This is a genomic window from Pedobacter sp. GW456-11-11-14-TSB4, from assembly GCF_059424425.1.
Genome location: NZ_JBWKZK010000001.1, coordinates 1 through 57,671, shown reverse-complemented (window position 1 = coordinate 57,671; position 57,671 = coordinate 1). Strand labels below are relative to the sequence as shown.

50 protein-coding genes and 1 rRNA gene (1 of these 51 running past the window's edge) are annotated in these 57,671 nt (G+C 34.6%); 30 read left to right on the top strand and 21 right to left on the bottom strand.

Going from position 1 to position 57,671, the window contains the following annotated elements:
- The 9 genes from AC07XU_RS00255 to AC07XU_RS00215 all read left to right on the top strand — a co-directional run.
- Window positions 1–516 carry the 3' portion of an NAD kinase gene (locus tag AC07XU_RS00255; protein WP_494941626.1) on the top strand. The gene continues 366 nt to the left of window position 1, outside the view, so only the last 516 of its 882 coding nucleotides appear in the window; the start codon falls outside the window, past its left edge; it ends in the stop codon at window positions 514–516.
- A gap of 1 nt (window position 517) precedes the next feature.
- On the top strand, window positions 518–1,318 hold the full coding sequence (gene porG, locus AC07XU_RS00250) for a type IX secretion system protein PorG (protein ID WP_494941625.1): 801 nt from the start codon (window positions 518–520) through the stop codon (window positions 1,316–1,318).
- A gap of 19 nt (window positions 1,319–1,337) precedes the next feature.
- Window positions 1,338–2,078 carry an undecaprenyl pyrophosphate synthase gene (gene uppS, locus AC07XU_RS00245; RefSeq protein ID WP_494941624.1) on the top strand — a complete coding sequence of 247 codons (741 nt, stop codon included), beginning with the start codon at window positions 1,338–1,340 and terminating at the stop codon, window positions 2,076–2,078.
- Window positions 2,079–2,141: 63 nt separating this feature from the next.
- Complete coding sequence (bamA, locus tag AC07XU_RS00240) at window positions 2,142–4,682, top strand: outer membrane protein assembly factor BamA (protein WP_494941623.1); 2,541 nt, start codon at window positions 2,142–2,144, stop codon at window positions 4,680–4,682.
- Window positions 4,683–4,752: 70 nt separating this feature from the next.
- A complete protein-coding gene (locus tag AC07XU_RS00235) occupies window positions 4,753–5,283 on the top strand; it encodes an OmpH/Skp family outer membrane protein (RefSeq protein WP_494941622.1) in 531 nt (176 codons plus the stop codon).
- A gap of 47 nt (window positions 5,284–5,330) precedes the next feature.
- The gene (locus AC07XU_RS00230; RefSeq protein WP_494941621.1) at window positions 5,331–5,915 is read left to right on the top strand and encodes an OmpH/Skp family outer membrane protein; all 585 of its coding nucleotides are present in this window, start codon (window positions 5,331–5,333) and stop codon (window positions 5,913–5,915) included.
- A 57-nt stretch (window positions 5,916–5,972) separates the two neighbouring features.
- The gene (gene murI, locus AC07XU_RS00225) at window positions 5,973–6,791 is read left to right on the top strand and encodes a glutamate racemase (RefSeq protein ID WP_494941620.1); all 819 of its coding nucleotides are present in this window, start codon (window positions 5,973–5,975) and stop codon (window positions 6,789–6,791) included.
- A 250-nt stretch (window positions 6,792–7,041) separates the two neighbouring features.
- The gene (locus AC07XU_RS00220; RefSeq protein WP_494941619.1) at window positions 7,042–8,943 is read left to right on the top strand and encodes an amidophosphoribosyltransferase; all 1,902 of its coding nucleotides are present in this window, start codon (window positions 7,042–7,044) and stop codon (window positions 8,941–8,943) included.
- A 269-nt stretch (window positions 8,944–9,212) separates the two neighbouring features.
- Complete coding sequence (locus AC07XU_RS00215; protein WP_494941618.1) at window positions 9,213–9,770, top strand: hypothetical protein; 558 nt, start codon at window positions 9,213–9,215, stop codon at window positions 9,768–9,770.
- Between the two features lie 3 nt (window positions 9,771–9,773).
- Here AC07XU_RS00215 and AC07XU_RS00210 read toward each other — a convergent pair whose 3' ends face one another.
- Window positions 9,774–10,400 carry a LysE family translocator gene (locus AC07XU_RS00210; protein ID WP_494941617.1) on the bottom strand — a complete coding sequence of 209 codons (627 nt, stop codon included), beginning with the start codon at window positions 10,398–10,400 and terminating at the stop codon, window positions 9,774–9,776.
- Between the two features lie 226 nt (window positions 10,401–10,626).
- On the opposite strand from AC07XU_RS00210, the gene AC07XU_RS00205 reads away from it, so the two are divergent.
- From AC07XU_RS00205 to AC07XU_RS00185, 5 genes are all read left to right on the top strand, one after another.
- Window positions 10,627–12,057, top strand: coding sequence for an MFS transporter (locus AC07XU_RS00205; RefSeq protein ID WP_494941616.1), 1,431 nt, complete (start codon window positions 10,627–10,629; stop codon window positions 12,055–12,057).
- A 62-nt stretch (window positions 12,058–12,119) separates the two neighbouring features.
- The gene (locus tag AC07XU_RS00200) at window positions 12,120–12,581 is read left to right on the top strand and encodes a deoxycytidylate deaminase (protein WP_494941615.1); all 462 of its coding nucleotides are present in this window, start codon (window positions 12,120–12,122) and stop codon (window positions 12,579–12,581) included.
- Between the two features lie 471 nt (window positions 12,582–13,052).
- Window positions 13,053–14,579, top strand: coding sequence for a glutamine-hydrolyzing GMP synthase (gene guaA / locus AC07XU_RS00195; RefSeq protein WP_494941614.1), 1,527 nt, complete (start codon window positions 13,053–13,055; stop codon window positions 14,577–14,579).
- Window positions 14,580–14,660: 81 nt separating this feature from the next.
- Window positions 14,661–15,878, top strand: a complete 1,218-nt coding sequence (locus AC07XU_RS00190) for an ABC transporter substrate-binding protein (protein WP_494941613.1) — start codon at window positions 14,661–14,663, stop codon at window positions 15,876–15,878.
- Between the two features lie 12 nt (window positions 15,879–15,890).
- A complete protein-coding gene (locus AC07XU_RS00185) occupies window positions 15,891–17,054 on the top strand; it encodes an RsmB/NOP family class I SAM-dependent RNA methyltransferase (protein ID WP_494941612.1) in 1,164 nt (387 codons plus the stop codon).
- Window positions 17,055–17,092: 38 nt separating this feature from the next.
- Here AC07XU_RS00185 and AC07XU_RS00180 read toward each other — a convergent pair whose 3' ends face one another.
- The 6 genes from AC07XU_RS00180 to AC07XU_RS00155 all read right to left on the bottom strand — a co-directional run bounded on the left by AC07XU_RS00180 (window position 17,093) and on the right by AC07XU_RS00155 (window position 23,800).
- Window positions 17,093–17,389, bottom strand: coding sequence for a type II toxin-antitoxin system RelE/ParE family toxin (locus AC07XU_RS00180; protein WP_494941611.1), 297 nt, complete (start codon window positions 17,387–17,389; stop codon window positions 17,093–17,095).
- The gene (locus tag AC07XU_RS00175) at window positions 17,389–17,619 is read right to left on the bottom strand and encodes a hypothetical protein (RefSeq protein WP_494941610.1); all 231 of its coding nucleotides are present in this window, start codon (window positions 17,617–17,619) and stop codon (window positions 17,389–17,391) included. The genes AC07XU_RS00180 and AC07XU_RS00175 overlap by 1 nt, the downstream gene beginning before the upstream one ends.
- Window positions 17,620–17,885: 266 nt before the next feature.
- Window positions 17,886–18,467 (bottom strand): MarC family protein, encoded by a 582-nt coding sequence (locus tag AC07XU_RS00170; RefSeq protein ID WP_494941609.1) that lies wholly within the window; start codon window positions 18,465–18,467, stop codon window positions 17,886–17,888.
- A gap of 69 nt (window positions 18,468–18,536) precedes the next feature.
- Window positions 18,537–19,865, bottom strand: a complete 1,329-nt coding sequence (locus AC07XU_RS00165; protein WP_494941608.1) for a putative porin — start codon at window positions 19,863–19,865, stop codon at window positions 18,537–18,539.
- 114 nt (window positions 19,866–19,979) lie between these two features.
- Window positions 19,980–21,404, bottom strand: coding sequence for an amino acid permease (locus AC07XU_RS00160; protein ID WP_494941607.1), 1,425 nt, complete (start codon window positions 21,402–21,404; stop codon window positions 19,980–19,982).
- Between the two features lie 131 nt (window positions 21,405–21,535).
- Window positions 21,536–23,800 carry a sodium-translocating pyrophosphatase gene (locus AC07XU_RS00155; protein WP_494941606.1) on the bottom strand — a complete coding sequence of 755 codons (2,265 nt, stop codon included), beginning with the start codon at window positions 23,798–23,800 and terminating at the stop codon, window positions 21,536–21,538.
- Window positions 23,801–24,140: 340 nt separating this feature from the next.
- On the opposite strand from AC07XU_RS00155, the gene AC07XU_RS00150 reads away from it, so the two are divergent.
- Complete coding sequence (locus AC07XU_RS00150; protein ID WP_494941605.1) at window positions 24,141–25,589, top strand: APC family permease; 1,449 nt, start codon at window positions 24,141–24,143, stop codon at window positions 25,587–25,589.
- Between the two features lie 1,092 nt (window positions 25,590–26,681).
- On the top strand, window positions 26,682–27,632 hold the full coding sequence (mnmL, locus tag AC07XU_RS00145) for a tRNA modification radical SAM protein MnmL/YtqA (RefSeq protein ID WP_494941604.1): 951 nt from the start codon (window positions 26,682–26,684) through the stop codon (window positions 27,630–27,632).
- On the opposite strand, the gene AC07XU_RS00140 is transcribed toward mnmL, so the two are convergent.
- Window positions 27,629–28,126, bottom strand: coding sequence for an SRPBCC family protein (locus AC07XU_RS00140; protein WP_494941603.1), 498 nt, complete (start codon window positions 28,124–28,126; stop codon window positions 27,629–27,631). The two genes, mnmL and AC07XU_RS00140, sit on opposite strands and share 4 nt — an antisense overlap.
- Before the next feature lie 313 nt (window positions 28,127–28,439).
- Here AC07XU_RS00140 and AC07XU_RS00135 point away from each other — a divergent pair, with 313 nt between their 5' ends.
- From AC07XU_RS00135 to AC07XU_RS00125, 3 genes are all read left to right on the top strand, one after another.
- Window positions 28,440–29,798, top strand: coding sequence for an ammonium transporter (locus AC07XU_RS00135; protein ID WP_494941602.1), 1,359 nt, complete (start codon window positions 28,440–28,442; stop codon window positions 29,796–29,798).
- 87 nt (window positions 29,799–29,885) lie between these two features.
- The gene (locus AC07XU_RS00130) at window positions 29,886–30,920 is read left to right on the top strand and encodes a porin (protein WP_494941601.1); all 1,035 of its coding nucleotides are present in this window, start codon (window positions 29,886–29,888) and stop codon (window positions 30,918–30,920) included.
- 64 nt (window positions 30,921–30,984) lie between these two features.
- Window positions 30,985–31,566: a DUF4468 domain-containing protein gene (locus AC07XU_RS00125; RefSeq protein ID WP_494941600.1), complete on the top strand. Its 582-nt coding sequence runs from the start codon at window positions 30,985–30,987 to the stop codon at window positions 31,564–31,566.
- A gap of 143 nt (window positions 31,567–31,709) precedes the next feature.
- Here the strand turns inward: AC07XU_RS00125 and AC07XU_RS00120 are convergent, their stop codons facing one another.
- Window positions 31,710–32,183: a ribonuclease H-like YkuK family protein gene (locus tag AC07XU_RS00120; RefSeq protein WP_494941599.1), complete on the bottom strand. Its 474-nt coding sequence runs from the start codon at window positions 32,181–32,183 to the stop codon at window positions 31,710–31,712.
- Between the two features lie 562 nt (window positions 32,184–32,745).
- On the opposite strand from AC07XU_RS00120, the gene AC07XU_RS00115 reads away from it, so the two are divergent.
- Both AC07XU_RS00115 and AC07XU_RS00110 read left to right on the top strand, forming a co-directional pair.
- On the top strand, window positions 32,746–34,053 hold the full coding sequence (locus AC07XU_RS00115; RefSeq protein ID WP_494941598.1) for a DEAD/DEAH box helicase: 1,308 nt from the start codon (window positions 32,746–32,748) through the stop codon (window positions 34,051–34,053).
- Window positions 34,054–34,145: 92 nt separating this feature from the next.
- Entirely contained in the window at window positions 34,146–34,361 is a 216-nt protein-coding gene (locus AC07XU_RS00110; protein ID WP_494941597.1) for a DUF1456 family protein, read from the top strand.
- A gap of 128 nt (window positions 34,362–34,489) precedes the next feature.
- Here the strand turns inward: AC07XU_RS00110 and AC07XU_RS00105 are convergent, their stop codons facing one another.
- Window positions 34,490–34,879, bottom strand: a complete 390-nt coding sequence (locus tag AC07XU_RS00105) for a response regulator (RefSeq protein WP_494941596.1) — start codon at window positions 34,877–34,879, stop codon at window positions 34,490–34,492.
- Window positions 34,880–34,978: 99 nt separating this feature from the next.
- Between AC07XU_RS00105 and AC07XU_RS00100 the strand changes: the two genes are divergently transcribed.
- From AC07XU_RS00100 to AC07XU_RS00075, 6 genes are all read left to right on the top strand, one after another.
- Complete coding sequence (locus AC07XU_RS00100; RefSeq protein WP_494941595.1) at window positions 34,979–35,254, top strand: hypothetical protein; 276 nt, start codon at window positions 34,979–34,981, stop codon at window positions 35,252–35,254.
- A gap of 36 nt (window positions 35,255–35,290) precedes the next feature.
- Window positions 35,291–35,578, top strand: coding sequence for a hypothetical protein (locus tag AC07XU_RS00095; protein ID WP_494941594.1), 288 nt, complete (start codon window positions 35,291–35,293; stop codon window positions 35,576–35,578).
- 139 nt (window positions 35,579–35,717) lie between these two features.
- Window positions 35,718–36,221: a GbsR/MarR family transcriptional regulator gene (locus AC07XU_RS00090; protein ID WP_494941593.1), complete on the top strand. Its 504-nt coding sequence runs from the start codon at window positions 35,718–35,720 to the stop codon at window positions 36,219–36,221.
- A 52-nt stretch (window positions 36,222–36,273) separates the two neighbouring features.
- Window positions 36,274–36,627: a hypothetical protein gene (locus tag AC07XU_RS00085; protein ID WP_494941592.1), complete on the top strand. Its 354-nt coding sequence runs from the start codon at window positions 36,274–36,276 to the stop codon at window positions 36,625–36,627.
- 12 nt (window positions 36,628–36,639) lie between these two features.
- Window positions 36,640–37,038, top strand: coding sequence for a hypothetical protein (locus AC07XU_RS00080; RefSeq protein WP_494941591.1), 399 nt, complete (start codon window positions 36,640–36,642; stop codon window positions 37,036–37,038).
- A gap of 278 nt (window positions 37,039–37,316) precedes the next feature.
- Complete coding sequence (locus AC07XU_RS00075; protein WP_494941590.1) at window positions 37,317–38,204, top strand: TIGR01777 family oxidoreductase; 888 nt, start codon at window positions 37,317–37,319, stop codon at window positions 38,202–38,204.
- Between the two features lie 138 nt (window positions 38,205–38,342).
- On the opposite strand, the gene ettA is transcribed toward AC07XU_RS00075, so the two are convergent.
- The gene (gene ettA, locus AC07XU_RS00070; protein ID WP_494941589.1) at window positions 38,343–40,022 is read right to left on the bottom strand and encodes an energy-dependent translational throttle protein EttA; all 1,680 of its coding nucleotides are present in this window, start codon (window positions 40,020–40,022) and stop codon (window positions 38,343–38,345) included.
- A 160-nt stretch (window positions 40,023–40,182) separates the two neighbouring features.
- Here ettA and AC07XU_RS00065 point away from each other — a divergent pair, with 160 nt between their 5' ends.
- Both AC07XU_RS00065 and AC07XU_RS00060 read left to right on the top strand, forming a co-directional pair.
- Window positions 40,183–41,349, top strand: coding sequence for a DUF3095 family protein (locus AC07XU_RS00065; RefSeq protein ID WP_494941588.1), 1,167 nt, complete (start codon window positions 40,183–40,185; stop codon window positions 41,347–41,349).
- Window positions 41,350–41,992: 643 nt separating this feature from the next.
- Entirely contained in the window at window positions 41,993–44,527 is a 2,535-nt protein-coding gene (locus tag AC07XU_RS00060) for an ATP-dependent Clp protease ATP-binding subunit (protein WP_494941587.1), read from the top strand.
- Window positions 44,528–44,790: 263 nt separating this feature from the next.
- Here AC07XU_RS00060 and AC07XU_RS00055 read toward each other — a convergent pair whose 3' ends face one another.
- The 10 genes from AC07XU_RS00055 to AC07XU_RS00010 form a co-directional block, all read right to left on the bottom strand.
- Window positions 44,791–45,663: an ATP-grasp domain-containing protein gene (locus AC07XU_RS00055; RefSeq protein ID WP_494941586.1), complete on the bottom strand. Its 873-nt coding sequence runs from the start codon at window positions 45,661–45,663 to the stop codon at window positions 44,791–44,793.
- A gap of 181 nt (window positions 45,664–45,844) precedes the next feature.
- Window positions 45,845–46,909 carry a PA0069 family radical SAM protein gene (locus AC07XU_RS00050; protein ID WP_494941585.1) on the bottom strand — a complete coding sequence of 355 codons (1,065 nt, stop codon included), beginning with the start codon at window positions 46,907–46,909 and terminating at the stop codon, window positions 45,845–45,847.
- Between the two features lie 92 nt (window positions 46,910–47,001).
- Window positions 47,002–48,228, bottom strand: a complete 1,227-nt coding sequence (locus tag AC07XU_RS00045) for a carboxypeptidase-like regulatory domain-containing protein (protein ID WP_494941584.1) — start codon at window positions 48,226–48,228, stop codon at window positions 47,002–47,004.
- Window positions 48,229–48,285: 57 nt separating this feature from the next.
- Window positions 48,286–49,959 carry a DNA repair protein RecN gene (recN, locus tag AC07XU_RS00040; RefSeq protein WP_494941583.1) on the bottom strand — a complete coding sequence of 558 codons (1,674 nt, stop codon included), beginning with the start codon at window positions 49,957–49,959 and terminating at the stop codon, window positions 48,286–48,288.
- 84 nt (window positions 49,960–50,043) lie between these two features.
- Window positions 50,044–52,086 (bottom strand): M56 family metallopeptidase, encoded by a 2,043-nt coding sequence (locus tag AC07XU_RS00035; protein WP_494941582.1) that lies wholly within the window; start codon window positions 52,084–52,086, stop codon window positions 50,044–50,046.
- Between the two features lie 66 nt (window positions 52,087–52,152).
- The gene (locus AC07XU_RS00030; RefSeq protein ID WP_494941581.1) at window positions 52,153–52,530 is read right to left on the bottom strand and encodes a BlaI/MecI/CopY family transcriptional regulator; all 378 of its coding nucleotides are present in this window, start codon (window positions 52,528–52,530) and stop codon (window positions 52,153–52,155) included.
- A gap of 106 nt (window positions 52,531–52,636) precedes the next feature.
- On the bottom strand, window positions 52,637–53,536 hold the full coding sequence (gene porD / locus AC07XU_RS00025) for a type IX secretion system protein PorD (protein ID WP_494941580.1): 900 nt from the start codon (window positions 53,534–53,536) through the stop codon (window positions 52,637–52,639).
- On the bottom strand, window positions 53,533–54,732 hold the full coding sequence (gene coaBC, locus AC07XU_RS00020) for a bifunctional phosphopantothenoylcysteine decarboxylase/phosphopantothenate--cysteine ligase CoaBC (protein WP_494941579.1): 1,200 nt from the start codon (window positions 54,730–54,732) through the stop codon (window positions 53,533–53,535). Before coaBC ends, porD begins: the two co-directional genes overlap by 4 nt.
- Before the next feature lie 41 nt (window positions 54,733–54,773).
- Window positions 54,774–55,100 (bottom strand): DNA-directed RNA polymerase subunit omega, encoded by a 327-nt coding sequence (locus tag AC07XU_RS00015; RefSeq protein ID WP_494941578.1) that lies wholly within the window; start codon window positions 55,098–55,100, stop codon window positions 54,774–54,776.
- Complete coding sequence (locus AC07XU_RS00010; RefSeq protein ID WP_494941577.1) at window positions 55,100–56,029, bottom strand: outer membrane protein assembly factor BamD; 930 nt, start codon at window positions 56,027–56,029, stop codon at window positions 55,100–55,102. Before AC07XU_RS00010 ends, AC07XU_RS00015 begins: the two co-directional genes overlap by 1 nt.
- A gap of 1,493 nt (window positions 56,030–57,522) precedes the next feature.
- Here AC07XU_RS00010 and AC07XU_RS00005 point away from each other — a divergent pair.
- Window positions 57,523–57,671, top strand: a 16S ribosomal RNA gene (locus AC07XU_RS00005); the annotation flags it as partial.

The following is a 57,671-nucleotide window of genomic DNA, read 5'->3' as shown; positions in this document are numbered from 1 at the left end:
ACTTTAGATAAGAGAGGAATATTAAATTTAGAATCTCAAAATAATCTTTTTGGTGACGAGAATTTCGCTTTAAATGACATCACTATACATAGAAGAGATAATTCTGCAATGATGATTATTCATGCCTACATGAATGGCGAATTTGTAAACTCTTATTGGGCCGATGGATTAATTATTGCAACACCAACAGGATCTACCGCTTACTCTTTAAGTTGTGGCGGTCCGATTATATTGCCAAATGCGCAAAATTTCGTTATAACTCCAATTGCCCCTCATAACTTAAATGTTAGACCAATCATCGTCCCCGATGATGTAGAACTAACTTTTGAAATTGAAGCTAGAAGCACAAAGTTCTTAGTCTCTTGCGATTCGAGAACCGAAACTGTAGACAGATCTGTTAAAATAACCATTAACAAAGCCAAGTTTAATGTAAATCTAATACGTTTAAATAATGAAACTTATTTAACTACGTTAAGGAATAAATTACTTTGGGGCATAGACACCCGTAACTACTAAAATGCGCAACCTTAAACTCGCTAAGCTATTTTTACTTACCCTTTTTCTAACAAATTTTGCCTATTCGCAACAGGTAGAGTTGGGTGTAAATGCTGGTGGTGCTTCTTATTTAGGCGATTTAAATCAATACAATCCAGTTAAAATAACTGGTTTATCTGCTGGTGCTTTTGTAAAAGTTAATTTTGATCCGTATTGGGCGGTGGGTTTACATTACAATTATGGTAAAGTTAAAGGAGCAGATTCTCTTTCGAAATTTGCACAAGAAAGAGATAGGAATTTGAGTTTCTACACTCCTTTAAATGAAGTTAGCTTATTGCTTCATTTCAATTTTTTCGATATTTTTTCGCCAACAGCCAAAAAGAAACTTTCTCCATATTTATTTGCTGGTGTTGGTTTATTATCTTTTGAGCCAAAAACTCGATACAAAGGAGAGGAATACTTACTTAGATTATACAATACCGAAGGCCAGACTGAAAATTATAAAAAATTCACAGTTACCATTCCATACGGAGGCGGAGTAAAATATAGATTAAATGAGGGACTAACGGTTTTTGGTCAAGCTGGATTTAGAAGCCCATTAACCGATTATATTGATGATGTGAGTGGCGTTTATGCCAATAAAAATTCGTGGCCAAATGGTGGCCCCGGACCAGCACTATCTGATAGATCTGGAGAAAAAACAGGCATATATTTAGGAGATCCAGGAACACAAAGAGGCGATTTTAGAAAAAGAGATAATTACATGTTTGTAGGTATTGGTATATCTTATACCTTTGTGAGCCAAAAATGTTTTTCATTTTAAGACAGTAGATAGGGCAGAAATGGGATTTAAAGAACAATTAGATATTAATCGCTTACCAGAACACATCGCCATAATTATGGATGGTAATGGCAGATGGGCAAAAAACCAAGGCAAATTCAGAGTCTTTGGTCACGAAAGCGGAGTGCTGTCTGTGAAGGATATTGTAGAAGGCTGCGTAGATATTGGTATAAAGTATTTAACTGTTTATGCATTTTCTACAGAAAATTGGAATAGGCCTATTGAAGAGGTTAATGCTTTAATGGAGCTTTTAATTTCAACCATTAATGAACAGGCAGAAACCCTAAATAAAAATAATGTTAGGCTAAATGCTATAGGCGATTTAAAATCTCTACCTCAAAAATGTATTGATGATTTAGCTAACGTAATGGAAGTAACTGGTAAAAATACCAGATGTACGCTTACCTTAGCTTTAAGTTACAGTGCAAAATGGGAAATATTGGCAGCAACCAAAAAAATTGCTGAGCAGGTAAAAGAAGGTAAATTAAGTGTTGATGAAGTTACAGAAGAACTATTTAATGCGCAATTGACAACCTCAAATATCCCCGATCCCGAATTAATGATACGTACCAGCGGCGAGCATAGAATAAGTAATTTCCTGCTTTGGCAAATGGCGTATACCGAATTGTATTTTACCGAAACTCTTTGGCCAGACTTTAGAAGAGAAGATCTTTTTGAGGCCATTGTAGATTATCAGAAACGCGAACGACGCTTTGGAAAAATTAGTGAACAACTCAACTAATTTTAACTTTAACACTTTTTAACATGTGTTTAAATTAACTTAGCATCGTTTTTTAGATTGTAAATGAAAAGAATATACCAACTTATATTTTTGTTATTAATTGGCTCGCCAACTATAGCTCAAATTCGTAACCAGCCTCAACAGGCAACTCCTTCCTTAAAAGTTAACGGACTAAACCTCGACTACTTTGCGCCAAAAGAATACATCATTGGTGGTACAACTTTGTCGGGTACTCAATACTTAGATAAAGAAGTAATCATAACACTTTCTAAATTAACTAAAGGTGAAACAGTAATTCTTCCTGGTGAAGCAACTACTAACGCTATTAAGAACCTTTGGGCACAAGGATTGTTTGATGATATTCAATTAAATGTTACAAAAATTGTTTTAGACACCATTTATTTCGATATCGAAGTGGTAGAACGTCCGCGTTTAACCTCGTTTGAGTTTAATGGAATAAGCAAATCGCAGAAAACAGATATTTCTGAAAAACTAGCCGACAAAGCTGGTAAAACTATCATTAATGATAATTTGTACAATACAACAAGAACAATCATTACTAAGTATTTATTAGATAAAGGGTATTTTTACACCACTATTGACTTCCAATCAAAAAAAGATCCAAATCAAGAAAATAGTGTGATTTTACAGGTAAACATTAATAAAGGTAAACGTGTAAAAGTTCAAGAGATTAATTTTACGGGCAACTCTGTATTTAAATCGGCAAAACTTAGAAAGTTTTTAAAGAAAACTAAACAGAGAGCTTTTTACAAAGTTTTTGGTAGTGGTAAGTTTAATAAAGAGAAATACGAAGAGGATAAAATAGCGCTTGTTGCAAAAATGCAAGAGAAAGGTTATAGAGATGCTGCAATTTTGAAAGACAGTGTTTACAGATACAATGATAAAACCGTAGGAATTAAGATTGATGTATACGAAGGGCCTAAATACTATTTTGGAGATATCAGTTGGGTGGGTAATGCCAAATACAATACTGAATATTTAGAAAGAGTTTTTGGTATTGAAAAAGGTGAATTATTTAGCGAAGAAAAATTAGAGAAAAAATTGCGTGGTAGTGCCAATGGCGATGATGTTTCTAGTGTATACTTAAATGATGGTTATTTAACTTTTAACATTGATCCAGTACAAACTAGGATACATGGAGATACTGTTGATGTTGAAATGAGAATTTACGAAGGTCCTCAGTTTACAAACAACAAAATTACAGTAAAAGGAAATACCATTACTAATGATAAAGTGGTTTTACGTGAGATACGTATGAAACCTGGAGATAAATTCTCGAAAGAACTATTGGTAAGAAGTGTACGTGAGATTGGTGCTTTAGGTAATTTTGATGAATCTAAAACTAATCCTGTTCCTAAACCAAATTCTGATGGTACAGTTGATATCGAGTTTAATGTAGAAGAAAAACCTTCAGATCAAATTGAGTTATCAGGTGGTTTTGGTGGTGGCCGTGTTATTGGTACCTTAGGTTTAACGTTTAATAACTTCTCGCTAAAAAATATTTTTAATGGCGATGCTTATAGACCATTACCAAAAGGAGATGGACAGAAATTAAGTTTACGTGGACAAACAAACGGTAGATTTTACCAATCATACAGTTTCTCATTTTCTGAGCCTTGGTTAGGTGGTAAAAAACCTGTTAGTTTTGGCTTAAGTGCATTTACTTCATTACAATCTAACGGTGTTGATGCAAGTAACGCACAGTTTCAAAAAATCCGTTTAAATGGTGTTTCGATTAGCTTAGGTAGAAAATTAAAATGGCCAGATAACTGGTTCTCATTGGTGCATAGTGTTAACCTAAACCAATACATTTTAAATAATTATCCAGGGTTTTTATTCAGTACTGGTACTTCTTATAACTTAAACTTAACACAAGAAATAGCGAGAGATTCACGTAACCATAATATTTTCCCAACTGGTGGTGCTTATATCAGATTTACTATTCAAGCTACACCGCCATACTCATTGTTAAACAATGTAAATTACAAAACGGCTTCAGATATGCAGCGTTATAAATTTACCGAATACCACAAATGGAAATTCGAATCGCAATGGTTTACTAACGTAGTAGGTAAATTAGTATTTAAGGCGCAAGCTCAATTCGGTTTCTTAGGTAGTTACAATAGTGCTGTTGGTCAATCTGCTTTCGAGCGTTTTAAATTAGGTGGTGATGGTATGCAAGGTTTCGACTTTTTACAAGGATCTGAGCTTATCGCGATGCGTGGTTATTCAAACAACTCGGTTATCCCGGTAGGTGCTAACCCAACAATTGCGCAAAACTCTGGTAGCCCTATTTTTAACAAATATGTAATGGAATTGCGTTACCCAGTAATTAGCTCGCAACAGGCAACTGCATTTATGACAGTTTTTGCCGAAGGTGGTAACACCTGGGATAAGTTTAGCGATTTTAATCCGTTTAATATTAGAAGATCTGTTGGTGTTGGTGCAAAAATATTTTTACCGATATTTGGATTGCTTGGTATTGATTATGGATATGGATTTGATAAAATACCTGGCGTTGCAGATGCAAACAAAGGACAATTTCACTTTAGTATAGCTCAACAATTAGGCGGATTTAACTAAAAAATTAAAGTTTAATTATTGTTGTTTAAAAATGGCACAGTTTTTAACCAACTAATGAAAACACACACCGATGAAAAAAATAATATTAGCCAGCTTTTTGCTTCTAATGGGTTTAGGGGCATCAGCACAAAAATTTGCTTATGTGGATACTGAATATATCCTAAAGCATTTACCAGATTATAAAGCTGCTCAAAGCCAATTGGATGGTTTATCAGCTCAATATCAGAAACAGATTGATGATAGTTTTCAACAGATTGATAAAATGTACAAAGCTTACCAAGCAGACCAAGTTTTGTTAACAGATGATATGCGCAAACGTAGAGAAAACGATATCATCGAAAGCGAGAAAAAAGCAAAAGAAATGCAACGCCAAAAATTTGGTCCAGAAGGTGAGCTTTTTCAGATGAGAGTTAAGCTTTTAAAGCCAATACAAGAAAACGTATCTAAAGTAATTGGAGAAACCGCCAAAAATAAATTTATAGATTTTGTTTTTGATAAGAGCAGCGAATCTACCATGATGATTTATGCAAGTGCAAATTACGACATCAGCAATGATGTAATTGTAAGATTAGGTTATAAACCAGGTACACTTGTAAAATAATAAATAACACACAATCAATTATAAAACAAATATTAAGTAAATAGAAAATGAGAAAGTTAATTAACGTATTATTTGTAGCAGCTGGATTATTAATTACTAGCAATGTTGCAAATGCACAACAAAAATTCGGTCACTTAAACTCTGATGAGATTTATGCAACTATGCCAGAGGCTAAAGCTGCACAAACTACTTTAGAGAACTTAGCTAAAACAAAACAAGGTGAAATCGATAAAATGATCACTGAATATCAAGCAAAGTATAAAGCGGCAATTGACAAAGAAAAAACTTTAAGTGAAGCTAATAAAGAAGCTGTTGGTAAAGAATTACAACAAGCTCAAGTTGAGTTAGGCGATTTGCAAAAAAGAATTGAAGATGCACGTACAAAAGCAACTACAGATGTGCAAGCTGAGCAAGGAAAATTATATCCTCCAATTAACCAAAAATTATCTACTGCAATGGGTGCTGTTGCTAAAGAAAAAGGTTTAGCTTACGTTTTTGATATTTCTGCATCTGCAGGTTTCAATAACTTAATCTATTTTGATGGTGGCGAAGATATTACAGCTGCTGTTAAAACTAAATTAGGTATTTCTGCAACGGCTAAACCAGCTGCAACTCCAGTTAAAAAACCATAATTAAGTTTAAATAATTATCTTAGCGGAGTAGGGTTTAAATCCTACTCCGCTTTTTTTATGAACAAATTTCCAATTGGTGTTTTCGATTCTGGTTTTGGTGGTTTAACCGTTTTTAAATCAATTGCGCAAGAATTGCCTAAATACAATTACATTTACCTTGGTGATAATGCTCGTTCTCCTTATGGCGATCATTCCTTCGAAACCGTTTACCAATATACATTAGAATGTGTAGAGTGGCTTTTCGCTAAAGGATGCCCGTTGGTAATTTTGGCTTGCAACACCGCTTCGGCAAAAGCTTTAAGAAATATACAGCAATTAGATTTGACTAAAAAATATCCAAACAATAGGGTTTTAGGCGTAATAAGACCTACAGCAGAAGTAATTGGAGAATTTACCAAAACCCAAAATGTTGGCGTAATGGGTACAAGAGGCACCATTAATTCTAATTCTTATCCAATAGAAATTAATAATTTTTTTCCATCGGTTTCAGTGCACCAGCAGGCATGCCCAATGTGGGTGCCAATTATTGAAAACAATGAGCATGAAAGCGATGGCGCAGATTATTTCGTAAACCAATACATTCAAGAGCTCCTATCAAAATCTGCAGATCTAGATTGTATTCTTTTGGCTTGCACACATTATCCATTGCTCATTCTTAAAATCAAAAAGTATTTGCCTATTCATATCAATTTATTGGCACAGGGTGATATTGTAGCTAATAGCTTAGTCGATTATCTAACTAGGCACCCAGAAATTGAAGACAAGTTAGCGCAAAATTCGAAAAGAGAGTTTTATACCTCTGGAGATGTAAAAGCTTTTAATGAACACGCTTCTGTCTTTTTAGGCGAAGAGGTAAATTGTCAGAAAATGAAATAGGTATTGTTTTTTACTGGCAGCACAAAACTTCAATTTTAAACCCGGTAGTAGCGACATCCCCCGATTTTTCATCGGGGATATAGCGAATAACGGGACTGCAATTGCCAAACGCTTAAAGCCGTACGTTTTCTAATCAAAACCTGTCATAAACTAATTAACAGTTATATTACTTTTTTGTGTAAAACGGTTTCATTTTTGGTTAGGTTTTAAAATTTTAAAAGGTTAATTTTGCGGCTCAATCATCAATTCAATGAGCGATCAGATCAAGCACGAATGCGGTATAGCTTTTATCCGCCTGTTAAAACCTCTCTCATACTACCAAGAAAAATACGGTACTGCACTTTACGGACTTAACAAATTGTATTTGTTAATGGAAAAGCAGCACAATCGTGGGCAGGATGGAGCTGGTATTGCAACCATAAAATTAGACATGAAACCTGGTAGCCGCTATATTAGTCGCTACCGTTCTATGGCGCAAAATGCGGTTGCAGACATATTTGGATATGTGCAAAACAAGTTTGTAGATATACAAAATGAAACACCAGAGTTGATGAAAGATACCGAGTTTTTAAAGCAAAATGTAAGCTTTATTGGCGAGGTACTTTTGGGCCACTTACGTTATGGTACTCATGGTAAAAACAGCATCGAAAATTGCCATCCTTTTTTGCGCCAAAACAACTGGATGACAAGAAATTTGGTAATTGCTGGTAACTTTAACATGACTAACGTTGATGAATTGTTAGAGCAGTTGTATGAACTTGGTCAGCACCCTAAAGAAAAAGCAGACACAGTTACCGTTTTAGAGAAAATAGGTCATTTCTTAGATGATGAAAATCAAGTATTGTTTGATGAATACAAAAAAGAAGGATTGAGTAATGTGGAGATTACCCATAAAATATCCGAAAAACTTAACATCGCTAAAATTCTTCGTCGCTCGGCTAAAGATTGGGATGGTGGTTATACCATTTCTGGTATTGTAGGTAATGGAGATGCTTTTGTATTGAGAGATCCATCTGGTATTCGCCCAGCATTTTATTACGCCGATGATGAAATTGTAGTTGCTGCATCAGAAAGACCAGCTATACAAACTGCTTTTAATGTACAGATAAAACAGGTTAAAGAAATTGAACCAGGCCATGCTTTAATTGTTAAAAAAGATGGCACGGTAACTCAAGAAATGTACCGCGAACCTGCCGAGAAAAGAGCTTGTTCATTTGAGCGTATTTATTTCTCACGCGGCAGCGATGCCGATATTTATAAAGAGCGTAAGCAATTAGGCCATTTGTTAATTCCGCAAGTTTTAACCGCAGTAAAAAAAGATTTAAAAAATACAGTTTTCTCATTTATACCAAATACTGCCGAAGTTTCATTTTATGGAATGGTGGAAGGTTTGCACCAACATGTACGCGAGGTACAAAAAGAGGCCTTAATTGGAAATAAAGAACAGTTAAATGACAAGCAAATTGACGAACTCTTGTCGATGGCGCCCCGAGTTGAAAAACTGGCTATCAAAGATGTTAAGCTTCGTACCTTCATAACGCAAGATGCAGATAGAGGAGAAATGGTGGCACACGTTTATGATACTACCTACGGTGTAATTAAAAATGATACCGATACTTTGGTTGCGGTAGATGACTCTATTGTTCGTGGTACTACGCTTAAACAGAGTATCATTAAAATCATCGATCGTTTACACCCTAAAAAGATCATTATCGTATCTTCGGCACCACAAATTCGTTACCCAGATTGTTACGGTATCGATATGTCTAAAATGGGGCAGTTTGTAGCTTTTGATGCTGCAATACAATTGCTAAAGGAAAGAGGAATGGAGCATATCATAGAAGAGGTTTACGAAAAATGTAAAGCTTCGTTGTTATTGCCAAAAGAAGAAATCGTAAACCATGTAAAAGATATTTACAGACCGTTTAAGCAACAAGAAATTTCAGATCAGATTGCTAAAATCATCACTCCAAAAGGAACAGTTGCAGAGGTTGAAGTGATTTATCAAACATTAGATAATTTGCACATTGCTTGCCCTAACCACAGTGGCGACTGGTATTTCTCTGGTAATTACCCAACACCGGGTGGTAATAAAGTGGTAAACAAAGCATTTGTAAACTGGAAAGAAGGAAACAATCAAAGAGCTTACTAATGTAGTCTTATCATTCCAAGCTTGCGAGGAGTTTCTTTTATAAATAATTAAGGGTGAAAACGAAAGTTTTTGCCCTTTTTGATTCTGAAGTCCTGCTTTGCATTGCAAGTCCTCGGCTCGTACCTCACCTTCGGGCTTTCCACTCCAATCAGGTTTATTTTTTAAAGTTTCTGCTCTTGGCAAAAACCTTAAAACAACCATAGATTAAAATCAAGCCCTAAACAAACTTTCTTTAGATTTTATTTGTTAATTATCCAAAATACAACTAAATGAAAAAGATATTTTTAGGATTACTAGTCTGCTTAGGTTTAGCTTGTTCAGATGCTAAACAAAACAAAGTTGAAGATGCAATTACAAGAACCAGCGATAGCTTAAATGCCAAATTAAATAAGCTAAATGATACTTTAAAAAAAGTTGGTGATGATGTCAAAAATAAAATTCCTAAGGTTAAAATAGAAGTTCAACGAAGTATTCCTATCAGCTTACAATGGATTGGAATGCTTGCCAATGCGCAAGGAAGAGCAGAATTAACTAAGCAAGAAGATGGCTGGTTTAGTATAAAAGGTGAGCAAAACAACTCAAATAACGAGTTCCTAAAAATTAATGGTAAGTTAAAACGAACTGATGCCAACCACATCGCTTTTGAAGGAACAATAATTACTTACATAAAAAGTAACAACGGCGGTGCGCCATGCGAAAAAACAGGTAAGCAAACATTTTTAAAAAAGGGTGATAGAAGCTATTACCGTTTGCAAAATATGGAAAACTGTGAGGGTGGCAGGGTTTTAGATTATGTTGATCTTTATAATTTAGACGATATTCTGTAAATCTTAAACATAAAACTGATAATAGGTTTTATAAATTAACCATAAAGCAAACGCAATAATAATTATACCAGCTACTTTGTTCAATTTTCTTAAAGTATCTTCCTTAATTCGGTAACGCAATTTGCTAGAGTAATAGCTCTTTAAGCTGTCAATTGCCAACTGTGTAGCCATGGCTATAAAAAAGCAAAAAAGTTTTTCATTTAGCCTGTTGTTAAGCTTTACAGAGATTATCCCACTTACAATAATCCAAAACATTAAGGTAGATGGTGTTAATATGCACATTAAAAATCCTTTTAAAAGGTAGCCTCTTTTGCTAATTTTTATCATGGTATTGTTTTCATAGTTAATAGACACCTTCGAAAACAAGTAGTAAATCCCTACGGCTAGTAAAAATACACCTCCAAATATGCCAACATATTTATCAAAACTATCTTGGTAAACTAAAAACTGACTTCCAAAAAGTACGATGGCAATCAGAATGATATCGCTAATTATTACACCCAATGCCAAAGAAAAGCCAGCCATAAAGCCTTTTTCAATGCTAGTCTTAATCATTGCAAAAAAAACAGGACCAGTTAAGAATGAGGAAATTAGCCCCGCACCCAAACCTAGTATTATCGCTTCGAACATTCTTTTATCAATATAATTTGTGCTAATATGCAATTTTTAAAGCTAAAAACTATCCATTTTATGTTATAGTTTTTTTAGTAGTTTATAGCTTATACGCATATAATATACGTTAAAATAACGTTTATAAAAATTTTGTTGAGTGTTAAAAATACACTCAATAAACAATAAATTTTATTTAAGTTTAGCGAACCAAAATTTAATATTAAACTAAAACTTTAATCCACACATGGAACAAAATTCAAAAACCAATTGGGCACAGTTCATTCCCTTAGTAACTGTTTTCTTCTTTTGGGGTTTCGTTGCAGCAAGTAACGATATTTTAATACCAGTTTTTAAATCTGCTTTTAACCTATCTCAAAGTGAAAGTCAGTTGGTATCATTGGCATTTTACATTGCCTATACTATTGGTTCGTTAATATATGTGGGCATATCTGCCTTATTGAAAACAGATATTATCAACAAAATTGGCTATAAAAATAGCTTAGCGCTAGGTTTAGCAATTTCTGCTGTAGGTACATTGTTATTTTATCCGGCCGCAAATACAGGTTCTTTTCCATTAATGCTATCTGGTTTGTTTATTGTTGCATTAGGTTTTTCGTTACAACAAACAGTTGCCAACCCTTTGGCTATTGCATTAGGCCCAATTAAAACAGGTTCTCAACGTTTAACATTGGCTGGAGGTATTAATAATTTTGGTACAACCATCGGTCCGTTAATTGTTAGTTTTGCTATTTTCGGTTCTGCTGATAGTGGTAATTCAAATATCAGTATAGAAAGTGTTAAAATTCCTTATTTAATTTTAGGCGCTGCGTTTCTATTGGTAGCGATATTTTTAAAAATGTCTTCATTGCCAGATAAACCACCATTGGTTGAAGCCAAACTTGAAGATGGATCATTAAAAGGCTCTGCATTAAAATATCCTCAGTTAGTTTTAGGTATGATTGCCATTTTTGTTTATGTAGGTGTAGAGGTTTCTACAGCAAGTAATTTGCCAGCTTATATGGAAGAAGATTTAGGTTTTTCTATTAAAGATATTGCGCCCTACATTTCTCTATACTGGGCAAGTATGATGATTGGACGTTGGACTGGAGCTGTTGAAGCTTTTACAGATAAGGTTAGTTTACAAAAGGTTTTAAGGTTCGTTGCTCCTTATTTAGCTTTTGGTATTTTCTTATTAGTAAATGCCATTGCAAAACATGATTTAGCTCCATTTTACGTATATGCATTAATCATATTGGTATTAATTATAGCAGATATGGCAAGCAAAGGAAATCCAGCTCGTATGTTATTGATATTTTCTAGTGTAGGCATATTGGCTCTATTAGTTGGAATGTTTACCGATGGTATGGTTAGTGTTTATGCATTTACTAGTGTTGGTTTATTTTGCAGTACTTTATGGCCTTGTATTTTTACATTAGCTGTAAGTGGTTTAGGTAAACATACAAGTCAAGGAAGTAGCTATTTAATTATGATGATTATGGGCGGTGGATTAATAAGCTGGTTACAAGGATATGTTTCTGGATTTACTGGCATTCAGTACAGTTACGTAGTTGGTATTGCTTGTTTTGCTTATTTAGCATTTTATGCTTTAAGAGCGAGCAGTATTTTAAAATCTCAAGGTATCAACTTTGATGAGAAAATTTCTGGCGGACATTAATTCTTAACTACAATATTTAAAGCTCTCTAGTGCATACTGGAGAGCTTTTTTAATGATATAAAATGGCAAAACAAGCATTTAATGATATTTACATGAGGTTGGCCACAGATTTGGCAACCCGTTCTCATTGTGTGAGGGCTCACGTTGGTGCAGTATTAACAAAAGATACGCGAATAATTTCTATTGGTTACAACGGACCGCCAGCGGGTACGCATAACTGCGATGAAGAATGGCCAGAGAATGGATGCGCAAGAGATAGTAAAGGAAGTTGTTCTTTAGCTTTACATGCAGAAGAGAATGCAATTTTATATGCGGTTAAAAATGGTTCTAATATTGAAGGATCAACACTATATACAACATTATCTCCTTGCATAGCCTGCGCAAGATTGATTTTATCATCAGGTATTAAAAAAGTTTACTTTAAAGATTCGTATGCTGCTTATAAAGGTTTAGCTAGCGATGAAGGGGTTGATTTTTTATTGCGCTTTGGGGTAGATGTAGTGCAACATGAGGTTGAGGCATAGCGTTGTGATTAATCAGATAATTCAGTGATTTTTAGAAAAGCAACTCTTATCAACTATTAACATCAGTCCTTCTTTCCGCTAAATCTTTTTAGCTACCTTTAGTAGGTTTAGGATGACAGCTAAAAAGGATACCGCTTCAAAAAGGTTTATTAACACAGGTTTGTGCTGCTCTTAGAAGTTGCATTGTAGCAAACTAAATTTTTTATAAGTAGCGCTTTAGTGTAAAGCCTTCATTTGATTATTGCTTCAAAATCATATCATTACCGCTATTTTAAGTTCATAGCCCCGATTGTCGCGAAAATCCTTCTGTGTTGTCATGCTGAGCGTAGTCGAAGCATAACACAGAAGATTGAAGCAAAAAGCGGGAACTAACATTAATATTAGCACTGTGATTGCGCTTCAAATATTAAAAAGTGTAGGAAATCTCACCTCTTACATCTTACATCTCACTTCTAATTGTTACCTTTGCGCATGCTAGAAAAAATCATCATTCTCGATTTTGGTTCTCAGTTCACTCAGCTTATTGCTCGTCGCGTTCGCGAACTAAATGTTTACTGCGAAATCCATCCGTTTAATCATATTCCTGAGCTAGACGCTACTGTAAAAGGGGTTATTTTATCAGGAAGCCCGTATTCTGTACGCCAAGAAGATGCGCCATTTGTAGATTTAAATCTGTTTGCAGCTTATCCGTTATTGGCAGTTTGCTATGGAGCGCAATTTATAGCGCAACAAAACGGGGGCGATGTACAGGCATCAAACACGAGAGAATATGGTAGAGCAAATTTAGATTTTGTAAACCAAGATAATAAGCTTTTTAAAGGTATAAATGTAAATTCACAAGTGTGGATGAGCCATGGTGATACCATTAAAGTAGTTCCAGATAATTTTGAGATTATTGCTAGCACAGCTGATGTACAAGTTGCTGGTTATCAAATTAAAGATACCAATACTTATGCTATTCAGTTTCACCCAGAGGTAACACATAGTACCGATGGTAAAATATTATTACAAAACTTTTTAGTGGGTATTTGTGGTTGTTCGCAAGATTGGACAGCAGATGCTTTTGTTGAAACTACCATTGCAGATTTAAAACAGAAGTTGGGTAACGACAAAGTTGTTTTAGGCTTATCTGGAGGTGTTGATAGTAGTGTAGCTGCCATTTTGTTGCATAAAGCAATTGGTAAAAACCTGCATTGCATATTTGTAGATAATGGTTTATTGCGTAAAGACGAGTTTGAAGACGTTTTAGAGCAGTACAAACATATGGGTTTAAATATTAAAGGCATTGATGCAAAAGATAGATTTTTAAGTCAGTTAGCTGGCGTAAAAGACCCAGAATTGAAACGAAAAGCCATTGGTAGAGTTTTTATTGAAGTTTTTGATGATGCTGCCCATGAAGTGGAGGATGTGGTTTGGTTAGCACAAGGAACAATTTACCCCGATATTATTGAATCGGTTTCTGTTAAAGGACCATCTGCAACCATTAAATCTCACCACAATGTGGGTGGTTTACCAGATTTTATGAAACTTAAAATTGTAGAGCCATTAAATACTTTGTTTAAAGATGAAGTGCGTAGGGTTGGTAAAAGTTTAGGTATTGAAGGGTTTATTTTAGGTAGACATCCTTTTCCTGGTCCGGGTTTAGCGATTAGAATTTTAGGTGATGTAACTGCTGAGAAGGTTGCTATTTTGCAGGAAGCCGATGCAATTTACATCAATAACTTAAAAGAAGCTGGTTTGTACGATCAAGTTTGGCAAGCTGGAGCAATCTTTTTGCCAGTACAATCTGTTGGTGTAATGGGAGATGAAAGAACTTATGAGAATGTTATTTGTTTAAGAGCTGTAGAATCGGTTGATGGAATGACAGCTGATTGGTGCCATTTGCCATATCCGGTTTTAGCGAAAATTTCGAATGAAATTATCAATAAGGTGAGAGGTATTAACCGAGTGGTATACGATATCAGTTCTAAACCGCCAGCTACAATTGAGTGGGAATAGTTTAGTATTCAGTTTTTGATTTACAGTTAACAGTTTTTGGTTAGCAGTGATTTGATTATTGTGTTTATTTAATTTTTTGTAATGGGAATCCAGAAAAAAATAAGTTTTTATCTTTTCATTTTAACAGCTTGTACCTATATGGCGTGTTCGCCAAAAGTTACCAAAACTGTTGTTAAGCCAGTTAAAGATAATCCAGTAACAGAAAAAAAGGATAAACCAGCTGAAAAATTTACAGAGGCTAATATTGCTGTTCTTGTACCATTTAAGTTAAATCAGATCAATTTAAAAACAGCCACTAAAGTTCAAGTAGACCGAACTGATATGGCTATAGATTTTTACCAAGGCATTAAATTGGGTTTTGATTCTGCGGCTGCTGGTGGACTAAATTTTAACCTAAATATTTACGATACTAAAGATGATAATGCAGCAATAGCAGCTGTATTAAATAAAAGTGCTGTTAAAAGTAGTAATTTAATTATTGGTCCGGTTTTTCCTGAGGGAATTAAGTACATCACTAACTTCTCTATTACTAATGATTTGCCTGTGGTATCGCCATTGGCAGCAAGTAAGCCAAGTGAATTTAATAATCCCAAATTAATATCTGTTGTAAATAACATTAATCAGCATGCAGAAAAAGTAGCTGATTATATTGCAGATAAATACCCAAACAATAATAGCATCGTAGTTTTGATTAACCCTAAAAGAACAGCTGATGAGCAATTTGCAGCCCCTTTAAGAAATAGATTTAAACAAAAATATCCGAATCTTATCGTACAAGAGTTTACCTCAACATATATTTTTGAGACAAAGATGATTAGGAACAAGAGATATGCAGTTGTAATTTGTTCTGATGATGCAGCTTTTGTAAAGCCTAGTATTGACAAACTTTTTAAGCTTAAAAATTTAAGGACAGGTGGTTATGATTTAAACCTTTTTGGTCATCCAACGTGGCTTAAACAGACTTATAATTTAGATCAACTTCAGAATTTGAATACCATTGTAAGCACTTCCTATAAAATTGATTATAAAAGTACAGCAGTTGTTAATTTCATAAAAAAATATAGAGCTCAGTTTAAATTTGAGCCTAGCGAGTATTCTTTTAAAGGTTTTGATATTGGATTTTACTTTGGAAAAATGCTTTCGAAGCACGGAGCAAATTACCTAGATTTTATCACCAAAGAAAAATACAGAGGCTTACATAATTCATTTGAATTCGCCTACAATCCGCAATACGGTTATTACAACACAGAGCTGATGTTGTTGCAATACAAAAACCTAAATTTAAATCTAGTTGATTAAAGCATAAAACATATGAGAGTAGAACACCAAATTAGGGCTTTTGAGCAATTATTGCAAAGTTACAATGGTGTTGTGCCGCTACATCGACATTTGTTTGCTTATTTTAAGCAGAACAAACAAATGGGTTCATCAGATAGGAGATGGGCAACTCGGTACATTTACAGTTACTTTAGGTTGGGCAAAGCATTGGCAGAGGTAAATACTTTACAAAGATTAGCCATAGCAGATTTTTTGTGCAATGAAACTACGAGTTTAATCATAGCTTATTTTTTGCCAGATTTAGAACCCAAAATTCATTTTAGCTTAGCTGATAAAATAGATTTAGTGAGGGAAAAATTCCCTTCATTCGATTTGGAGCAAGTCTTTAGTTTTAACTCAAATTTATCTGAGCAAATAGATAGAGCAGCTTTTCTGCAATCGTTTTTCATACAGCCAGATTTGTTTATCCGAGTAAAATCAACTCATATACAGGTTGTGATTGACCAATTACAGGCAAATGGGATTATGGTAAAAGAGATTGGCGATACAACGCTCGCTTTACCTAACGGAACAAAATTAGAACAAATAATTGCCGATCCTAGATTGTATCAAATTCAGGATCTTTCCTCTCAAAAAACTGGGGATTATTTTGAACCAGATAAGTACGATTACTGGTGGGATGCTTGTGCCGCATCCGGCGGAAAATCTTTGCTGTTGCATAGTTTAGAGCCTAATATAGAGCTTTTAGTGAGCGATGTGAGAGAAAATAGTTTAAATAATTTGCAAGAACGTTTTCAGCTTGCCGGATTGAAAAAGTATCATTTAAAAGCGATGGATTTACTGCAAAACAACGACCAAATTTTGCACCACTATGAATTTGATGGCATTTTATTAGATGCGCCTTGCTCAGGTTCTGGCACTTGGGGAAGAACTCCAGAAATGCTTTACTTTTTTGAACAATATAAAATTGACAACTACGTAAAACTGCAAAAAGGCATAGCAGCCAATGTTGTTAAATATCTAAAAAAGGATAAACCTTTAATTTACATGACTTGCTCTGTGTTTAAAGCAGAAAATGAGGATGTTGTAAACTACTTGACTACTAATTTCGATTTAAAATTAGATAGAATGGAATTGATTAAAGGTTACAATGATAAGGCAGACAGTATGTTTGTAGCACGCTTGATTAAACAATAAGCTATTGGTAGGGATTTCTGGGATAAATCTAATTTTTGCTATTTGAATTTCTTTTTGTCATCTCTATTTGTGTTAAAAACATGCAAAATATAGATAGTATTAAATTCTTCAACTATTTCGAAAATAATTATATAAGGAAATTTGGGGACAACGTATTGCCTGTAATTTGCGAATTTTACTGGGTAGAATAATGGCTGATTAGCAATTGAAGATAGGCAAGCTTCTATAATATTTAAGAAATGCTCTCCTAAACCTAATTTTTGTTCTTCGTACCAATCATAAGAGACTTGTAGTTCAGCTTTGACTACAGACGCAAAAATAATAGTGTAACCCACTATTTATTTAATAAGTCTTTCTTAATTTCTAAAAATGAAGCGCCTTTATCATTTCCAGATTTAAGATCATCAGAACGCTTTTTTAATTCGTTATTTAGCGATTGATCTTGCCACCAATTCGCTGATAAAGAATTATTATCTATGGAATATGCTAAGCCTAATTTATCCAAAAATGCTTTGACAGTTTCTTCAGCAGACTGATCTTCAATATTTATAGTTAAAGTTTTCATAGTTAAAGATTTAATCACAATTAATTCAGGGGAATTATAAATTCAATTGATAGAAATTTACATTTGTGGCGGTTTTGATGACTTATATAAATAGCAATGCTATAGCGACGAAAAACAATAAGCTATTGAAGCCAATGTTTGATTTTGACTTTTAAATGCTTAACCGCCTCAAAGAGAATGGCCAAAGCACCAATAACTACCGTATATTTCTCAAAGCTATTCATGATCTACTTGGTTAACTTATAGACTAATTTAACCAAAAATTGTTACAAACCTGTATTTGTTCTGAATAATTTTATCGCAATAGCTAAAAGGATAATACCAAATGCTTTCCTTAAGATATTTAAACCCGTTTTGCCAAAGAGCTTTTCTAACCTAATTGTATTTTTAAGTACAAAATAAACAAAAAGCATATTTAGCAATATCCCAACAATAATATTTTGGGTGGCATATTCTGTTTTTAAGGATAAAAGGGTAGTCATGGTTCCTGCACCTGCAATTAAAGGAAACGCTAAAGGAACAATAGATGTTGCTGCAGAACTATCGGCATCATCTTTAAAAATGGTTAAACCTAAAACCATTTCCATCGCAATAGCAAATATCACAAATGAACCCGCAATGGCGAAAGAAGCCACATCAACTCCGATTACGTTTAATAAGGTTTTACCAGCAAAAAGAAAAATGATCATTAAAAATGTAGCTACAATGGCAGCTTTTTCAGATTCAATATGTCCTGCTTTTTTTCTTAATTCTATAATTATTGGAATGGAACCCAAAATATCAATGATAGCAAATAAGATCATTGTGGTTGATAATATCTCACTGAAATTGAATTGTAAATGTTCCATAAGCATTTTATATGTCAACAAAGTTAAATGATTTAATTTGAAGATAAATTAAATCAAGATTAATTCCTCTTAGAAGTAAAATTGCGTTCTTAAAGTTAATATGTTGTCATCCAAATCATCTTGAAAATTAGTTAATGCTGTTTTCTCATTTTTAACCATATCATAATAAATCACAGCCTTTAGGTTTGGATTAAAATGATGAAGAAAACCAACACCAAAAGTATCAAAACGAACATCTGCTCCAGATAAGCCATTTGCAGCTGTAATTTGATTTCCTTTTACTTTTGTATTTGGGTCATAAAAATCATATTTTAAAATCACCTGACTGTCTGTGCTATGTAAAGTCTGCACGAAAGTGAAATAAGCACCATTGAAGTTCCTGGTATAATAAGGTTGCCTTACGAAATTCTTATCTTCTGGTAATGTGCCAGGTGTATTACTTGCATTTGCCGTGCCTGTTTGCAATCCTGTAATGTATTCTGCTCTTAATTCGGATCTCCAGCTTTCTAACTGTGTTCTCAACTGAATATCTGCTCCATAATATTTTCTTGGTGCTACAGTGTTGAATATTGATGCAGCGGAATCTTTTCTCATTGCCCAAATGTTATTTTCATTTTTCATTTGGTATTTAACGTTAAGTTGATGGTTTAATCCACCTAGTAAGGCACTAACTCCTCCCGCAACGCGAAGTGGTATTTTCTTTAAATCAATCGCCTTATGACTTAACCTCATTACAAAATCTTTAGAGCTATCAAACTCTGCCGGACCCGATAAACCTTGACCGTTATAAATGCCCAAATCAAACTTAATGTTTTTAAACTTTGCATCCTTTTTACGAGGATTAAAGGTAAACATTACCCCTAAATCACGTTCTGTACGCATCAGTATTTGAGACATTCTGCCACGTTCTGGTGCTTCCCTAGCAGATGAAGATATTTGTAATTCATTGCCAAATGGCCTGCCAGCTAAACCAGCTGTAAAATAAAATAGTTGCCATTGATGCTCATAATATCTACCCCAAAAATCTCTCACATTCACACCTTGCTCCGTACCATCAAACTGAAATACAAAATAAGTTGATGGTGTGCCATCTTCGTTTTTTAGGCTGTAATCTGCCCTTAAACGTCCACGTCTTAATCTAAATCTATTGTCAGTATTTTCGCCAAAAGAACCGCCTTGGTAGTCTGCAGGCGCTCCTTTACTTTGCGCATATTGAAACTGAGGTTGTAAATAGCCACTAAAAGAAACAGTGCCAAACTTTTTAGAAATAATCAGTTGATTATTTACAATCGTGCTATCTAAAACATCATTAATAGTTTGTTGTGCTGATAAATTTGATCCGAAAGCAGTAATAAAAAAGATCAGTATAAGAAGATAGAAGGGACTGAACAGCTTCATTTTAATGTTTTTTTGCAAATATAACTTTATTTCTATGTTAAGTTATGGTTAAGTATTAATGGCAAAAAAAAACCATCCGCTAATGCGAATGGTTTTTTATGTATTAAATAGAAATTAACCTTCTATTTTCTTTCTTAACACAGAATTTTTCTTTCCGTACATGAAGTAAATGCTTACACCTAAAGCCATCCAAATTGCTAAACGAATCCAAGCTTCAAATGGTAATGAAGACATTAAGTAAACGCAAACAATTACACCCATAATTGGCACGAATGGTACCAATGGAGTTCTAAATGGTCTTGGTCTATCTGGATCTGTTTTTCTAAGTAACAATACACCAATACATACTAGTGAAAAGGCGAATAACGTACCTATTGATACCATATGACCTAAATCTGTTACTGGCACAAATCCAGCAAATATGCTTACAAACACCATAAAGAATAAGTTCGTTTTAAATGGAGTTCTAAATTTACTGTGAATATTGCTGAAGAATTTAGGTAATAAACCATCTTTAGACATGGTATAAAACACTCTAGATTGTCCCATCAACATTACTAAAATAACTGAAGTATAACCAGCTAAAATAGCAATGATTAAGCCCATTTGTAAGAAACTATATCCCGTTACTTTAAATGCCGTAGCTGCAGGAGAAGCATCACCTTTAAAAATAGTGAAAGGAACTAAACCTGTCATTACGTGAGCAAAAAGCACATATAAAATAGTACAAACCACTAATGAACCTAAAATACCAATTGGCATGCCTTTTTGAGGGTTTTTAGCTTCTTGAGCTGCAGTAGATACAGCATCAAAACCAATAAATGCAAAGAATACCAAAGCTGCACCGGCTGCAATACCCGAAATACCAAACTCACCTTTAACACCTGTGTTTTCAGGGATGTATGGAGTATGGTTTGCTGGGTTAATGAATTTCCAACCTAATACAATGAACAAAATAACCACACAAACTTTAACAATTACTAAGATGTTGTTCAAGCTTGCAGATTCTTTAGTACCACGGATCAACATTAAAGAAAGTAACGATACAATTACCACAGCTGGTAAATTGATACCACCACCATCAACTTCTGCAAAAGATTTGCTCAAAAATAGCGGCATCTCTGTTCCAAATTCATGGAGTAACTTATTAAAATAGCCAGACCAAGAAACCCCAACAGTTGCAGCTCCTAATGCATATTCTAATACCAAATCCCATCCAATAATCCATGCCATAAACTCGCCCATGGTTGCGTAAGAATAAGTATAAGCACTACCAGCAACTGGTATCATCGATGCAAACTCAGCATAACATAAGCCTGCGAATGCACAGCCTACAGCTGCTAAAATAAATGATAAGGTTACTGCAGGACCAGCATGATCAGCAGCTGCAATTCCTGTTAAAGAAAATAAACCAGCTCCGATAATCGCACCAATTCCTAGTGCGACAAGACTTGTGCTACTTAATGTACGCTTGAGTGTGCCTTCGCCACTTTCTGCCGACTCGGCAACAAGTACATCAATAGGCTTTTTTAAATTCATAATGTAATTAGTTAGTTTTCGATTAGTTGTTTAGTCTATATAAAATCAATTCCAAACCTAAATAAAAATTATTTAATAATAAAGGGGATTTTTATGCAAAATCCCCTTTACTTGGTAACAATTTTAGCTTATCAACGATTTACTAAAGTGTCAATCTCATTTTTGATTGTATCAGTTCTTTCTACACCAGCAGAATCAACAGTTTTAATGATTTCTGTTTGCGCTCTTACTTCTATTACTTTATCATCATTTGTTGCGCTAATTGCGATATATGGCGCAATTACCAAAGAAACAATCGACATTAGTTTAATCAAAATATTCATCGAAGGACCTGAAGTATCTTTGAAAGGATCACCTACAGTATCACCTGTTACAGATGCTTTATGTGGTTCAGATTTTTTGAAATACATCTCACCATTAATTTCTACTCCTTTTTCGAATGATTTTTTTGCATTATCCCAGGCACCACCAGCATTAGATTGAAAAATACCCATCAATACACCAGATACAGTAACACCAGCTAACAACCCACCCAAAACCTCCGGGCCAAAAGTAAACCCAAAAATAACAGGTGTGATTAATGCAATCGCCCCTGGCAACATCATTTCTCTAATTGATGCTTTGGTAGAAATAGCTACACATTTTTCGTACTCAGGCTTAGCTTTGTATTCCATAATTCCTGGAATTTCACGAAACTGTCTGCGCACCTCTTGTACCATATCCATTGCTGCTTTACCAACTGCTTGTATACATAATGCAGAAAATACAAAAGGAATCATCCCACCGACAAATAAACCAGCTAAAACTGGAGCTTTATAAATATCGATTGCTGTAATACCTGCAATACCTACAAAAGCTGCAAATAGAGCTAATGATGTTAACGCAGCCGAAGCAATGGCAAATCCTTTACCGGTTGCAGCAGTAGTATTACCAACAGCATCTAAATTATCGGTTCGTTCACGTACTTCTGGAGGTAGCTGGCTCATTTCTGCAATACCGCCTGCATTATCTGCAATCGGTCCAAATGCATCAATGGCCAATTGCATAGCAGTTGTAGCCATCATGCCTGCTGCCGCGATGGCAACTCCGTATAATCCGGCAAAGTAATATGATGCCATAATCCCTGCAGCTAAAACTAAAATCGGAATAACTGTAGATTTCATCCCAACTGATAAACCTGCAATAATATTTGTAGCATGACCGGTTGATGATTGCTGAATAATTGAATTAACTGGTGCCTTACCCATTGCGGTATAATATTCGGTAACAATACTCATAATCGTACCCACAACTAAACCAACCATTATGGCATAAAAAACATTCATGCTGGTAAACTCATAACCACGCAAGCTTAATGTTGCTGGCAACATCCATTTTACGATAAAGAAAGAAGCTACAGCAGTAATTACAATAGAAGACCAATTACCTAAGTTTAATGCGTTTTGTACATTAGATTTTTCACCTTTAATAGTTACAAACCAGGTGCCAATAATCGAGAAAATAATACCTAAGCCACAAATTACCATTGGCAATAAAATAGGAGACATCCCCCCAAAATTATCAGTCTTAGCATCAATCTCTTGTCCTAAAACCATGGTTGCTAAAATGGTAGCTACATAAGAGCCAAATAAATCGGCACCCATACCTGCCACATCGCCCACGTTATCTCCCACATTATCGGCAATGGTTGCTGGGTTACGTACATCATCTTCAGGAATTCCTGCTTCAACTTTACCTACTAAATCGGCGCCAACATCGGCAGCTTTGGTGTAAATACCACCACCAACACGAGCAAATAAAGCAATTGATTCGGCACCTAAAGAGAAACCAGTTAATACCTCAATAGCAGTTTTCATATTCACCACACTCACGGTACCGTCAGTTCCTATCACATCAAAATAAGAGAGAAAAACTATAAACAGGCCACCTAAACCTAATACGGCCAATCCAGCAACACCCAATCCCATTACGGTTCCACCTGTAAAACTTACCTTTAAAGCTTGTTTTAAACTGGTTCTGGCAGCCTGTGTTGTTCTAACGTTGGCTTTGGTGGCTACCTTCATTCCAATATATCCGGCAAGTGCCGAAAAAAATGCGCCAATTAAAAAAGAAATAGAAATGATCCAACTTGAGTGAAACGGTTTGCCATTAATCTCGGTAATGGTGCCAGAGTAGGCCAATAATGCAGCTGCAAAAACGGCAAAAATGCTGAGCACTTTCCATTCTGCTTTTAAAAATGCCATGGCACCATCGGCAATGTAGCCAGCAAGTTCTTGCATGTTTTTGTCGCCGGCATCTTGTTTGTTAACCCAAGCGCTTTTTACTGCCATCACCAATATGCCTATTAGGCCAAGCAGCGGAATGGAGTAGATTAAATTGTTTTGTAGAAAATCCATAGTTTACGTTTATATTTTGGTTGTTTAGTTGCGGTTCTTTTTCTTTTACCTAACGATAAAAATACAATGTACGAATTGAAATAATATTAATACAAGGCTAACAAAAATAACCGTGTTTAGCTAATATTCAAATTTTTATGCAATTACACATTAAAAAAATTTCTTTTTAAGTAATAAATAGCACACCAAATCGTTTGTGTCTATTTTTTATAATTCATAATTAACATATCTTAGCCAAAACTAAACCTCAAATTAAAATAGAACCGTCATTGAGCAAGCCTGTAAATAGGAACAAAAAACAAGCTCGTGATAGCTTCATCACCATTAAAAAATAAAAAAGATGAAAAACCAACAAGAAGAAGGTGTTAATAAAAGAAAATTAAGCCTTTTTGATGGCATAATGCTGGTAATGGGTTCAATGATTGGTAGCGGTATTTTTATCGTAAGTGCCGATATCATGAGAAATTTGGGCTCTGGCTATTGGTTAATTGTGGTTTGGTTAATTACTGGGGTAATGACAGTTGCTGCAGCTATTTCTTATGGCGAGCTTTCTTCTATGTTTCCAAAAGCAGGTGGTCAATACACTTATCTTAAAGAGATTTTTGGCAAAATGATGGGTTTCTTATATGGCTGGGGCTTGTTTGCTGTAATCCAAACGGGTACAATTGCTGCGGTAGCTGTAGCATTTGGTAAATTTACAGCCTATTTAATACCAGCTTTAAATGATGCTGCACCTATTTTTCAGAGCGGAGGCTATAAAATTACATGGATCCAAATTTTAGCGATTGGGGTAATCATTATCCTTACTTATATCAATACAAAAGGTGTAGAAGGTGGTAAAATATTACAAAATATCTTTACCGGATCTAAAATCATCGCCATCATCGGTTTAATTATCTTAGGTTTTTTATTGGTAAAAGAAAACTTGTGGAATGCGAATATGAGTTTCGGTTGGGATGCCTTTAAAAATCTAACTACCGATACTGGCGGAAATTTCCTAAAATCTGGCTGGGAATCTATATCCGGTGTAGCAATTATGGGCGGTATTGCAGCAGCCATGGTGGGCTCTGTATTTTCAAGTGTAGCTTGGGAAAACGTGACCTTCGTTTCTGGAGAAATGGAAAACCCTAAAAAGAACGTAGTTCGTTCAATGGTTTTTGGCACCTCAGCCGTAATGGTATTGTATCTATTGGTTAATTTTGTATATCTAAATACCTTGGGCAGAGATGCCATTGCATTCGCTGCAAATGATCGTGTAGCTGTGGCAGCATCAGAGCAAATTTTCGGAAGTGGCATCGGTACCATTATCATCGCTGTTTTAGTAATGGTATCAACCTTTGGCTGTGTAAACGGTATCGTGTTAGCAGGTGCAAGGGTTTTTCAAACTATGGCAAAAGATGGCATGTTCTTTAAAGCTGCCATCCAAAACAATAAAAATGGGGTGCCAGAAAAATCACTTTGGATGCAAGGAATTTGGGCATCTGTTTTATGTTTAAGCGGACAATACGGAAACCTGTTAGACATGATTTCTTTCGTAATTGTACTCTTTTACATGATAACTGTTTTCGGCGTAATCTATTTAAGAATTAAAAAACCAAGTTTAGAAAGACCATATAAAACATGGTTATATCCAATTACACCTATCATTTACCTAATTATTGGCGGTGCATTTTGTGTGTTGCTTTTAATCTATAAACAACAATACACTTGGCCAGGCTTAATTATCGTTTTACTGGGCGTTCCTATTTATTTAGCCATCAACAGAAAAAAGGGAGTGATTAGCGAGTAATTTAACCATTTGCTGCACTTAAATTTCTAGAAAAGCAGGGCCTGCAAACAATCGGTACCGAAAGCCCCGCCTTCTCTGCAATGCTTTTTTTCTTCGTCAACTTTTAAGTCATCCGATGAATATCAACAAACTGCTCATATTCATCGGATGACTATAATGGCCAAAAAAAAGCATTTCCGCACCAGTCGGGTTTAGCTAACAAAGTTTCGTGCTATTGGCAAGTGCTTAACCGCATAGAAAGAGGCCCAGTAACCGATGGGTTGATGGGTGGGTAAATCGTTAATTATGCACTGCCATTCCCAAGCACGTTATCCGGCCTTGTAATTATTTGTAGAGAAAAACGTTAAACTGCGAGCATTAACTGAGAGCATTAACTTTAAATACCCAACTTCCAAAAAGATTTTTCAGCGAGGGCTAGAGCAAGCTTGGGCTAAGCCTTAAAATCATTTGTTCAAAAGCAGGTTGACGAATTTTCGCACAAATTATTACCCGCCTAGATTTATTCATGAGTTGTTGTTGTTTTTAAAGGTATTCATGCTTTCGCTGCGCTCAGGTTTGTTTCTTTTCATCAATGGAAAAGAAGAAAGCCATAGGCGCCTATGAGCCGATGCAAGGTTTGAGCGTTTGGAAAATACCTCCCCCAACCCCCTCGAGAGAGGTAGAGCATGATGCTTAAATGCATGTTCACAAAGTAAGAAGCAGATTTTTAAAAACGATGAAAAATCGAATTACCAATGACCTTTAACAACATTTTAGACAAAGCTTAAATTAAACAGATCTCTCCTCGCTGCGGTGCGTTGGAGATGACGCGGAAGGGAGATGCAGCAATCGATGGGTTAAGGCTGTGGGTAACAAACGTTTTTAAACAGCATCCATTGAGTTTTCTAAACCCGACTGCCGCGAAAATACTTTTACAGAGCCCGGCAAAAAGCGTTTAGGGTAAAAGATTGTAGCAAAAGGCGGGACTAACATTAACTATTGCACTGTTACTGCTTTTCTAATAATTAATATATAATGTTACCTCAATTTCAAATTTACGATCACCTTAAGCCAAAATCGTAATTCGTAAATCTATTTGTTACCTTTGCTGTAATGGGAACTGCATTAGATTCGGGAATAAAAGGTTACAAGGCTTACGGAGTACATTTACGCGAAAAATATAACGGACAACGGGTATTTAAGGTAATTGTAGATGGAGGTTTTACCTGTCCGAATAGAGATGGCAGTAAAGGTTATGGCGGTTGCACCTATTGTAATGTAGATTCGTTTACCCCAGAGCCATCTAGAAAAAACCCTGCCATTAAAGATCAGCTTGCTGAAGGTATGACGAGGGCAAGAAACTCATACAAGGCAGATAAATTTATCGTTTACTTTCAGCCAAATACCAATACCTACGCACCGGTTCATTATTTAAAGATGATGTACGACGAAGCGCTTTCAGTAAATACCGAAGATGTAGTGGGTTTTGCAGTGGGCACCAGACCAGATTGTATTGATGCAGAAAAGGTGGCGCTTTTAGAAAGCTACACGGATAGATATGATGTAGATTTGGAAATGGGAATGGAGTCTATATATGATGAAACCCTAGAGCAGATTAATAGAGGTTGCAGTCATGGTGAGTTTCTGGAGGCTGTTAAATTATTAGAAAATACCAAACTAGATTTATGTGTGCATACCATTTTCGGTTTTCCATGGGAGACGAGAGAGATGATGTTGCAATACATCCATGAGATTAACCGTTTTCCGCAAATAAAATTTGTAAAGTTTCATCACCTACACATTGTAGAAGGATCTATAATGGGAGCGAAGTACAAAAAAAATCCCTTCAAGCTTTTTACACTTGAAGAGTATACTGATTTATTGTGTGAATTGATTCCTTTGTTAAGACCAGATATTGTGATCCAACGTTTATTTGGTATTTCTGATTGGGATTTATTGATTGCGCCAAACTGGGGTTTAAACAAATCGGCCATCCAAACTTATATAGATAAAGAAATTGAGCGCCGTGGGGTTAACCAAGGATCGGCTTATGTGCCTGCTTAGGCAATAATTAATTGCGGTGCTTTATTCTCATACTTGCCAAACAATTCATTTGCCTTAATTTCTCTGAAAGTAAAAATCTCCTCAACTTTCTTTTTAATCATAATGGCATGTGCCAATTGGCCAATTGGTCCGAAAGGTAAACCATAGGTTAAAATATCTGTCATTTCTACACCGCCATCAATTGCTTTAAAGTGGTGTTGGTGATGCCAAAATTGAAATGGCCCAAAACGCTGCTCGTCTATAAAATATTTTTCATCAACAACTTGCGTAATTTCTGTCATCCAGTTAAGCTTAACGCCAAATAAAGGTGAAACTTTATAGGTAATAATTAAGCCTGGATACATTTTCCCATCTATAGGTGGCTCGGAGGTTACGATAAACTCCATTTCTTGAGGAGTGATTTTAGCCAAATTGGCTGGAGAGGAGAAGAAATCCCATGCTTCGGGTAAAGAAATAGGTAGTTTTTGCAAGAATTTAACTTGGTAAGATTTCATATACACAATATACGATTATTTTGAACCGACAGATTTATTGTGTTTTTTTAAATTTTGAGTTGAAATTTTAAAATAAATATAAAATTATCATGTAAAAATTGATTTTTCGTTGAAATAAATTAATGTTATTTTGAATTAAATACTAAAAATCGCAACAAATGAGATTATTAATAGTTTTATTTTATTATTTTTTGTTGTTTTTACTTTTATTTTTATATTTTATGATAAAATTTTTAATAAATTTTGATTTTTATTGAAAATAATTCATAATTTTATCATAATTAATCACAAATCAAACGCTAAATACAAAATTATGGCAAAAGTTTTATTTAAACAGTGGGGTCCATTTGCAGTTTTAATGATAGTTGCAATTTTATCCCTTTTTATCCCTTTACTCCCAAACTTTGATGAGGGAAAATACAATGCTGCAGATGTTGCATTTATTTTAGTATGTGCAGCATTGGTGTTTTTAATGACACCTGGCTTAGCTTTTTTTTACGGAGGCATGGTTCACCGTAAAAATGTATTATCAACTATGATTAAAAGTGTAGTTGCAGCAGGTGTAATTACAGTATTATGGACAGTTGTAGGTTTTAGCTTGGCATTTGGCGAATCATGGCATGGCTTTATCGGAGATCCTAGAACATTCTTGTTTTTTCAAGGGGTAAATTCTGGTCCAGCTTGGGGAACTATTCCACTTTCATTGTTTGCAGTGTTTCAATTGATGTTTGCTATCATTACTCCAGGTTTAGTGGTTGGTGCAGTAGCAGAACGTATCAAGTTTACTTCATATATATTATTTATTGTATTGTTTGCCATCTTTGTGTACTCTCCATTGGCGCACATGACATGGTCTCCAGAAGGAATTTTGTTAAAAATGGGCGTTTTAGATTTTGCAGGCGGTACAGTGGTACACATCTCTGCAGGTATGGCAGCTTTAGCCGGAGCATTAGTATTAAAACGCAGAAAATCTCACCTAGAGCATAAAGAAGTTCCACCAGCAAATATTCCATATGTATTAATTGGTACAGGTTTATTATGGTTTGGTTGGTTTGGTTTTAATGCAGGTTCTGCATTAGGAGCAAACAGTTTAGCAGTATCGGCATTTTTAACAACTAATACTGCTGCGGGTGCTGCAGGTTTAAGCTGGATGTTTTTTGATGTAGCCAGAGGTAAAAAACCATCTGTTTTGGGTTTCTGTATTGGTGCAGTTGTTGGTTTAGTTGCCATTACGCCAGGTGCAGGCTTTGTAAGCATACCATCTAGTATATTTATTGGAGCGGTTGCTGCGGTAATCTCAAATCTAGTAGTTTCTTGGAAACAAAAAACAAGTTTAGATGATACCTTAGATGTATTTCCTTGCCATGGTGTAGGTGGTATAGTTGGTATGTTGTTAACTGGTGTTTTTGCTACAAAAACTGTGAACAGCTTAGGGGCAGATGGTTTATTGTATGGTGGTGCTGATTTTTTCTTTACTCAATTAAAAGGCGCAGTAATAGTAATCATATTCAGTTTCGTAGTTTCTTTCTTAATTTTTAAACTGATTAATATATTCCAACCAATTCGTGTAACAGCAGAAGAGGAAGAAGAAGGATTGGATTACAGTCAGCACAATGAAAAATACTCACAAGGTACGCTCATCGTTGCAGGCCAAGAAGTAGAAAACAAATAAAAGGTGAGCGGCTTAAATTAAATTTTAAGCCGCTTATTTTTTCCAACCATACAATCAATCTAACCGTTTACGCCTTAAATTTTAATTATGAAAATTAAACTTTTACTCTCTGCACTTACATTTGGTTTAACAACTGTGGCTTTAGCTCAAGAGGCTGCTCCACTACAAATTTCTGGATCTGTTGATACTTATTTTAAGTACGATTTCAGTAAAACTGGAAATATTAAAACTTCTTTTGCCAATGAGCAAAACTCTGTTTCATTGGGTATGATAGATTTGGCATTGAAAAAAACTACCGGTAAAGCATCTTTTGTAGGCGAATTGTCTTTTGGACCACGAGGACAAGCACAGTCTATACCAAACGCTGCTGGTGTTTATGATGAAACCGAAAATTCATTCAACATCCAAAACCTATACGTAAACTATGCTTTTTCTGATAAATTTAGCATGACTGCCGGTTACATGGGTACTTTTATTGGTTACGAAGTGATTTCACCAGCTGCCAATTTTAACTATTCTACTTCTTACTTATTTACCAACGGGCCATTCCAAAATGCGGGTATTAAAGGTACATATGCATTGTCAGATAAAGTGAGTTTAATGGCGGGCTTGTTTAACGATTGGAATGCTTATCAGGATTTTAATGGTGTTTCTCATGTTGGTGCTCAATTAATGGTTTCGCCAGTTGAGGGTTGGACAGCTTATTTAAATTTCCTATCGGGATACTCTGCAGGTGCAGCTGGTACAGGAACTATTTACGATTTAACAACTGCTTATCAAATAACTGATAAATTTAAATTAGGGCTAAATGCAGCCGATTATCATGTTTCTGGTGGTAATGGTGGCTACACTGGTGTTGCTTTATATCCTCAATACATGGTTACGCCAGCAGTTGGTTTGGGTTTAAGAGGCGAATATTTTACTTATAATATTCCTTCGGTACCAAATCCAAGTGTTACTTCAATCACTTTTTCTGCCAACCTAAAAGCTGGTGGTTTAACTTTCATTCCAGAAGTTCGTTTCGATAATGATAAAGATTTCTCTCAAAATTTTGTAAAATCTAATTTAACTCCTACAAAATCAGCATCTCAATTCTCATTGGCTGCTGTATATGCTTTTTAATTCTAAAAACGTTTACTCAAAAAACGTCCCGCATTTTTCGGGACGTTTTTTTTATATTTAGCCTATGAAGTTTTTCCTAAGTTTATTCGTTTGTTTATCTTTTTTGAGTGCCAATGCGCAAACTGAAAATACATTACCTGTTGATGAAAATGGCAAATTCATTCAGTACGAAGTTGTAAATTTAACAGTAAGTCCAGCTTTGTTGCAGGCTAGGGCTAATGAATTCATCAAAAAGAAAAGCAAAATATTAAAATTAAAAAAATCACAGCGTGATGGGGTAGTTATGGCAACAGGTAAATTTGTGATCAATAAAACTTTGCTTGTAATGTCTCGTCCATCGGGGGAAGTTATTTATGATTTTCAGGTAGAAATAAAAGAGGGTAAATACAGATTTTGGCTTACAGATTTTAAGTTTATCCCATACATGAGAGACCGTTACGGCAATTTTGTGCCAAGTACAACGGTTGGTGTGCCTTTAGAAAATAATCCTGGTAAGCTAAATGCCGGCGAATGGAAGGAGTACAAAACGCAGACAGCTAAATTTGCCAAAGAATTTGCAGTAGAATTTAAAAATGAAATGACAAATTCAACTCCAGCAACTTCAGCTAAACCTGCAGAGAAGAAAGTGATAAAGAAGGAGTGGTAAGTCGGGAAGTCCGAAAGTCCGAAAGTTGGGAAGTCGGTAAGTTCGAAGAGCCCGAAAGTCGGCAAGACCGAAAGATTAAACCCCAAAACAACTAAATCCCTAACTCCTAACCTCTAAACGCTAACCGCCTAAACTTCAAACCTTTAATGCACCATTTTATCAGCACAGGTGCTACTTGCAAAAGCTTCGGGTTTAGCTTTAAAAATAAATCCCATACTTAAAATATATCCCATTGCTTCGTTAAGCGCTTTGTTAGATTTAAACATGGGGTTGGTGTTTATATCTGCGTGTACTTCGAGGTCTACGTCATATAAATCTAACAAATCACAAACCGAATAAGCAGTTTCGATAGATTTTTGCACTTCTACAAGCATTCTTTCTTTGATGCCCATTTGCTGTGTAGTCTTGTCTTGCGCAATGTACATAAAACCACCATGATGCTCTCTCAAAAGCACAATAACGGTAGCAAAATCTGTAACTGCACCTTTAACTTGAGAGTCGGTTCCGATGCAAACTTTTAATTTGTAACCATTTTCTGTTTCGCGAATAATTGCGTTTTCTACTTCTTCTAGAATTGACGAGTGGATCACTTCGCCGCTAAATTTTTTCCAAGTCATACGTTAATTGGTGTTAAGGTTAACAACCCGTAATCAGGTTTACTAAATTTAAGAGGTTAATGTGAGATAATGATTAAATTTATGTTGTTTAATTGTCAACATTTATTTGGTTATCAACAAGATACGTTAGTGTATCTAGATTATAAAATGTTAGATAGGATCACTACCTCATAAAATAAATAGAAAATAATTAACGGGGGTGAATTGTTAAATGAAATAGATAATTGTATTTGGGCGCTCGAGCGGGCTTTCCGCTGTATCTTTTGCCTTCTTTCGCTTCGCTCGGGCAAAAGGATGCCGCTCCAATCCCTAGCGCAGGTTGTTCATTGAACCCGATAGTAACGAAAATCCTTTTTGTGTCATACTGAGCCTAGTTGAAGTGTACGAAAAGATTGCCTGCCTGCTGTAGGCAGATAGTGGATAGCGGGGCTAACGTAAATAGTAGCATTGTTTTGCTTTTCAAAAGATATTAATGCTAATTGTGTTAAGGATAGTTGCCGATGCGATAAATCAAACACTAACCGAATAGCGCCTTACGCTAAACAATTGTTACATTTGCAGTATGATACTTCAACCAATACTCGATAACCTTAAGATTACTGCATTAAACGAGATGCAAAATGCATCAGTAGCGGCTACTAAAAAAGGAAATGATATTTTGGTTTTAGCACCAACCGGTTCTGGTAAAACTTTAGCTTTTTTATTACCTGTTTTAAATAATCTCAATAAAGAAAGCAAAGGTGTTCAATGTTTAATATTAGTGCCATCGCGTGAGTTGGCTCTGCAAATTGAACAAGTATTTAAACAAATGGGTACGGGTTTTAAAGTAAATTGTTGCTATGGTGGTCACCCAATAAAAACCGAACGCAATAATTTAGAGCAACCGCCAGCTGTACTTATAGGTACACCAGGTAGAATTGCTTACCATTTGCGCCATCAAAATTTCGATGAATCATTTGTTACGACTTTAGTTTTAGATGAATTTGATAAAGCCTTAGAATTTGGCTTTACTGAAGATATGTCATACATCATAGGTACTTTACTTTCTCTAAAACAACGTATTTTAACATCAGCTACTGCGATGGAAGAAATACCATCTTTTACAGGTTTAAAAAATCACAAGGAGATTAATTTTTTGCAAGATGTGCAATCGGCACCAGATTTAAAACTTAAAAAAGTACAAACTACCGCCGAAGATAAATTAGATACCTTGTTTGAGTTAATTTGTAAAATTGGCAGTAAAACCACCCTAATTTTTTGCAACCACAGGGAAACTGTAGACCGGATTAGCGATTTGTTGATCGACAAAGATTTAGCACATGATATTTTTCATGGTGGCATGGAGCAAGATGAACGTGAGCGAGCGCTATTAAAATTTAGAAATGGAAGCATTAAGATTTTAATTACTACAGATCTTGCTTCAAGAGGTTTAGATATACCAGAGGTTGAATATATTATTCATTACCAGTTGCCATATACCGAAGATGCATTTTTGCATAGAAATGGCAGAACCGCTAGAATGAATGCCAAAGGCACGGCTTATTTAATTTTAGCAGATGAAGAAAAATACCCATTTTTAAAAGCAGATATTGAGACTGAAAAGCTAAAAGGCCCTTATAAACTACCAGAAGATAGTGTTTGGCAAACTTTATACATTAGCGCTGGTAAAAAAGATAAGGTTAATAAAATAGATATAGTAGGTATGCTGCTTAAAAAAGGCGGATTGCAAAAAGAAGATGTTGGGTTAATTGAAGTTAAAGATCAGGCATCTTATGTAGCCATTAAGCGAAAATTGGTTCCAAAAGTTTTAAAAACTTTAGCCAACGAAAGAGTAAAGAATAAAAAAGTTAAAATAGAAACAGCAATGTAAACCCAGATCCCTAAAGGGAAGGGTAAAGTTAAATTTATAAACAAAATTAATTCCCCTTCAGGGGATTTAGGGTTATGAGCAACAACGATATCATGAAAAAGTTAAGGGTAGCATTATCCTTAAACAGCGATCAAATCATGGAAATATGTAAACTAGTAGGCTTTACAGTTACAAAAGCCGAACTAGGTGATATTTTTAGAAACGATGAACATCCAAATTTTAAAAAATGTGGTGATCAAATTCTGCGTAATTTTTTAAACGGTTTGGTAATCTACAAACGCGGACCAAGAGAAGAGAAAAAAGCATAAGAAATATGCACGTCATTTCGACAAATAGGAGAAAAACTTGAGCTATTTGATTATTAAATTCTAATTATCAAAACAGTAATAAAAACTAACAGACTTCTCGGTGTTAACTCCTTCGAAATAGCGGCAAACTAATTAATATCATATCTCGAAATCTGTTTTCTATTTACTAATTTCTCTATTTTTTCTAATAGGATATCCATTTTAAATGGCTTAGACATGAAATCGTCTGGAGCACATTCCATTTCATTAACCTCTTTTAAATCATATAGTCCCGACATCATTAAGATAGGAATTCTTTTTGTGTCGTCGTCAGATTTGATTTGGCTACAAACAATCCGTCCATCAATTTTACCTAAAACAACATCAAGTAAAATTAAGTCGGGTTTAAACTCGTCAATTCTTTCGAAAATTAATTCGGCATCATTTAACGGTTCAACATCATACCCGCCAATTTCTAAGATTAATTGAATGGTTTCTAAAACATCATCATCATCGTCAACAACAAGTATCTTTTTCATAATCGCAAATATATAATATTGTAAGATTAAATATATAACAACAAAAAATCATTACAGTTTACAATACTTTGAAACTATTTTTTTTAAGTTAGCCATATAATGGATAAGCAAAAATTACAGTTGATATTGCGCTATGCCGCCTACATTTGTTTAATAATTGTAGCGGTAGGACAGTTTTTTAAAAAAGAAACTTACGTTTTACAAAAGTTTATTCCGTATTTAATTATTGCTGCTTTAGTATTTTTAATCTCCAATATAATTATAAAAGCGAAATCTGGAGAATTTAAAGGTTATAACGTAAAAATTAAATTCGTTTTGGTTTTTATATTAGTAGTTGTAGCAGGCGTTTTTTTGATAAATTATTTTACCACTTAATTTTGTATCTTTAGTTAACTATATCACTCTCAGCTAATGATAAATAAAGAAAATTTTTCTGTACCCTTACGTTTTATAGGTTTTTTTGGTTTGTTCAGCGCAATAGCCATTCAATCTTCTACCACTTTAGGAAGCTTTATTGAGATTAAGCACACACCCTATATTATATTTATAAGTTTTTTATTAATTAGTTTAGGGCTTTTCTTCAGTATTAAAAGTTCTAAGGAAAAACCTTCTTTGTTAACATATATTGCTTTTGCAGTTTCACTAATTATAGCAATTGCTATGGCAAACTCATTTTTGCAAACATCCTTAATGCTTTAAATTTAGAGATCAATTTCGTCTTAATTTTGGTATTCTCATTCCTCTCGCTTTAAATTATAACAGTTCTTGACATCACTTATTTTTTAATAAAAACTTTCAATTATTTTTGAAAGTTTAAAAACATATTGTACATTTGATTATGGATTTCAAAGAAGCAAAAGATAAATTTGTGCAAACATGGGGAGCTTTAGGTACTCAATGGGGTATAAATAAAACTATGGCTCAAATCCATGCTTTGTTAATGGTTACTCCAAATGCTGTTTCCATGGAAGAAATTATGGAGGAATTACAAATTTCTAGAGGAAATGCAAGTATGAACCTTAGAGCTTTAATGGACTGGGGAATTGTTTATAAAGAATTTAAAGCAGGAGAAAGGAGAGAGTTTTTTACAGCAGAAAAAGATTTAGACGAATTGGCTACTAAAATTGCCAAAGAGAGAAGTAAAAGAGAAATAAAACCAGCTCTTAAGGTATTGAAAGAAGTTAGTTCTATAACAGATAACAGTTCTGCAGAGGCAAAACATTTTAAAGACCAAACTACAAAATTGTACGATTTCGTTTCAAAAGCTGATACGATGATTGATAAAGTGACAGAATATAAAGACAATTGGCTAACTAAGTTAATTGTGAAAATGATGAAGTAAAAAAATTTAATTATAAGTTTCAAAAATTTCTGAAAGTTTAAAATATAAGGTTATGAGTTATAATTTAATCGGCTACGGCATCTTCATTTTAATTATTGTGTTGATTATTGTCGTAGTAGGCAAAATCTGTTATAAAAACGGCAATATTTTCGTGGCATCTCTTATTCCAGATCATTTAGAACTCTGCCAGCAAATTAACAAAACGTTATTAGTAGGGTATTATTTGGTAAACATCGGCTATGCCTCAATGACATTGGCGAGCTGGGAAAACATTCTCTCCTTATCCCTTTTGGTTGAGGTTATTGCTTTTAAAACAGCAATTATCGTCTGCATTCTATCTTTTTTGCACTACCTAAACATTTTCATACTCACAACAAGCATTCAAAAATTAATTAAAACCACATAAAATCTAGAAATCATGGAAGCAACAACAAAAATTTTAATCGGCTACGCAGTTTATGTTCCAATAGCTTTAAGCTTAACATTTTACGTATCTCGAACACTTTTTAAAAACAGTAAAATTTATATGCTCGATATTTTTAAAGGTAGAAGCGAAATCGCGATAGCAACCAATAGATTATTTGAAACTGGGTTTTACTTATTGAATTTAGGTTTTGCACTTATGATCCTAAAATTGAACCCATATATTAACACTTACCAAAGTCTAGTTGAGGCTTTAAGTTATAAAATAGGCGGTTTTGCGGTTTATTTAGGTGTCATGTTATTCGTAAATTTGTATTTCTTTTTTAGAGGTAAAAGGAAAGCTAGCCAAGCGCCAAGACCTTTTCCAACAGCACCTACATTTGTAGGGCAATAGGACACCAATTACTTCCTCACCCTGAATTTATTTCAGGGTCTGCCAGTTAAAGAACAAAAAAGAAGAGTTTATATTTATATTTTTTAGTAAAACAAGGGCAGTTTTTCATGGCAAATTAAGTCCCGCCAATCGCTTCAATCTTTTTTGAGGATTTTGGCAGTCATCCGATGAATATAAAAATACTGCCAGTATTCATCTGATGAATTTAATGGCTCGAAAAAAGTATTTACGCTTCTGTCGGGTTTATATTACAAAGGCAGTTCAAAAAAATAAAAAAAATGCAAAAGAAAATAGTTTTAGCAGGCGGCACTGGGTTTATTGGTAAATACTTAGCCGAAAAGTTTAGCGCATTATCATATGAGGTTATTATCATTTCGAGAAATAATGCCCATATCCAGTGGGATAATAAAGAGGGAATAGAAAATGCCCTTAATGGCGCAGAGATGCTCATTAATCTGGCAGGGAAATCTGTTAATTGTAGATACAATCAAGAAAATAAAGACGAGATTTTAAGATCTAGAACGGCAACAACCAAAATTTTAGGCGATGCGATTTTAAATTGCGAAAATCCACCAGCGCTTTGGCTTAACTCAAGCACCGCTACCATTTATAGGCACGCAATAGATAAACCCATGACTGAAGCAAATGGAGAAATTGGAACTGGATTTTCTGTTGATGTAGCCACAAAATGGGAGAAGTCCTTCTTCGATTTTAAATTACCAAATACAAGGCAAATCGCTTTAAGAATGGCTATAGTTTTAGGCGAAGGCGGTGGTGTTATGCAACCTTTTGTAAACCTAGTTCGCTTTGGCTTAGGAGGCAAACAAGGCACTGGCCAGCAAATGTTCAGCTGGCTTCACGTAGAAGATTTATTCAACATCATCCTTTTCATGCATAATGAAAAAAAGCTAATTGGTGTTTTCAATTGTTCTGCCCCAAATCCTATTACTAATGCGGCTTTGATGAATTCTTTACGCAAAACGATGAAAGTTGGCATTGGTTTACCATCTCCAACCTGGATGTTAAAGATGGGTGCAGTAATGATTGGTACAGAAACAGAACTGATTTTAAAAAGTAGATGGGTAATTCCTGAGCGTTTGCAAAATGCTGGTTATCAATTTAAATTTCCAGATATAAACGGTGCATTAAATGATATTTTGAAGTAATTGACATCCTCAAGCAGGAAGCGATCGCAAAAATATACCGTCATTTCGAAACGGAACGCAATGTAGTAAGAAATCTTTATAATTGCCAGTGAGCAAGAGATTTCTCCTCTTACCTCGTCGAAATGACGGTAATTTGAATTAAACTATTTTTTTATACTTAATTCTTTTTGGTGCAACATCACCTAATCTTTTCTTACGGTTTTCTTCGTAATCAGAATAGTTACCTTCAAAATAATAAACTTCAGAGTTGCCTTCAAAAGCTAAAATGTGCGTACAAATTCTGTCTAAAAACCATCTATCGTGGCTAATTACCACTGCACAACCCCCAAAGTTTTCTAATGCTTCCTCTAGCGCACGTAAAGTGTTAACATCAATATCATTCGTTGGCTCATCGAGTAATAAAACATTGGCACCTTTTTTTAAGGTTATGGCCAAATGTACACGGTTGCGTTCTCCACCAGAAAGCACACCTACTTTTTTTTGCTGGTCGCCACCATTAAAGTTGAATTTAGAAACATAAGCACGACCGTTTACTGCTTTGTTGCCCAATTGAATGTTGTCTAAACCATCAGTAATATTTTCGTAAACTGTTTTTTCTGGTTCTAAATCATTGTGCATTTGATCAACGTAACCTAAAGCAACAGTATCTCCAACTCTAAAAGTTCCTTTGTCTGGCGTTTCTTGTCCGGTAATTAAACGAAACAAAGTAGTTTTACCAGCACCGTTCGGGCCAATTATTCCAACAATCCCGGCAGGAGGTAAAGAGAAAGTTAAGTTTTCGAATAAAATTTTATCTCCATAAGCTTTGGTTACTTCATTAGCTTCAATAACTACATTTCCTAAACGCGGCCCAGCCGGAATAAATAATTCCAATTTGTCTTCGCGTTCTTTTCCATCTTCAGAAGCCAATTTATCATAGTTGGCTAAACGAGCTTTAGATTTTGCATGGCGAGCTTTTGGCGCCATACGTACCCATTCTAACTCACGCTCTAATGCCTTTTGGCGTTTGCCTTCTGTTTTATCTTCTTGCGCTAAACGTTTTGCTTTTTGCTCTAACCAAGTGCTGTAATTTCCTTTCCACGGAATACCTTCGCCACGGTCTAATTCTAAAATCCAGCCAGCAACATTATCTAAGAAATATCTATCGTGTGTAACAGCGATAACTGTTCCTTTGTAGTTCTGTAAAAACTGCTCTAACCAATCAATACTTTCAGCATCCAAGTGGTTGGTAGGCTCATCTAATAATAAAACATCTGGTTCTTGTAGCAATAAACGGCACATGGCAACTCTGCGGCGCTCACCACCAGAAAGCACTCCAATTAAAGTTTCTGGCTCCGGACAACGTAAAGCATCCATCGCTCTTTCTAATTTGGTGTCTAATTCCCAAGCATTAACTGCATCAATTTTATCTTGCAACTCACCTTGGCGAGCCATCAACTTATCCATTTTATCAGCATCAGAATAGTTTTCTTCTAAGCCGAATGCTTCATTAACCTCTTCATATTCTTTAAGAATGGCAGTTACTTCTGCAACACCTTCTTCAACTACTTCACGAACCGTTTTAGTTTCATCTAAAATTGGCTCTTGCGCCAAATAACCAACGCTATACCCCGCGTTAAAAACTACCTCGCCTTGAAAAGATTTATCTAAACCAGCAATAATTTTTAATAAGGATGATTTACCAGAGCCATTTAAACCAACAACGCCGATTTTTGCTCCGTAAAAAAATGATAAGTAAATATTTTTTAAAACCTGTTTTTGTGGTGGATAGATTTTACTCACTCCAGCCATTGAAAAGATTATTTTTTCGTCTGACATATGATTTAGTATTTGTGCAAATATAGTCGTTTAAGGTGGAAGGTAAAAGGTTGAAGGTAAATGGTGGATATTTTGTAAGTTTCAGTTAATATTAAAGTAGGTGATGCAACAATTTATGCCGAAGTTTGTTAAAAGGATGATCTAACATAACTACCTCATCGTGATCAAAACAAATCATAATTTTTATGGCGATATGCCTATCAATAGGCGTAAATTAAGTGATTTATTACTTAATGATAAATCATTTTTTGATGTACCGAAAGATTGGCATGTTATTTTAACTGATATTAAAGGTTCTACTGCTGCTGTTTTAGGTGGTTCTAGCGAAAATGTAAATTATATAGCCACAGGTAGTATTGTAACCGTACTTAATTTGGCCTTTAAGGCAAAAATTGTAGTGCCTTTCTTTTTTGGTGGTGATGGGGCAACTTTTTTAGTGCCTGATGTTTTGGTAGAATTAGCTGCGAAAAAGCTAATGGCTTATCAAACAAACGTGATGCAGACCTTTGGTTTAGATTTACGAGTTGGCAGTTTGCCAGTTGAAGAGATTTATAAGCAGGGGCGTAAAATTAGGTTAAGTAAATATGGACTAACAAGATTTTTTGCTATTCCAGTTATTTTGGGTGATGGATTGAGTTATGCCGAAGATGTAATTAAGGATGAATTTTATAAACTAGATCAAGCTGCCGGTGAGTTAGAAGATTTTGATTTAGATGGTATGCAATGCCGATGGGATCAGATTAGTCCGCCGGCAGATTTACAAGAAATTTTAACCTTATTAATTGCTGCACCAGATGTAAATAAACAAGCAATGGCTTTTAGTAAAGTATTAAAAGCTATTGATGATATTTATGGAGGTGTAAAAAAAAGACAGCCGATTTCTGTTGAAAAGTTGAAGTTGAATACAACCTACAACCGCATTAAAACCGAAATGCGAAATAGGATAGGAAAGATTAAGTTTTTTGAACTTTTGCAAACTTGGTTTGTAACTTCATTCGGGCCAATTTATTTTTTAACCAACCATGGTAAAAGATATTTGAAACGTTTAGTAGAAATGTCTGATACTTTGGTAATGGATGGCAAAATAAATACTGTAATAAGTGGTACGGTTGCGCAGCGAGAAAAATTATTTAAAGTTTTAGATGATTTAGAAAATTCTGGAGAGATTATTTATGGATTCCATATTAGCAATGCCTCAGTAATGTCTTGCTATGTAAGAGATATGAAAGATGATCATATTCATTTTGTTGATGGGGCCGAAGGCGGTTACACGAAAGCTGCTGGGATTTTGAAGGGGAAGATGAAGGTTTTGAACAATAATAATTAAAAATCGCTGATCTGGAGATTCGATCGCTTAGCTCCGTAATCCTCGTTGCAAACGAGAAAAGGACATATCTTTTTAATCCTTCAATTTCAGCAATTCCTTTGCTTTGTAAACCCGATCGCAACGAAAATACTTTTACCCAGTCCCCTTTCAGGGGATTTAGGGTAAAAGATTGCAGTGGAGAGCGGGACTAACTTCAATAGTAGCAATGACCCTGCTTTTCTAAAGATATAAGAAGTTACGTATAAGATTTGAGAGTCTGGTTAAAACACATATTTATCACGACTTTATTTTTTGGAAGCTAAAAATTACATCAGCCAAGCCTGTCAATAGTGGTAAAATCGTTTCAAATTCATAACAAATTGTCAGTTTTTAGTTGCAGATAAAACCTTACAATAAATCGACAATGTGCTATTTATCGTGAATTTGAATATGTTTTGCCCATTAAAAACCTAATTATTGCCGATTTACGTAAGTAAGGTATTGCCAAAGCACTTTTTTGGGAATGTTATTTTTTGTTAATTAGTAAATATAACTACTGCCTTATTCACCAAAATGGCGTAATTGTTGATAAATTATAAAAATCAGCGGCCGTATTTATAAAACAAATTTATAGTTTAGAGTCGACTGGTTATACACACATATTATGGAAGCTAAATTTTCTCCACAAGTAAAAGACGTGATTTCTTTTAGCAGGGAAGAAGCCCTGAGATTAGGACACGATTATATAGGCGCTGAGCATTTGCTACTAGGCCTAATTCGCGAAGGTGATGGTATGGCCATTAAGATATTAAAGTCTTTAGGCGTTGATACCTCAAAACTTCGCCGTTCTATTGAAGAAGCCGTTCGTGGTACTTCGAGTGTTACGGTTAATTTGGGTAATATTCCATTAACCAAACAAGCCGAAAAGGTATTAAAAATTACTTATTTAGAAGCTAAAATATTTAAAAGCGATTTAATTGGAACTGAGCATTTATTGTTGTCTATTTTAAGAGATGATGACAATATTGCATCGCAAATTTTATTGCAATACAGCGTTACTTACGAGATCTTTAAACAAGAGGTTGAGGTAAATAAAAATGGTTTTAGAGACGAAGCTCAAGGTGGTGGTACTGCTGGCGGCGATGATGATTACCAAGAAGAGGAAAGTTTTACTACGCCTAAAAAGGTATCAGACATTAAATCTAAAACACCTGTATTAGATAATTTTGGTCGCGATTTAACTCGTGCAGCCGAAGAAGGTCGTTTAGATCCAATTGTTGGTCGCGAGAAAGAGATTGAGCGTGTTTCCCAAATTTTATCACGTAGAAAGAAAAATAACCCGATTTTAATTGGTGAACCTGGTGTTGGTAAAAGTGCAATTGCTGAAGGGTTAGCATTAAGAATTGTACAGCGTAAGGTTTCTAGAGTTTTGTTTAACAAACGTGTAGTTACGTTAGATTTAGCTTCGTTGGTTGCGGGTACAAAGTATCGTGGTCAGTTTGAGGAGCGTATGAAAGCGGTGATGAACGAGTTAGAGAAATCTACCGATGTAATTTTATTTATTGATGAAATTCATACCATTGTTGGTGCAGGTGGTGCTTCTGGTTCATTAGACGCATCGAATATGTTTAAACCAGCATTGGCCAGAGGCGAAATACAATGTATCGGTGCTACAACTTTAGATGAATACCGCCAGTACATTGAAAAAGATGGCGCTTTAGATCGTCGTTTCCAAAAGGTAATGATTGAGCCTGCAACGCCTGATGAAACTATCGAAATTTTAAACCGTATTAAAGAAAAGTATGAAGAACACCACGGTGTAACTTATACCGATGATGCAATTAAAGCTTGTGTTAGTTTGACTGCTAGATATATTACTGATCGTTTTTTGCCAGATAAGGCAATTGATGCTTTAGATGAAGCTGGTTCGAGAGTGCATTTAACAAATATTCACGTTCCAGAAAATATCATCACTATTGAAAGTAAAATAGAGGATATTAAAATTGAGAAGAATAAAGTAGTTAAAAGTCAGAAATACGAAGAGGCTGCCAAATTGCGTGACACTGAGAAAAACTTGTTAGAAGAGTTAGACCGTGCCAAAGCAGAATGGGAAGCAGAAACTAAAACTAAACGTTATGAAGTTTCTGAAGATAGCGTAGCTGAAGTAGTTTCGATGATGACTGGTATACCGTTACAACGAGTTGGACAAGCAGATAGTACTAAGCTATTGAATATGTACGACAAAGTGAACGAGAAAATTATTGGTCAAGATGATGCGATTAAGAAATTAACAAAAGCGATACAACGTACCAGAGCCGGATTAAAAGATCCTAAAAAACCTATTGGTTCGTTTATTTTCTTAGGTCCGACTGGTGTTGGTAAAACAGAATTGGCAAAAGAACTAGCTCGCTTTATGTTTGATAGTGATGATTCGCTTATTCAAATTGACATGAGTGAATACATGGAGAAATTTGCGGTATCTCGTTTAGTAGGAGCGCCTCCAGGATATGTGGGTTATGAAGAAGGCGGACAATTAACTGAAAAAGTTAGAAGAAAGCCTTATGCAGTAATCTTGCTAGATGAGATTGAAAAAGCGCACCCTGATGTATTTAATATTTTGTTACAAGTATTGGATGAAGGTCAATTAACAGATAGTTTAGGTAGAAAAGTAGATTTTAGAAATACGATAATCATCATGACATCTAACATTGGTGCTCGACAATTGAAAGATTTCGGTGCTGGCGTTGGTTTCTCTACATCTGCTAAAGTAAACCAAAGCGATGCACATAGCAGAGGTGTAATTGAAAATGCTTTAAAACGTGCTTTTGCGCCTGAGTTTTTAAACAGGGTTGATGATGTGGTTGTGTTTAACAGCTTAGGTAAAGAGGAAATCTTTAAAATTATAGATATCGAATTGAAATCTTTATTTGGTAGAGTAAATACTTTAGGTTATGAAGTTAAGTTAACCGAAACAGCTAAAGAGTTTATTGCAGAAAAAGGTTTTGATAGCGCTTTTGGTGCTCGTCCGTTAAAACGTGCGATCCAGAAATATTTAGAAGATCCAATTGCTGAAGAAATATTGAAAGGTGATATTGCAGAGGGAGATGTTTTAGAGATTGATTACGATAAAGAAAAAGAAGAAATTACAGTTGTAAATAAAAGCAACGGTAAGAAAAAGAAAAAAGAAGAAGGAGCATAATAGATCTGCGTCACCCTGAATTTATTTCAGGGTCTGGATAAGAAAAGTTAAAACCCCGAAGTAAATTTTACTTCGGGGTTTTTTGCTTTTATTTTGTCAATCCGAGGAACGAGGAATGTTTAAGTTACTTCGCTAATTTAATCAAGAGTTTCTTCGCTGCGCTCTGAATGACAAAACTTAACTCTTGGTTTTTTTACTCTTAATTTGTCATTCCTAGGAGCGGAGTGATGTCAAAAACTTTGTACTTTTTGTGCCTTTTCGGTTTATAACAACCCAATCAAAGCCTCATAATAATTCTCTAAAGCTTTCTCGCTAGTTTCTAAAAACAAAAATGGTTCAATTAATTCTAGCTCCATTAACATAAACTTATTATTAACCATTGCTCCATCAACTCTAGCATATAAACAACGTTTTGCAAATTGATCAACATATTTTTGAGCAGTTGCAATTAAATCTTCATTCGGTTTTTGAGGGTAAACAGTGCCTCCAAAAGTAGCCTGTACTCTAAAATCGCCTTTGGCAACTTTTTTTAATAAAGCATGACTAAATTTACCATTGAAAAATAAGAAAGATAACTCTCCATCTTCCTCAATCTCCTTCAAAAAAGGTTGGATGATAAAATCTTCAATTGCTACTAAAGATTTCAGATTTTCATTTATTTCATCAACATTTTCAGAAGTAACCTTAAACGTATTTTTAGAACCACCACTCACAGCAGGTTTCACGATAAATTTGTCAGTATTATAAAAATCAAAATATTTTCTCAGCTCAATAACATCACCTTTGGTTAAAAAAATACTGGGTGTTACATTAAGCCCAGCTTTTTCAATATCATGTAAATAATGCTTATCGGTATTCCATCTAACGGTTTCTATAGGATTAAGAAGTTTAACATTTAAGGTTTCGATTTTATTAAGCCAAACATAAAAATCATCAATTAAATCAAAATAATCCCAAGGTGATTTAAGGATTGCCAAATCGTAATTTTCCCATTCAACTTTTTCGTCGCTCCAGATTTCTTTATTGATATTTAATCCATTTTGAGTTAAATAATTGATGATCTGGTCATCTTCATTATTAACGTTTATAGTATTATAAGCGCCTTTATCCTGATAAGTTACTAAAGCTATTTTCATTAATTCGGTTTGAGTGTCGAAGGTAAGGAATTTATGCCTTCCGTCATATCGAAGGAGGATCGACTGAGATATCTGCTTCCTATAAACTTCTATCTTTTAAACACAGAAAATAAATACAGTTTTAAACCCCAGGAATTTCTCTCCAAAAGAAAAGTCGGGATCGAAATGGTAAGACTTTACCTTAAAACAAACTAATCTGCGCCTTAGGAATTTTAAACAGCGTTTGCTCTAGTTCAAATCTTTCATTGTTTAAACCGTTTAATCTACAGTGTAGTTTAAATGTATTTCTAATCATTTCTGCAAAATTACCTTCACCTCGCATGCGTGTGCCAAACCTGCTATCATTAACATTTCCATTATGGCAGTTTTGTATTTGGTGCCAAACCTTATCAAACCTATCGGGAAATGTTTTTTTCAGCCAATCTTCAAATATTTGATTAATTACACCATTCAGGCGAACTACTGTATAGCCTGCACTTTTTGCACCATTATTTGCACTAGCTTTCAAAATTGCTGCCATTTCATAATCGTTTAATCCTGGAATCATCGGTGCTGCCATTACGCCAGTGGGTAAACCAACTTTGCTTAGTTGTTCAATAATTTTTAAGCGTTGTTTAGCTGTGGTTGTTCTAGGTTCGAGCTTCAAACGTAATTTTTCATCTAAACTGGTAATAGAAACATAAACTGCTGTTAATTTTAACTTTGCTAAATCTTGTAAAATATCTATGTCTCTTAAAATTAAAGCATTTTTGGTTATCATGGTGATAGGCTGTTTATGTTGCAATGCAATTTCTAACAGTTGTCGAGTGAGTTTATATTTCCGCTCTGCGGGTTGGTAACAATCTGTATTGCCAGATAAAGAAATAGGAGTGGCATCCCAACCTTTTTTGGATAGAAACTTTTTGAAAAGTTCTGGTGCATCTTTTTTCACTATAATTTTTCTTTCAAAATCTAAACCAGCACTAAATCCCCAATATTCGTGAGAATTACGAGCATAACAATAAATACAACCATGTTCACAACCTTGGTAAGGGTTTAAGGAATAAGCCATCCCAACATCAGGACTTTCAACTTTATTAACAATAGATTTAGATTTACCGATGATAAAAGTTGTTTTAGCATTTGGCTCCTCCCAATCGTCAATTCCCTCTGGATGTTCTTTTGCTAAAGAATTTTTTAAAAATTTATTAGCGGTATTAAATTGCGCACCTTGTCCATTTAAATAATCATCATTAACAAAATTCATGCTTAAAATTACTAAAAATATTAGTAATTAATTGTTTGCTTTTTCAACAAAAAGTTAAGAAGCATGAGAAACTTAAATTCATTGCGAACATTTTATTTTTTTGGAGGCATGTAGTCCATAGGTACCATATCAGCCACTTTTTCATAGGCCCAAAACCCTTTGTATAATAATGCTCTGGGATTAGAGATTGTTCCATTCGCATAAAAACTAGCAGATGTATGTAATAACTGAACGATAGATATTTGATATCCTTCTAAATCCATTGGTCTGTTTTGTTTTAAGCCACTTGAATTATATGCTGGCGTTTCATTTTCATTCTTGTATATAACATAAAGTTCATCAGTATATTTCATGCTTTTTAAATCAGCATCAAGTTTTTTTACTAAAGTATCTACCAGAACATCTTTTCTGCTTACAACATTAAATTCTTTTGGCTCTTTTCTTTTTTTTAACCAGTAGGATAAAGAATCGCTTCCATCAAAAGTTAACACGTTAGTTAATCCATTTTTGCCAGTAGTTAATTGTTTTACTTTTGCATTTATTAAGCTATCTGGTGGTCTGTTTGTATTTGGTATTTTACTTATTTTATTAATGATATAACCTTCCTCAGTTGTTGTATTATTATATAGTGATCTAAAGAAATGCAAATGAGATCCGTTATATGCTATTTCTCTATTTTTTATCCAACGTTTTTGGTTTGCATTGCTGCCTCTCAACTCTTCGAAAAATGGGTGACCGGCATAAAAAATCATTCTAGTTTTGTAGTCATATTCAAAATACTCTAATAAATATTTTAATCTGTATCCAAGCGCTTTGTTCTCTATAATCAAAAAGTCTGATGCTTTTACCGATAATAAACTTTGCGTTTTGTCATCATCAATAATTAAAACATCAGTGTTTAGAATTTTGCAATCTAGAGCATTGGGTGTTTTACCGATAAAAAAATCTTTAAATAAAGCTAAAAGGTAGGCTCTGTTTGGATCAGGTTTTATAACTACCTCTTTCAGCAAATTAACATTTTCTTGTAGTGTTACATTTAATGATACAGATTTATCAGCTATAATTACGTTTTTAGAGTAAGGTAAATAGCCAATCATCTGCACCAAAATATCGTAATTACCTGGAGCTAAATTTGGTAAAACAAATTTGCCTTCTCCGTTACTAACGGTGGCAATTTTATATCCGCTAACGTAAATTGCTGCCCCCGGTAAAGTTTCTTTGTTATCTCTAATTATTCCGCTTATGGTGTAATTATTTTGCGCAGTCGAATAATTACATAAGCCGATGAGGCATAAGATTATAATTAGCTTGTTTATCATACAAGTAAATATAACTAAAAGAATAGTAGTTTAAAAAGTTGATATGAAAATTTTAAGCTATTCCAACAACTCTTTTGCATTTTGCAAAGCTGATGCTCCAGGGTTTTTGCCACTCAACATTTCTGCAATCGCACCAATACGTTCATCTGCATTTAGCTTTTTAATACCGGTAGTAGTTTTATCTGCCTTTTCATTTTTGTAAACAAAATAGTGCGAATTACCTTTTGCTGCTATTTGTGGCAAATGCGTTATGGCCATAATTTGCATGTCTTCAGCCAAACTATCTATCACCTCACCAACTCTTAATGCTGTTTCCCCAGAAATACCTGTATCAATTTCATCGAAAATAAGGGTAGGCAAAGCAGTGTGTTTTGCCAGTAAAGCTTTAACTGCCAGCATCAATCTAGATAGCTCGCCACCAGAAGCAACTTTGCCAACAGGTGCCGCCTGCTGACCAGCATTAGCGGTAAACAATAACTGCACTTCGTTATAGCCATTACCATTTAACTGAGTTTGGCTAGTCAAATTAAAAGTTAATGCTGCATTTGGCATGCTCATTTGCTTTAAAGATTTGCCCACTTCTTTTTCGGTAATTGTAATTGCTTTTCTTCTGTTACTATCTAAATCTTTGGCTTGCTTAAATAGTAATACATTAAGTTCATCAATTTCTTTCTGCAGTTTTACTAGTTGCTCATCGCTATTTAAAATAGCATTCAAATTATCAGATAGCTGATTTTGAATTTCCAAAAGCTCAGCATTATTGCCTACACGATGTTTCTGTTGCAAAGTATAAAATAAATCTAACCGTTCTTGGATGATTTCCAATCGCTTTGCATTATGTTCCGTACCTTCTTCTACGCTGCTAATTTCAATCGCTAAATCCTTCAATTCTATTAAAACAGATTTTAACCTTTCGTTTAATTCGGCAATAGCGGGATCAAATTTCTCGACAGCATTCAATTGCAAATTGGCTTCTTTTACTAAATTAATGGCTGCGGTTTCGCTTTCGCTTATTAAATTGGTACTTGCTAATAGCGATCTTTTAATTGTTTCGGCATGAGTTAATTTCTCCAATTCTTGCTCTATATCTTCTTGCTCGCCAGTTTTTAATGCAGCTTGCTCTAATTCATTGAACAAAAACTGCTCGTAATCTTGTTTATTTTTAGCCTCGTCTGTTTGCTGTTTTAGGCTTGCTAAACTTTGCTCCAGCTGCCTAAGATGTTTATAGTTTTGTTTGTAATTTTTAAGCATTGGCTGATGATTTGCCAAAGCATCTAAAATCAGTAATTGAAAATCAGCATTACCAATTTCTTGTGTGGCATGCTGAGAGTGGATGGCAATTAAGTTTTCGCCAACTAATTTCAAAATACCCAAGTTTACAGGCGTATCATTTATAAAAGCTCTTGATTTGCCATCGGCAGCAATTTCTCTACGTAATAAAGTGTCAGCTTGAAAATCCAAATCATTGTTATCAAATAATGGTTTAAGCTGTTCATCCGCCAGTAGAAAACTACCTTCAATAACACATTTTTTATCTTGGTTAAAAAAATATTTGCTTTCTGCCCGCTGACCTAAAATCAACGACAAGGCTCCCAAGATAATAGATTTACCTGCACCAGTTTCACCAGTAATGATATTTAATCCTTTACTAAATTCAATTTCTAGTGTATCAATTAAAGCGTAATTACGTATCGAAAGTTTTTGTAGCATATCTCCCGCTAAATTAAACATTAAACCCCTAAGGTTTTAAAGGTTTTTTAAACAAAAAAGGACAAGAAATTAATCTTGTCCTAGGCATTGTTTCATTTGTTTGGTTTAATTTTTGTCTTTTTGCTTTACTTTTAAATCGGTAGCCTTATCAAGCTTTTCAATTTTAAGCGGTACAGCTTCAAAATTAATCTTATTCAATTTTTCGGCACTTAAAGATTCTATAGCAGAAAATTTGCCAATGTCTTGTGTATTTATTTTTGTAAGAACAGCAATGTTTCCAGTTAGTGGTAAAAAGTGTTTCTGAACCTCTGTGTTGCTATCGAACAATAAGAAAGCCTTATCTGTTTTTAACCCTTTTTTCTTTTTCAATTCCTCTAAATCTTGCTCGTATTTTTTTCTCAATTCCTTATATTCTGGTGAATCTTGCAGTTTTTTCATCTCTTCAATTTTTTTCTGCCATTCTGGAGAGTTATACTTTTTCTCCAATTCCTTCGCATTTAATTCTATTTTAGCAATCCTCTCTTTCCATTCTGGTGAATTATACTTTTTTTCTATCTCCTTTGCATTCAACTCTATTTTAGCAATTTTGTCTTTCCATTCTGGTGAGTTATATTTTTTCTCTAATTCTTTTGCATTCAGCTCTATTTTAGCAATTTTGTCTTTCCATTCTGGAGAGTTATACTTTTTCTCAATTTCCTTTGCATTTAACTCTATTTTAGCAATCATGTCTTTCCATTCTGGTGAGTTATACCTTTTCTCAATCTCCTTTGCATTAAACTCTATTTTGGCAATCTTATCTTTCCATTCTGGTGAGTTATACTTTTTTTCTATTTCCTTTGCATTAAACTCTATTTTAGCAATTTTGTCTTTCCATTCCGGAGAATCGTAAAACTTCGCTATAGAATCGCTAACAAATATTTGTCTTTGCACCTTTTTTCGTAAACTATCTGGTAATTCTGAAATAGAATTATATGTTTTAACATTTCCATTATCGTCTGTTAGGATAATTTGTGTTGTTTTCTTTTTCCCATACTTATTTAATACCGAATCAGTATCTGCTTTTAAAATCATACGATTTGAGATATTCTTATCTTCTAACATCGATGACTTAAGTGAGTTTATTTTAAGCTCATTTTTTTTGATGTTTGATATCTTTTTTGAAGGATTTATCCAGGCTAAAGATGCAACTGTTGCTATAGCCAATGTTAGGATAAGAAATTGCTGTTTTACATTAATGTAGTTTGTTTTCATTTGTGTAATTCGTTTAATACGGTGATATAAATGTTGATTTTTTCCTGTTGCCGCTAGTGATAATGCGGGTGTCCGTTTATCTTTTAATAACTCTAATTTTAACAAAGCATGAGCATAAGTTAATGGTGTTCCGGTTGCTTTTATTACCAAATCATCGCAAGCATGTTCTCTTTCTATATGAATAAGTTTAGTGGTTAGCCAAACAAATGGATTAAAAAATAAGATGGTTTCAATAAAGGTTTTAATAAGGTTGATGAGATAATCATTTCTTCTGATATGAGATAATTCATGAATTAAAATGGCCTCTACTTGTTTAGGATCTAACTGTGTAGCTAATGAAATTGGGAACAGAACAACAGGTTTAAAAAAACCAATTACAAGTGGCACATTAACTTTGTCTGATAGATAAAACTTTACTTTTTTATTTATTTTTAGCTGAAAAATCGTCATGTCAAAAACAATTCTCCAGTTTTCTGGGATGGCAATTCTGCTAGCTTTTTTAAGTTGTTTAATTTTGATATATCCTGATAGCAGTACAATAAGCTGAAATATAATACCTACAATATAAACTGAAACCACAACAGGAAAGTAAGCTTCTGTTTTTAAATTAAGGGTCTCACTAAATACAGCTAGATCCTTTAAATCGTTCTGACTAATAGCAATAGATTTAAAATTTCCAGTAGCTGGTATCTCAAACAACGAGAATAAGGTATAGCAGAATATGCTAAAAGTCAAGCAAAGAGATCCAAATGCAAGGTTGTGTTTTAATCTCGATGTCATTCTAGGCCATATCAAAAAGGTCAGAAAAAGTATCGCATAAATAATAGCTCCTTGCCATAATGAATGTATAATACTCCATCCAATTGCTTTAACGATGTTGTTTAAAAAAGCTTCCATAATTTTTTATTGAATTGATTATTTGTCGACTAAACCCTCAACCTTTTAGCCCTTATCCCTCAACCTCTATTTACCTTCTACCTTTTTTAAGTATTCCTTAATTAAATCTATTTCTTCTTTACTTGCAGATTTGTTTCCCAAAGCTTGCATTACCAATCTGGCTGCAGAACCATTAAAAACATTATCAATCATTTTATTAACCAATTGCTGTTGCGTTTTTTCTTGATTAATTAAAGACCTGTAGATATGCGTTTTCGAACTTGTATCTCTATCAACTAATCCTTTTTCATGCATAATTTGCATCATTTTAAGTGTTGTAGTATAGCCAGCATCTTTTTTATTTAAGGCTTCATGTACTTCACGTACCGTACAATTGCCGTTTTTCCAGAGCACTTGTAAAATCTCTAATTCACCTTCCGTAGGTTTGATGTTCGTTTGATCCATATTGTTACTACGAATTATTTCGTATTCAAATGTACGAATGTATTCGTATAAACAAAACTTTTTTTAAAATAATTAATAAAAAAAGAAAAAAGGTTGTTAGGAGTGTTTAACGAGCCTTTTTTAAAGCCTCATATTTGCCAATATTGGCAGGGTCAATCTCACTAAGTAAATTGTAAGCCTTAATTCTATCGGCTAAATCAAGCGTAGATAATACATTGCTAAGTTCATCAGCTTTGCTCGCTAGATAAACATTAGGAAAGATCGAACCCAGTTTTTGCTTATCCAAAACCTGTAAATCGTTTAACAATGTCAATATATTTTTAGCACCGTTTGGTATATTTTCTTGAAGTTTATCTAAGCCATTTAAATGGTAATTGTAAATAAAAACCCTCAAATCCCTAAAACTTGTGTTCAATAAATTTTCATTTAACCAAAACCGATTACGTAAACCATCATTAGCTTTCCATCCTTTATTGCCTGCAGTTTGAGCAATGTTCATTAACATTTGTGCCTTTAAATACATTGGAGTACCACCAAGCTTGCTAAAGCTATCTTTATCTAAGCCAATAATGGTGTAAGCATAATAGCCTAAAAGCGAACTTAGATTAGAGATAAAGTTCTGATCTGAGAAATCTACAGGCTGACCTTCATTATAGTTAAAACTAAAATCTTTATCACTTATGTTTAATAATGTACTGTAGTACGAACTTCCAAACACAGGTCTGCTACTTTGTATTTGCGCCTCTGCACCAAAACTAGAGCTACCATCCCAACTTGTAATAGTGATAATAAAGTTGCACTCAATTCTCTCCTGTGGCATATAAGTCTCTGCTGTCCACTTATTGTTATTCAAGAAATCTCTAATCGTGGTTTGTAATTGTTCTAAGTTTCGTTTGTTAATGTTAGCAACATTAGGTGCTAAAACCTGAACTCGCGAATTTAGCTCTTGCGCATTAACCATCACACAACATAAAACTAAAACAATACAACCTAATATCCTTTTCATGATTTAACTAACTTAAGCACTTCTTTACAAATATCTTTTGCCACCTCTTTTTTAGATTTAACAGTAAAACTGATTTTCTCTAAGCGGCTATTAAATATAGTTATTTTATTGGTATCGGTTTTAAATCCAGCGCCTTTATCATTTAAAGAATTTAAAACAATCAGATCAAGGTTTTTCCTTTCTAATTTGTCTTTGGCATAAATTTCCTCTTGGTTAGTTTCAAGTGCAAAGCCAACCAAAATTTGTTTGGTAGTTTTTTGTTTGCCTAAACTTGCTAAAATATCAACTGTTTTCTTAAGCGCTATAGTAAAACTATCTTCTTTCTTTTTAATCTTTTGGTCTGCAACTGCAACTGGTGTATAATCTGCAACAGCTGCACTCATAATAGTAATGTCACTCTCGCTAAAATGGATCAAACAAGCATTTAGCATATCTGCAGCGCTCGTAACGTCAATTCTATTAAGCTTAACTTTAGTTTTTTCTGCGGTTGGTCCTGTAACTAGAGTTACATCAGCGCCTAATTGATAAAGTTCTTCTGCAATTGCAAAACCCATTTTGCCCGAAGAGTGGTTGCCAATAAAACGTACAGGATCAATCGCCTCATAAGTTGGTCCGGCAGTAACCAAAGCCTTTTTACCAAGTAGGGGTAAAGCTCTTTTAATGTCTGTTATTAAAAAATCAACAATTTCCTCAGGTTCAGCCATTCTCCCTTCTCCAACCAATCCACTAGCCAATTCACCGCTATTCGGCGAAATCAGGATATTTTTAAAGCTTTTTAGTTTATCAATGTTTTCCTGGGTGCTTTCATGTTTCCACATATCTAAATCCATCGCAGGCGCAAAGTAAACAGGGCATTTTGCCGATAGGTAAACTGCAGACAATAAATTATCGCACAAACCATTGGCCATTTTACCTATGGTATTTGCACTAGCTGGGGCAATAATCATGTAATCTGCCCAGAGGCCAAGTTCTACATGGTTGCTCCAAACGCCAGTTTCAGCTTCGAAGTATTGTGTGTAAACAGGATTTTTTGAAAGCGTGGCAAGGGTAAGAGGAGTAATAAAATTACTCGCATCAGCCGTTAGAATAACCTTAACGTTTGCACCAGCTTTAATAAGTAGCCTTACTAAGGTGGCCGATTTGTATGCCGCAATACTGCCGCAAACGCCAAGGATAATATTTTTATTGCTCAACATACCTTATTCAATCAAAGGTGCAAGATAAGCAATGGCATCAATTATTTTTGTTCTTTTGAAGGATTTCTATGGTAAACTTTACCATTTAAAAACTCGTCAATTGCAATTAAGCTTGGCTTAGGCATACGCTCATAATGCTTGCTAATTTCAATTTGTTCTCTGTTTTCAAAAATTTCTTCCAAATTATCATTAGATGAAGCAAACTCGGCTAATTTACCGTGTAACTCTTCTTTCATGTTATTCGAAATCTGATTAGCCCTTTTAGAAATAATAACTAATGATTCATAAATGTTATCAGTAGTCGCATCTAAATCATGCACATTTCTAGTTACCGTTGTATTTGGTATTGCAGGTTTTGCTGTATTCATTATTTTGGGTTTTTAATCTCTAATTTAGTACTATCTGTCTTTTTTGCCCCTTTTCTATCTAAGGCCAATAATCTCTCGGTCTCTGCTTTTTCAGCAGCTAAAATCTTCTGTGCAGTTATAATACCGCTTTCACTATCTTCTTTTAATTGGTTAGCCTCTTTAGCATATTTACTATTTGGGTAAGCCTCAACAAATTCGTCATAATAAGTAATAGCCTCTTTAAAACGTTCTTCTTGTCTAAAAGGATAACTATTTTTAGCATACATAAACTGCGATTTAACAATCAATAAGTTCATTTCTTCAGCATACTTAATATCCGGAAACTCAATTTGAGCATTTTTTAATGCTACAACAGCAGATTTGTAGTTGTCAATACTGTAACCGCCTAAATCATAGTACAATTTGGCATTATCAAATGCTTTAGTCTCTAATTTTCCTCTTAAATTGGCAATATACTGTGCTGCTTGTGTAGCTCTATCACTTTTCGGATACAAGTTAATAAAAAGCTGCAAAGCGTCTATCGCTTTATAAGTATTATCTTGGTCTAATGATGATTTAGGAGAATCTAAATAATAGCAGTAAGCTCCCATATATCTACATTCTTCCGCATTTTTACTTGCCGGATAAGTATCAGCAAATTCTTTAAATTTATAACGTGCAGTGGTATAGTCCTTTAAACGATATAACGTAAAAGCATAATAATAGCTCAATTCCTCTGCCTCAGCCGTTCCTCTATATTTTTGAGCTAAACCTTCAAATAAAATTAAAGCCTTTGTGTAATCTTTCTTATTATATAATCTAATACCTTCTTGGTATTTCTTTAAAACATCATTGCTTAGGCGTAACTTCTCAAACTTGCTTTTACAGCCAGCTGTGCCTAATAAAATAATTGTAAAACTTAAAATAAGTAGTTGTTTAATTTTAAACATTTTGCAAAGATAAGGTAATAATACGATAACGTCAATTAAAAATAATAGTTCGCTAAGCTAAATAAAGCTATCCACCCAATCAAACGCTTAACAAATTTTAACATAATAGCTCTGGCTATTCTCCATATATCAACCAATAATCCAAAAATATAGGTTGCCTTTAAGAAAGTTAGCTGCTCATACTTTTCTTATATACATATTTACTACATATATATAACGTTCAATAATAGCTAAAGCTTTCAATAAGCAGATTAACCCATGCTTAAAATTTGATACCAAACACTAGTAGAGTGGAGGCAAAATATTTTCTATCCTGCTACTTTATATAGTATCTTTATATTTCTACTGCTTTTAACTAATGCATATATATAATAGGTAACGATGTTTGTTTATATAAGTAGATCAATCTTTGTGTTCCAATTAAAGTTAGTCCCGTCGTTCGCTACAATCTTTGCGCAAAGTTTCTGCTAAATCCTAATTACTGGCTGCGCAAAGTATTTCCGCTTCCACCGGGTCTATATAATAACTGTCCTTTTCATATCACCTACTTAGTTATGTAAATATGCTACATATAATATTTATAAATATTTTAGCTACTTATATATAGTATATAGATGCTTTAAAGCATTAATGGTCTAAATCTATGCACTTCGTTTGGTTAATAATAGAGTACAGTAAAACATTCACAACTCAATACAATCGGTAATTACTCTAAAATTCACCTTTCCGTATACCTCTTCAAAAATTTTTCTGTGTGTGTATCATGTACTTACGATATTTCTCTGGATTTATTGCTGGATATGTTTGCTGGTCCGTTTATTTTTCCTACTTTTGCATCCCGCTTCGGAGGAGGCGACAGGGATTACGGAAATAGTGAGAGGGGCATTGAAAAAGGGGATTTGAAAGTATTTGGGCTGTAAACAAGCCACTTACAAAAAAGTTAAAAAAACTTAAAAAAAAGTTTTGGAAACCGAAAAACATTCCTACCTTTGCAACCCGCTACGGAGGTAACGACAGAAGGAAAAAGGGAGAGATAAGGGAGGTGAGGGATTTGAAATAATGGGAACAACAGACGAACAGACGAAACGAAAAAAAGTTTCAAAAAAAATAAAAAAAAAGTTTGCAAGTCTAAAAAAGTTTCCTACCTTTGCAATCCCAAACGGAACGGGAGCTGACGAACGGAGTTCGGAAAGCTGAAAGACAAGATTGAAACAACCAATAACCGAAAGGGAAGCGGTGGACTAAACAAGACCACTTCTGAACTGAAAACATAAAGGTTGCAACATATAAAGATCACCGCGAGGCAAGATCGGAAAGTTCATTAAAGAGATATCATTTATACAACGCAGCGAGGCAAACAGTACGATTTCAAAGTACATGACACCAAGCTGTTTCTTAAGTCTGGAACTATCAGACAACATAATACAAATAGAATAAAGACTATTAATAATTCGTTAGAATAAGAATGGTCAGTGTTCGAACTTACACATTTTACAATGGAGAGTTTGATCCTGGCTCAGGATGAACGCTAGCGGCAGGCCTAATACATGCAAGTCGAGGGGTAGTGGTTGCTTGCAACCATGAGACCGGCGCACGGGTGCGTAACGCGTATGCAACCTACCTTCATCTGGGGGATAGCCCG

Bases quoted from the DNA above. Each gene is read 5' to 3' on its own strand.
- mnmL (WP_494941604.1), top strand. From the start codon at position 26,682: ATGGGAACTGCATTAGATTCGGGAATAAAAGGTTACAAGGCTTACGGA.
- AC07XU_RS00125 (WP_494941600.1), top strand. From the start codon at position 30,985: ATGAAGTTTTTCCTAAGTTTATTCGTTTGTTTATCTTTTTTGAGTGCC.
- ettA (WP_494941589.1), bottom strand. From the start codon at position 40,022: ATGTCAGACGAAAAAATAATCTTTTCAATGGCTGGAGTGAGTAAAATC.
- AC07XU_RS00185 (WP_494941612.1), top strand. From the start codon at position 15,891: ATGAGAGTAGAACACCAAATTAGGGCTTTTGAGCAATTATTGCAAAGT.
- AC07XU_RS00035 (WP_494941582.1), bottom strand. From the start codon at position 52,086: ATGGAAGCTTTTTTAAACAACATCGTTAAAGCAATTGGATGGAGTATT.
- AC07XU_RS00165 (WP_494941608.1), bottom strand. From the start codon at position 19,865: ATGAAGCTGTTCAGTCCCTTCTATCTTCTTATACTGATCTTTTTTATT.
- AC07XU_RS00215 (WP_494941618.1), top strand. From the start codon at position 9,213: ATGAAAAAGATATTTTTAGGATTACTAGTCTGCTTAGGTTTAGCTTGT.
- AC07XU_RS00045 (WP_494941584.1), bottom strand. From the start codon at position 48,228: ATGATAAACAAGCTAATTATAATCTTATGCCTCATCGGCTTATGTAAT.
- AC07XU_RS00150 (WP_494941605.1), top strand. From the start codon at position 24,141: ATGAAAAACCAACAAGAAGAAGGTGTTAATAAAAGAAAATTAAGCCTT.
- AC07XU_RS00220 (WP_494941619.1), top strand. From the start codon at position 7,042: ATGAGCGATCAGATCAAGCACGAATGCGGTATAGCTTTTATCCGCCTG.
- AC07XU_RS00090 (WP_494941593.1), top strand. From the start codon at position 35,718: ATGGATTTCAAAGAAGCAAAAGATAAATTTGTGCAAACATGGGGAGCT.
- murI (WP_494941620.1), top strand. From the start codon at position 5,973: ATGAACAAATTTCCAATTGGTGTTTTCGATTCTGGTTTTGGTGGTTTA.
- AC07XU_RS00205 (WP_494941616.1), top strand. From the start codon at position 10,627: ATGGAACAAAATTCAAAAACCAATTGGGCACAGTTCATTCCCTTAGTA.
- AC07XU_RS00015 (WP_494941578.1), bottom strand. From the start codon at position 55,100: ATGAATACAGCAAAACCTGCAATACCAAATACAACGGTAACTAGAAAT.
- AC07XU_RS00030 (WP_494941581.1), bottom strand. From the start codon at position 52,530: ATGGATCAAACGAACATCAAACCTACGGAAGGTGAATTAGAGATTTTA.
- AC07XU_RS00190 (WP_494941613.1), top strand. From the start codon at position 14,661: ATGGGAATCCAGAAAAAAATAAGTTTTTATCTTTTCATTTTAACAGCT.
- bamA (WP_494941623.1), top strand. From the start codon at position 2,142: ATGAAAAGAATATACCAACTTATATTTTTGTTATTAATTGGCTCGCCA.
- AC07XU_RS00095 (WP_494941594.1), top strand. From the start codon at position 35,291: ATGATAAATAAAGAAAATTTTTCTGTACCCTTACGTTTTATAGGTTTT.
- uppS (WP_494941624.1), top strand. From the start codon at position 1,338: ATGGGATTTAAAGAACAATTAGATATTAATCGCTTACCAGAACACATC.
- AC07XU_RS00060 (WP_494941587.1), top strand. From the start codon at position 41,993: ATGGAAGCTAAATTTTCTCCACAAGTAAAAGACGTGATTTCTTTTAGC.
- AC07XU_RS00130 (WP_494941601.1), top strand. From the start codon at position 29,886: ATGAAAATTAAACTTTTACTCTCTGCACTTACATTTGGTTTAACAACT.
- AC07XU_RS00160 (WP_494941607.1), bottom strand. From the start codon at position 21,404: ATGAATTTAAAAAAGCCTATTGATGTACTTGTTGCCGAGTCGGCAGAA.
- guaA (WP_494941614.1), top strand. From the start codon at position 13,053: ATGCTAGAAAAAATCATCATTCTCGATTTTGGTTCTCAGTTCACTCAG.
- AC07XU_RS00175 (WP_494941610.1), bottom strand. From the start codon at position 17,619: ATGAAAACTTTAACTATAAATATTGAAGATCAGTCTGCTGAAGAAACT.
- AC07XU_RS00235 (WP_494941622.1), top strand. From the start codon at position 4,753: ATGAAAAAAATAATATTAGCCAGCTTTTTGCTTCTAATGGGTTTAGGG.
- AC07XU_RS00115 (WP_494941598.1), top strand. From the start codon at position 32,746: ATGATACTTCAACCAATACTCGATAACCTTAAGATTACTGCATTAAAC.
- AC07XU_RS00075 (WP_494941590.1), top strand. From the start codon at position 37,317: ATGCAAAAGAAAATAGTTTTAGCAGGCGGCACTGGGTTTATTGGTAAA.
- AC07XU_RS00050 (WP_494941585.1), bottom strand. From the start codon at position 46,909: ATGAATTTTGTTAATGATGATTATTTAAATGGACAAGGTGCGCAATTT.
- AC07XU_RS00085 (WP_494941592.1), top strand. From the start codon at position 36,274: ATGAGTTATAATTTAATCGGCTACGGCATCTTCATTTTAATTATTGTG.
- AC07XU_RS00200 (WP_494941615.1), top strand. From the start codon at position 12,120: ATGGCAAAACAAGCATTTAATGATATTTACATGAGGTTGGCCACAGAT.
- AC07XU_RS00055 (WP_494941586.1), bottom strand. From the start codon at position 45,663: ATGAAAATAGCTTTAGTAACTTATCAGGATAAAGGCGCTTATAATACT.
- porD (WP_494941580.1), bottom strand. From the start codon at position 53,536: ATGAAAAGGATATTAGGTTGTATTGTTTTAGTTTTATGTTGTGTGATG.
- AC07XU_RS00170 (WP_494941609.1), bottom strand. From the start codon at position 18,467: ATGGAACATTTACAATTCAATTTCAGTGAGATATTATCAACCACAATG.
- AC07XU_RS00230 (WP_494941621.1), top strand. From the start codon at position 5,331: ATGAGAAAGTTAATTAACGTATTATTTGTAGCAGCTGGATTATTAATT.
- porG (WP_494941625.1), top strand. From the start codon at position 518: ATGCGCAACCTTAAACTCGCTAAGCTATTTTTACTTACCCTTTTTCTA.
- AC07XU_RS00080 (WP_494941591.1), top strand. From the start codon at position 36,640: ATGGAAGCAACAACAAAAATTTTAATCGGCTACGCAGTTTATGTTCCA.
- coaBC (WP_494941579.1), bottom strand. From the start codon at position 54,732: ATGTTGAGCAATAAAAATATTATCCTTGGCGTTTGCGGCAGTATTGCG.
- AC07XU_RS00100 (WP_494941595.1), top strand. From the start codon at position 34,979: ATGGATAAGCAAAAATTACAGTTGATATTGCGCTATGCCGCCTACATT.
- AC07XU_RS00135 (WP_494941602.1), top strand. From the start codon at position 28,440: ATGGCAAAAGTTTTATTTAAACAGTGGGGTCCATTTGCAGTTTTAATG.
- recN (WP_494941583.1), bottom strand. From the start codon at position 49,959: ATGTTTAATTTAGCGGGAGATATGCTACAAAAACTTTCGATACGTAAT.
- AC07XU_RS00105 (WP_494941596.1), bottom strand. From the start codon at position 34,879: ATGAAAAAGATACTTGTTGTTGACGATGATGATGATGTTTTAGAAACC.
- AC07XU_RS00155 (WP_494941606.1), bottom strand. From the start codon at position 23,800: ATGGATTTTCTACAAAACAATTTAATCTACTCCATTCCGCTGCTTGGC.
- AC07XU_RS00120 (WP_494941599.1), bottom strand. From the start codon at position 32,183: ATGACTTGGAAAAAATTTAGCGGCGAAGTGATCCACTCGTCAATTCTA.
- AC07XU_RS00110 (WP_494941597.1), top strand. From the start codon at position 34,146: ATGAAAAAGTTAAGGGTAGCATTATCCTTAAACAGCGATCAAATCATG.
- AC07XU_RS00140 (WP_494941603.1), bottom strand. From the start codon at position 28,126: ATGAAATCTTACCAAGTTAAATTCTTGCAAAAACTACCTATTTCTTTA.
- AC07XU_RS00010 (WP_494941577.1), bottom strand. From the start codon at position 56,029: ATGTTTAAAATTAAACAACTACTTATTTTAAGTTTTACAATTATTTTA.
- AC07XU_RS00210 (WP_494941617.1), bottom strand. From the start codon at position 10,400: ATGTTCGAAGCGATAATACTAGGTTTGGGTGCGGGGCTAATTTCCTCA.